Source organism: Mesorhizobium sp. GW821-FHT07A06 (assembly GCF_059419085.1).
In genome coordinates, this window is record NZ_JBWKRC010000001.1 from 55,737 (window position 1) to 109,881 (window position 54,145).

The following is a 54,145-nucleotide window of genomic DNA, read 5'->3' on the forward strand; positions in this document are numbered from 1 at the left end:
CCAAGGGTGACTGGCTGCTGCTGCTGGAGCCCGGCGCGCGGCTGGTGGAGGGCTGGATCGAAGCGGTTGTCGCCCACACGGCGCGGCAAACCATGGCGGCGCGATTCTCACGCGCGCGGGGCAGCCGCACACCGTTCCTGGCTCGGGTCTTTTCGGGGAACCGCGCGCTCGCCGACGGTCTGGTGATCAGCAAGCGGCAAGCCGCGTCCTTGTCTAAGAGCGCCGGTAGCGCCGAAGCGCTGGCGCGCGGCCTGGCGACAAAGAGGCTCGACGCCGAGATCTGGGTAGCGCCGCCGAAGCAGCAGCACCGCTTGCCAAAGTGATTTTTTTGCATTTGCTCTGCCTATTGTGCATTGCACAAAACGTGACGCGGGGTTAGCCTCTCCCCGAGGTGGTGAATTGGGTTTGGGTCATACGAGTGGTGGGCACCGATGCGGCATCGGGTTCACGCTCATCGACGAGGATCCGATGAACCTTTCAACCTCTGAACAATCCGGCGCCGCCAGCCTTGAGGCCATTGCCCGCAATGGCAGCCTGTTGCGGCGCATCGCCGCGCGCATTCCGACCTATCTCACGGACCTGCGCGAAAACCCTGCCTGGCTGCCGATGTTCATGCTGGCGCGCACCATGCCTGGGCGAAGGATGCATTGGCTGGGTGCAAAACGCGCCCGTCCTGCCGGCAATGTTGGGGATACGATGTTTTCCGGTGTCGAGCGGGCGGCGGTGGTCGACGCGCTGCGCTCCGACGGCCTGTTTTCAGGCCTGGTCCTGCCATCGGAAATTCATGAGGAGATCGCGCGTTTCGCGGAACGCACGCCTTGCTTCGGCAATTTCGACCGCCGTCTCGAATTCATGCCGGGCGAGCATGCGCAAGCCGAGAAACGCCTGGCTCGGTCGCTGCTCAGCGGACACTATTTCGAGCGCATCCTCGACTGCCCGGCGGCACTCGCCATACAGCGCGACCCGCTGCTGCTCGACATTGCCGCGCACTATCTCGGCGGCCAGGCGAAACTGATCACCACACGCGTCTGGTGGAGCTTTCCAACCGGCGAGGCCTCCGACGCCGACAAGAACCTCGCCTCGCTCGGCAAGTATCATTTCGACCTCGACGACTGGCGCATGCTGAAATTCTTCTTCTACCTCAGGCCTGTCGACGCCGACACCGGCCCGCATGTCTATGTCAGGGGCAGCCACAGGCGCCGCGCCATAAAGCATCAGCTGACCCTGTTGGTCGGCCATTCCGCCCAGGAGGTCCTGGACGTCTATGGCGAGCAAAGCCCGGTTACCCTGACCGGAGAGGCCGGCTTCGGCTTCGTCGAGGACCCGTTCGGTTTCCACATGGGCACCGTGCCGGCCCGCACGCCCCGGCTGATGATGGAGGTGGGCTTCGGTGTTTCGCGCCCGTCACGCCGGCGCTTCCATGGAGAGCCGGTCATCCGCTGAGCGCGATCAATCGAAGCTGATCTCGCCCGGCATCCAGCGGAGGCGACGCCTGGCTTCGCGCTGCTCCCTGCTTTCGCCGTCGAAATTGACAGGGAGAGGCTCGCGGCTGAACGCCTTTTGGTCGTCCAGGGCATTGATGATGACGATTGCCTTCGTGTCCTCTCCGGTGATCGCGGCGACATAGACGCCGCAATCTGAGCAGATCAGATAGTCGTCCGTCCTCAACCCGAAGCGGTATCTGCGCAACCGCGCGATATCCCTGACCGAGATGGTCAGCCTGCCGTCCGGATCGGCCACGGCGCGCGAGCCATGCTTGATGCAGAACGAGCATTGGCAGGCGCGGACCTCGATTTGCGATGGATCGCGTTCGGTTGAAAATCGAAGGCCTATGTTGCCGCAATGGCATCCGCCGGTATGCTCGTTCATCGCATCGTCCTCGCCGGGATCGGCTATTGCCGTTCCAGGAAAAGGTACTTTCTCCGGCATCCGCTTTGGAATGGCGTTTCGAAGGCGCCGGCGCCGTTCTGCCTGGCAAACGCGGCGTGAAACCGGGCTTTGCCCTCGGCTTTTACGGAGCCGACTTGCCGCGCCGCAGATGTTCGTCCAGGCGCGGCATGATCTCGACGAAGTTGCACGGCATGTGGCGGTAGTCGAGCTGCGCCTTCAGGATGCCGTCCCAGGCGTCCTTGCAGGCGCCGGGCGAGCCCGGCAGCACGAAGACGAAAGTGGCGTTGACGACGCCGCCGGTCGCCCGGCTCTGGATCGTCGAGGTGCCGATCTTGTCGTAGGAGATGCGGTGGAACACCTCTGAAAAGCCGTCCATGCGCTTTTCGAAGATCGGCTCCAGCGCCTCCGGCGTCACGTCGCGCCCGGTGAAGCCGGTGCCGCCGGTGGTGATGACGACATCGATATTCTTGTCCCGCGACCACGCCAGGACCGTGTCGCGGATCTTGTCGCGGTCATCGGTGACGATGTCGCGGGCGGCCAGGATATGGCCGGCCTCGGTGATGCGATCGGCCAATGTCTGGCCGGATTTGTCGTCGGCAAGGCTGCGCGTGTCGGAAACGGTCAGCACCGCGATGCGAACCGGAATGAAAGAACGGCCCTCGTTAATCCCAGCCATTTCATTCGGCCTCCGATGCGATGCTGCGCGTCGCCGCGACGAACCAGTCGGGCTGGCGGCCGCGTATTTCGGCTGCCGCCCGCTTGGCGACATTGCCGGTCTCGAACAGGCCGAAGCATGTCGCGCCCGATCCGGACATGCGTGAAAACCCCGATCCGGCCTTGTCAAGCCACGACAGCGCCCGGCCTATGGCGGGCTGCAGCGCCACTGCTACCGGTTCGAGATCGTTGCGGGTGACCTCCAGCCAGTTGCGCAGGCTGTGAAAATCGATGCTGCGCGGCAACGGCGCCAGTGGTTCATTGTCGCGGCGCGACAGGGCTGCGAAGATGTCCGCCGTCGAGACCGGCGTGCCCGGATTGACCAGCACCAGTCCAAGCGCCGAAAAATCCGGCACCATCGACAGTTCGTCACCAATGCCGCGCGCCACCAGCGGCTTTGCCGCCAGGCACATCGGGACGTCGGCGCCAAGCGAGAGACCGATCCGTGCCAGCCTGGCGTCGTCGATGGCCAGGTCCCATGTCCGCACCAGTCCGCGCAATACGGCTGCCGCGTCACTCGATCCGCCTCCGACGCCGGAGGCGACCGGCAGGTTCTTTTCGAGTTTTATGGCGACGGGCGGAGTTCGCTCTGAGCCAGCCTCTCGTCGCAGGGCATCGCGCGCCCTCAGCGCGAGATTGCTGGCATCCAGGGGAACTGACGGCGCATAGCGGCCGGACACGGTGAAATCGTCGCTGTCGGCGAGTGCGACTTCGACCCGGTCGCCAAAACGCGTGAACACCGCCAGGCTTTCAATCAGGTGATAGCCGTCAGGCCGCCTGCCGGTGACATGCAGCGCCAGATTGATCTTGGCATGCGCGGGCCAAGTGCGCGAACCGATCTCGGTGTCCACGGCGTCAGTCGTGTGGGGGATGATGCTCAGTCCTTGGCCAGCCGGTATTCGCCGGTCTTCGGATCCTTGACCAGCGTCCCCATTGCGCCGTTGGCCGCCTGCTTTTCAGTCCGCCGCACCTTGGCGGTCACGCGCTCGGCTTCCCGGACGAAAGTGCGGTAGCCGAAATAGGCGGCGACGCCAACGACGGTGAAGAAAATGATCTGCGGCATGTCAAAACTCCTCCCACGCTGGGCCGGCGAAGGCGGCCGGTCGGGTCGGTTGATGCATGTTGCCCAAAACTGCGTTCGGTTTTGGGAAAACGACATGCATTAGACTACAAGCGCTCATGCTAGACGGTTTCGCCCGGTTTTCAAAGCCCGAAGCGAGCCCACAGCGCGCGCTCTTCCGCCGCATCGATGATGCCGCTGGCGGCGGCGCCGGCGATATCGGGCGCCGAAAAGCCCTTGCTCGAGCCGAACAGGCCGAAGCGGCTGAGGAAGCCGCGCGGCGCCGAGACCAGCCTGAGTTGGGTCTTTGCCCCGAACCGGGTCTTCAGCACGGTGCGCATGTCGCCGAGCGCATCGACGAGGCCGAGTTCCAGGCCTTTCTTGCCGGTCCAGAACAGGCCGGTGAACAGGTCCGGATCGTCCTTCAGTCTCGTGCCGCGCCGCTCCTTGACCAGATCGATGAACGTGTCGTGCACCTCCAGCTGCAGTGCCTTCAGCCGCTCGACGTCCTCCTTCTTCTCGGGCTTGAACGGATCGAGCACAGCCTTGTTCTGGCCGGCGGTGTGGACACGGCGCTCGACGCCGATCTTCTTCATCAGTTCAGGAAAACCGAACGAGGCCGAGACCACGCCGATGGAGCCGACGATGGAGGAGGGATCGGCAAAAATCTCGTCACCGGCGACCGCGATCATGTAGCCGCCGGAGGCGGCGACGTCCTCGACGAAGACCAGAACTTGTCTGTTCTTTTCGTTCGCCAGGTCGCGGATGCGCTTGAAGATCAGCCGCGACTGCACCGGCGAACCGCCGGGCGAATTGATCGAGACGGCGACCGCCGGCGCGTCGAAGGAAAAGGCCTTTTCGATGAGGCCGGCGGTGGAGGCCAGCGACAGGTTCTGCCGGAACTGGCCGCCCGACATGATGGTGCCGTGCAGCCGGATGACCGGAATGGTGACGACGGTGGAGCGCCAGGATTTCGGCAGCAGGCGGTTGAAAAGACGTTTCACGAGGACGCGGTCTCCGGTCGATGGGTTGCAGGCATGTAGGGATTTCCCGGCCAACGGCAATGTGGCGGCCAGGAATAGCTCAATCTCCAAACAGCGAGGCGAGACCGTTGGTGATCATTTCGCTGCGTTCGTCGGGGCCATTGCCCGATTGCGCGTGCAGCATCAGGGGCGGACGGATGGCGAGTTTTCCGCGGGTTCCCAGCGCGGCGCGTACGACGATGCGGATCGCCGCCGCGTCGGGGCGAGGGTGCACGGCGAGCATCTCGGCATCGCCGAAACGGCCTGCGATCGCGTCGAGGATGGCGCCGAGCTGTTCGGGCCGCGCGATGACGGCCAACCCGCCGCGCGGCTTGACCACCGCCGCCGCACTTCGGATCCAGCTTTCGAACAGCCCGTCCTCCATGACATGGGCTTCCTTTCTCAGCCGGTCAGGCGTGGCGCGGTCCCGGGCGGGGTTGAAGGGCGGGTTCATGATGACGTAGTCGAAGTCATTGTCGGCCAGACCTGCCGCCGCCCGGGCCTGGCCGGATACCGTGACATCGGCGACGAGCACGGATGCACGATCACTGAGATGGGCATTGCCGGGATGAGCAAGGGTGGCCGCCGCAAAGGCCGCCATTTCCGGCGCGCGTTCGACCAGCACGGCCTGGGCCGCCGGGCATCGCGACAGCACGGCCAGGCCGGCGGCGCCTGCGCCGGCGCCGAAATCGGCGAGGCGTCCGCCAAAGGCGGATGGTACGGACGCCGCCAGCATCATCGCATCCATGCCAGCGCGATGGCCGCCATGCTTGGGCTGCACCAGCCAGAACCGGCCGCGATGGAAGGCGTCGACCGTATGGGCCGGCGTGTCCGGGCCAAGGGTGTCAAGGGCAGGGGCGGCTGGCGCGGCCGGCATTATTTTGTGCGGATCTCGTTGGCGATGCCGGCGTCCGTCAGGATACGCCGCGCGGCATCGACCTGATCGGCGTCGACCATGACGCGTTTCTGCAAAAGGCCGATCGACCCTTCGAGAATGCTCATATTCTGATCGGCGACAAAGCAGGCGATGCCGGCGTCGCGCATCAGCGATTCGACGAAGGAGATGATCACGGCATCGTTTGTGCGGACAAGTTCTATCATCCGATGAAACTCGCAGTTTGCGCTATTGATGTAAACGGGCGGAGATTCCCTGGCCGGGCCTCGCTCCTCCAGCGGTTGACAGGCTGTTACCGGCGCCGCGCCAATTCGCCACTTGCCGTGGCCGTGTCCGCCGCCCTAGAGTCCGTATCGGGACTAAGGGTGCCGTCGCACGCGTTTTACCAAGACGGGAGTGATTGTCGTGGGTGTCGTTCTCAACATCGAAAACGGGAAGCGGGAACCCGCCTCCATCAAGGATCTCATCGATCTGACGGCCACCGATATGGGGCGCGTGAATGAATTGATCCTGTCCAAGGCCGGCTCCGACGTCGAGATGATTCCCGAGGTCGCCAACCATTTGATCTCGTCCGGTGGCAAGCGGCTCAGGCCGATGCTGACGCTCGCCGCCGCGCAGATGTTCGGCTATGCCGGCGAAGGCCACGTCAAGCTCGCCACCTCGGTCGAGTTCATGCACACGGCCACGCTTCTCCACGACGATGTCGTCGACGAGAGCGGCATGCGACGCGGCAAGAAGACCGCCCGCATGATCTGGGGCAACCAGGCGAGCGTGCTGGTCGGCGACTTCCTGCTCGGCCAGGCCTTCCGCATGATGGTCGACGTCGGCTCGCTCGAGGCTCTCGACATCCTGTCGAGTGCTGCCTCGATCATCGCCGAGGGCGAGGTCATGCAGCTTGCCGCCGCCAAGAACCTCGAAACCACCGAGGATGAGCATTTCGCCGTCATCAAGGCCAAGACCGCCGCGCTGTTTTCGGCCGCCGCAGAAGTCGGCCCCGTCATTGCCCAGGCGACCCGCAACGATCGCGCGGCCCTGCGCTCCTACGGCATGAATCTCGGCCTTGCCTTCCAGCTGATCGACGATGCGCTGGATTATGGTGGCACCAGCAAGGATCTGGGCAAGAATGTCGGCGACGATTTCCGCGAGGGCAAGGTGACACTGCCGGTCATTCTCGCCTACCGGCGCGGCACCAAGGCCGAGCGCACCTTCTGGAAACGTGCCATCGAGGACAACATCGTCGACGATGCGGGCCTGGAAAAGGCGATCGGCCTGATGACCCGCCATGGCGCCATAGCCGACACGATCGGGCGAGCCCGCCACTTCGGCGAGATCGCCCGCGATGCGTTGGCGCCGCTGGAAGAAACGCCGCAGAAGTCGGCGCTGATCGACGTCATCGATTTCTGCATCAGCCGGGTGAACTGAGAAGGCCGGCCTTTCCCGGAATTCCTTGGTTTGTGCTGGGGAGAACGCCGATGAATACGGCCTCGCCGTCTCGACAAGCTGCCCTGCCGCAAATTATCTATAAAACATGGCAAAGGGCACGGACGACACCATCGCGGTGCGCATCAGCAAGGCGTTGGCGGACCGCATCATCTCCGGCGCGATAGAGCCGGGGGCCAGGCTGCGCCAGGATCATATCGCCGAGGAATTCCATACCAGCCATGTTCCCGTGCGCGAGGCGTTCCGCCGTCTCGAGGCACAAGGCCTGGCCGTCAGCGAACCGCGCCGCGGCGTGCGCGTCGCCGCCTTCGATCTTGGCGAGGTCAAGGAGGTCGCCGAAATGCGGGCGGCACTCGAGGTGCTGGCACTGCGCCACGCCGCGCCGCACCTGACGTCAGCCATTCTCGATCTCGCCGAGGAAGCGACCAAGGCCGGAGACAAATCCCGCGACGTCAGGTCATGGGAGGAAGCCAATCGCGCCTTTCACCGGCTGATCCTGGCGCCATGTGCCATGCCCCGCCTGCTCGCCACCATCGACGATCTGCACGCCGCCAGTGCCCGCTTCCTGTTCGCGGCATGGCGATCGGAATGGGAGACGCGCACCGATCAGGACCACCGGGCAATCCTGACCGCCTTGCGGCAGGGAAACACCGAATCGGCCGCTGCAACGCTGGGGCGCCATGTCCAATGGATCGGCCGCAAGCCGGTCAGGACGGCCTCGGGCGCGACGCGCGAAGCCTTCGCGATCGTCGGCTAGGCAGTCTTTGCACAGCCAGGGCTTGCTATCTCCTGGGAAATGTGGATTCGATAATAGATCGAAAAAAGAAATTATCTATAATTTCAATCGGTCGAAGGAAATCCCTATGACAGACATCGCATTCACGTCCCGCAAGCCGTCCTTCAGCCCGCTTCGGCTCCAGGATCGCTCGCTCGCCTGGCAAGTTGGAGCCGTCGTGCTCGGGACGCTGTTCCTGGCGCTGTCATCCTACATCGAAGTGCCGATGGTGCCGGTGCCGGTGACCATGCAGACTTTCGCGGTGACATTGATCGGTGCGCTTTATGGCTGGCGTCTTGGCGCGATCACCATCGCTGCGTGGCTTGTCGAAGGCGCGGCCGGCTTTCCGGTCCTGGCCGGCGGCGCTGCCGGCGCCGCGCATTTCGTCGGGCCGACCGGCGGCTATCTCTTCGCCTTCCCGGTCACCGGCGCGTTGGTCGGCTGGCTGGCCGAGCGCGGCTGGAACGGCAACAGGGTGGTGCTTGCCTTTGCCGCCATGCTGCTCGGCAATCTGGCCTGCCTGGCTCTCGGCACGGCATGGCTTGCCGTCATGATCGGTGCCGAGCAGGCCATAACCTTCGGCTTCCTGCCGTTCATCGTCGGCGGATTGCTGAAGTCGGCGCTCGGCGCGGCGACACTCATGGCGCTTCGCGGCAAGGCCAAGCCGGCCAATCCGTGACGGTCAGGCTGCGCGCCCACCACCTCCTTTGCCTGCTCACCTATGTGGGCAAGGGATACAGCCCCGCCTTCACCGCCAATTATGACGCGATCGCGGAGCGCCTGAGCCGGGGCGAGGACATCCTCCTCGTCTCCGGTCCGGATGATGTGTGCGCGCCGTTGCTCGACGGGCCGGAACCGCATTGTCTCAACGAGAGCGTCAGCGAGCGGGACCGGCTAGCGGCACGCGATGTCGAGGATTTGCTGGCCCTGCCAATCCAACCCGGCGTCCGCCTCGATCTCGATGCGGCAACACTGGCACGGATGCGCCGGGCGTTTTCCGCTGGCGGCGTACGAAAGGTTTGCTGCGGCTGCGAATGGAACGAGTTGTGCGGAGCGATAGCGGCCGGCGGCTTTCCCGATACCAGGGTGCAGCGGTCCGCCGTACCGCGCTGACCTTGACGCGGGCTTTTCCCCGGTCGAAAATCTGTTCCAGCCATGGTTTGTTAATCGGCTGACCCGATTGTGAATTTCAGGCGGATTGAAGCGCGACCCCAAAAAGGCCATGCTTTGCCCGGAAAGATCGAGTCTACGTCGATCCCGCTGACGCGGAGATGGCGCCTGGCTGAAAGGGATACGATGCAGCAAGGACGTGCGCGCTGGCTGACAAGGCTGGCAATTGTGACGGGCATGGCGATCTCGGCTTTGCCTGCCTATGCCAAGCAATCCACCGAACCGGTCAAGATTTCCTCGTTCTCGGGTGCCTATCTGGCTGCCCGGATCGCCGAAGGTGACAACGATCTCGACAGCGCCATCGCCTACTACAAGCAGGCCCTGGCCTTTGACCCGAGCGACACCGGCCTGCAACAGAGCCTGATGCTGTCGCTGATCGCGCAAGGCCGCTTCGACGAATCCCTGGTCTATGCCGACAAGCTCAAGGAAGTGCCCGATGTGGAGCGATTCTCGCGCCTGGCGCTGGCTGTCGATTCCTTCCACAAGAAGGATTTCACCAAGGCGCAGTATTGGCTCAAGCTGTCGCTGGAATCCGACCTCGACCGGCTGATCTCCGGCGTCATGTCCGGTTGGGCCCAACAGGGCGCCGGCCAGGCCAGCGATGCAATGGCCTCCATCGACAAGCTTCAGGGCCCCGACTGGTTCGGCCTGTTCAAGGCCTTCCACCGCGCGCTGATCGCCGATGCCTCCAACATGCCCGAGAAGGCCCAGGCGATCTACGCCGCGACGATGCAGGACACGGCCGCCGGCGGCGCCGCGCCTGAAACCTGGATGCGCAATGCCCAGGCCTATGCCTCGTTCCTGGCCCGCAAGGGCGACAAGGCCAAGGCGATATCGGTGCTGGATCAGGCTGAAACGTTTTCGCCGGGCAAGCTCGAAATCGTCTCCTTGCGCGACAGGATCGCCAAGGGCGACAAGATCGCGCCGTTTGTCTCGGGTCCGTCCGATGGCGCTTCCGAAATCCTGCTCGATCTCGCCACCGCGCTCAACCGTGGCGGTGGCGAGCCGTTCGTCCGTCTTTACCTGCAATACGCCCTGGCTCTGCGGCCCGACAGCGACGCTGCCCTCGTGCAACTCGCCGCCGTCGCCGAACAGCTGAAGGACGGCGAGGGCGCCATCGCGCTCTATCGGCGCATCCCTGATTCTTCGCCGCTGAAAGAGCTTTCGGACTTGCAGCTTGGCCTCAACCTTGCCGATCTCGATCGCCATGACGAGGCGATCACTCACCTGAAGGCTTTCGTCGACGCCCATCCCAACGACATGCGCGCCTATCTGGCGCTCGGCGGCGTCTATTCCTCCAAGGACGATTTCCGCTCCGCCGCCAACCTCTACGACAAGGCTGTCGAGGTGCTGAAGACGCCGACCGCGGCCAACTGGAACATCTTCTACCAGCGCGGCATCGCCTATGAGCGCCTGAAGGAATGGCCAAAGGCCGAGCCGAATTTCCGCAAGGCGCTGGAATTGCAGCCGGACCAGCCCCAGGTGCTGAACTATCTCGGCTATTCCTGGGTCGACATGAACACCAACCTCAAGGAAGGCCTGGCGATGATCCAGAAGGCCGTCGACCTCAGGCCGAGCGACGGTTACATCGTGGATTCGCTGGGTTGGGCCTATTTCCGGCTCGGCAGGTTTGATGACGCGGTGCGCGAGATGGAGCGTGCCGTATCGCTGAAGCCGGAGGATCCGGTTCTCAACGATCATCTCGGCGATGCCTACTGGCGCGTAGGGCGCAAGCTGGAAGCCACCTTCCAATGGAACCAGGCCCGCGACCTGAAGCCCGATCCCGATGTGCTGGCCACGCTGCAGCAGAAGCTGATGAAGGGCCTGCCGCCGATCGAATCCAACACGGCGCAGGAAACACCGAAGGTCAAGCCCGAGCCGGTGCCCGCCCCGAAGGGGTGAAGTCGGCTTTTTGAATGCGAACGGGGCTTCTTTGGCAGCCCCGTTTTCCATTTCGGGCGTGGGCTTGCCAGAATTCAGCTCGGGCCGGCATCACCTGAATATCAGCTGACCCTGGAACAGGGGACGAAGCAGATCGCAGTCTTCCGGCAAACCTTCAACGTTGCGCGGCACCCTCTCGGCGTCCGCATCCGGCGTGCCTTGCTTGACGCTTCGCCGTCGTGTCTCTAGGACGTGCCGGCAAGCTAGCCTTTGCTGTCGAGGCCACCCGTGACGATTGAAATTCCCGCCCATATGCATCCCAGCCGCTCGTTCCAGGGGCTGATCCTGACCTTGCACAATTACTGGGCCGCCTATGGTTGCGTCATTCTCCAGCCCTACGACATGGAGGTCGGCGCCGGCACGTTTCATCCGGCAACGACGCTGCGCGCGCTCGGACCGCGTCGTTGGAACGCCGCCTATGTCCAGCCTTCGCGCCGTCCCAAGGATGGCCGCTACGGCGAGAACCCGAACCGGCTGCAGCATTACTACCAATACCAGGTGATCCTGAAGCCGAATCCGCCGAACTTGCAGGAACTCTATCTCGGTTCGCTCCAGGCGATCGGCGTCGACCCGCTGCTGCATGACATCCGCTTTGTCGAGGACGACTGGGAAAGCCCGACGCTGGGCGCCTGGGGTCTTGGCTGGGAATGCTGGTGCGATGGCATGGAAGTCTCGCAATTTACCTATTTCCAGCAGGTTTGCGGCATCGAATGCGCGCCGGTGGCCGGCGAACTGACCTATGGGCTGGAGCGGCTGGCCATGTATGTGCAGGGCGTCGACAATGTCTACGACCTCAACTTCAACGGCCGCGAGGGCGCCGACAAGGTGACCTATGGCGACGTGTTCCTGCAGGCCGAGCAGGAATATTCGCGCCACAATTTCGAATACGCCAACACGGCGATGCTGCTCAGGCATTTCGAGGACGCCGAGGCCGAGTGCAAGGCGCTGCTCGAGGCCGGTGCGCCGGCATCGAACGACAATCTGCCGATGCACAAGATGGTCTTCCCGGCCTACGACCAGTGCATCAAGGCCAGCCACGTCTTCAACCTGCTCGACGCGCGCGGCGTGATCTCGGTCACCGAGCGGCAGAGCTACATCCTGCGGGTGCGCAATCTGGCGAAGGCCTGCGGTGAGGCGTTCTTGAAGACGCAGGCTGGTGGTTTGGCGGCCTGAGTCAGGCCCCCTTCATCATTTCGAGGGAAGCGTGGGCCGGCGACAGGATCTGGCCGCTTTGTCCGGCCATCGTCCGCAGCGCCTGCCGCACGCCCGGCATCGAGAAGGTGCCGTGGACCTGCGCGGTGAAGCAGGCGCTGAGCGCGAGGATCTGCAGAAGTCTGGATGCCGTTTTCATCGTCGTTCAGCCAATAGTTCCCTGCCTGAGCGTGGGTCGCTTCAGCGCTGCGTTCGGTTCATGGAAATCTTTGATCCAAGGACGGGCCGGATCGCCGCGTCCCGACAGGGCAGCCAAAGTTTCTGGAAATCAGCCGAAGTCGGCGATCACCTCGCGGAAAGGGTGACAGCGGCCAGCCGAGTTGCTATGCCCTCTTACCTCCCCCTAGATGGGGGAGGTCGCCGCGAAGCGGCGGGTGGGGGTGCTGGCGCGACTTTCCATGCCGAAACTCGATCGGTTCAAGCTCTTGTCCGCGCAACGGCTTCGTGCGGCAATGACCGACGAGGAGCGCATCTTGTGGCGGCATCTATGGCGCATTCCAGTCGAAGGCACTCATTTCCGCAGGCGAGCGTCGGTCGGTATCTACTTCCCTGATTTCATCTCACATCGGCTGAAGTTGATCGTCGAGGTGGACGGCGCCCATCACAGCCTCGATGACCAGCAACGCCATGACGAGCGTCGAACAAGATGGTTTGAGAGCCAGGGTTATCGCGTGATCCGCTTCTGGAACCATGAAATCAAAAACGAACTGGATTCCGTGCTCGATACGATTTATGCGGCGGTGGAAGAACGAAAATCCCACCTTGGCCCGCGAGACGCCGAAGGCGCTTGAGACCGAGACGCCGCCACCCCACCCCGGCGCTAACGCGCCGACCCTCCCCATCAAGGGGAGGGTGAGGAGCTAACCATGCCAGACCTGCTTCTAGAACTCCGCTCGGAAGAGATCCCCGCCCGTATGCAGCGCAAGGCGGCTGGTGATCTCAGGAAGATGCTGACCGACGGTCTGGTCGAGGCGGGGCTGACCTATGAGGCGGCCCGCGAGTACTGGACGCCGCGGCGTCTGGCGCTCGACATCAGGGGCCTGACGGCGCGCTCGAAGGATATAAGTGAAGAGATCAAGGGGCCGTCGACGACGGCGCCCGAGCAGGCGGTCCAGGGGTTCCTGCGCAAGGCCGGCCTGTCTTCCATCGCCGAGGCACATGTCCACTCCGATCCGAAGAAGGGCGACTTCTATGTCGCTCACATTTCGAAGCCGGGCAGGGCGGCTGAAGAGATCATCGCCGAACTGGTGCCTGGCATCATCCGCAATTTCCCCTGGCCGAAATCGATGCGTTGGGGGCCGGCCTCGGCCAAGCCCGGCTCGCTGCGCTGGGTGCGGCCGCTGCAATCGATCCTGTGCACCTTCGGCCCGGAGACCGAGGAGCCTGTCGTGGTCGATTTCGAGATCGACGGCATCCGCTCCGGCAACACCACCTATGGCCACCGCTTCCTGGCGCCCGGCGAAATCACCGTGCGTCGCTTCGACGATTATGTGAGCAAGCTGGAGGCCGCGAAGGTCGTGCTCGATGCCGACCGGCGCAAGGAGATCATCCTCGCCGACGCCCGCAACCTCGCCTTTGCCAACGGGCTCGACCTGGTCGAGGACGATGGGCTGTTGGAGGAAGTGTCCGGGCTGGTCGAATGGCCTGTCGTGCTGATGGGTGAGTTTGAGGAGGCATTTCTCGCCATTCCGGCCGAGGTGATCCAGTTGACCATCCGCGCCAACCAGAAGTGCTTTGTCACGCGCCCGCAAGGTGAAGGCGAAACGCTGTCCAACCGCTTCATCCTCACTTCCAACATCGAGGCCAGGGACGGCGGCAAGGAGATTGCCCACGGCAACGGCAAGGTGGTGCGCGCGCGCCTCTCCGACGCGCTCTATTTCTGGACGACCGACCAAGGCGATCTGCCGGACCTCGGCCAGCTCGAAGCGTCGGCAAAAAAGTTTGGGCTCGATCTGAAGAAGCCGCTCGACCAGCGCATGGCCCGCCTCGACCATCTCGGCGTCACCTTCCACGCCAAGCTCGGCACGCAAGGCGAGCGGGTGGAGCGGATCAGGCGATTGGCGGAGGAGTTGGCGCCGAACGTTGGCGCTGAGCCGGCGCTCGCCGCCCGCGCCGCGGTTCTCGCCAAGGCTGATCTCACCACCGAGGTGGTTGGCGAGTTCCCCGAACTGCAGGGCGCCATGGGCCGCAAATACGCGCTGCTGCAGGGCGAACACCCCTCCGCGGCCGCGGCCATCGAGGAACACTACAAGCCGCAGGGCCCGTCCGATTATGTGCCGAGCGACCCGGTGTCGGTCGCCGTCGCGCTCGCCGACAAGCTCGATACGCTGGTGGGCTTCTGGGCGGTCGATGAAAAGCCGACGGGGTCAAAGGATCCTTATGCGTTGCGTCGCGCAGCGCTGGGCGTTGTGAGGATTTTGGTCGAGAATCGAATTCAATTGCGGCTCACTTCCCTTTTTGCAAAGGCTGGTGCCCGGTATGCGGGGGGCGGCGTGGAGCAGATACGAGACCTCCTGGCCTTCTTCCACGACCGCCTGAAAGTCTACCTCCGCGATCAGGGCGCCCGGCACGATCTCATCGACGCCGTCATCACCCCGCAGTCCGACGACCTCCTGCAGATCGTGCGCCGCGTCGAGGCGCTCGGCTCTTTCCTCGACACCGAGGACGGCAAGAACTTGCTCGCCGGCACCAAGCGCGCGGCCAACATCCTGGCTGCCGAAGAGAAGAAGAAAACGGCGGTCGCCGAAGCCGTTGAGCCGGCTCTGTTCAAGGAGAATGCCGAGAAATCGCTGTTCGCGGCGGTGAATCAGGCCGAGAAGCAAGCCGGCGAAGCGATTCAAAACGAAGACTTTTCCGCCGCCATGCTGGCGCTTAGCGCGTTACGCGAACCCGTTGATTCATTCTTTGAAGGCGTTCTCGTGAATGATGAAGACCTGGCGGTGCGGGCCAACCGTCTTGCGCTTCTCACGCGCATCCGCGCGGCCACGGGGCAGGTCGCTGATTTCTCGAAAATCGCCGGTTGAGCGCCCAGGAAAAATATCTTCCGGCCGGCCGTTCGAGCCGGCTTACAGTCATATGACGATGATCTCTGCGTGGCAAAAGGGACATGTTCCCCAACCCAACGGAGGCTTCCATGAATTCCGATCACGAAATCGAAGTGACTGAAGAAACCTCGGCCGGCGCCGAGGCGCTTGAATCCGCTTCCGAAACCGCCATCGATCACGCCGCCGCCGCCGCGGTCGAAGCCGCCGATCTGTCGGATGACGACGATGCCGATGACGAAGAAGGCGACGATGAAGACGGCGAAGAGTCCGACGAAGACGACGATGAAGCCGTGAAGGCCGAAGGCGACGACGCCGAGGACGAAGAAGACGCCGAGTCCGACGAAGACGACGACAAGGAAGAAGCGGCCTGAGATTTCAATCCGGTTTTGTGGGAAGAAGGGGCGGCGCATCGGCGCCGCCCTTTTTGTCGGTCGTCCCGAACTGACTTGTCAGTTCTCCAGGACGCTGACCCGCACGCTGTTTTCGTAGACATCGACCTGGATCAGCGGTTCGCCGTTGACGATGGCGCGCTTGGTCGAGGAACTCATCGCGCCGGGACGTTCCAGCATGCGCTGCAGATCGGCGCGCTGGTCGTTGGTCCCGAACCAGGCATCACCCTCATCGTCGCGGTCGCGGCGATGGAATTTGTGCCAGTTGGCGCGGTCCTGCCGCACCATCTGCGCGGCGCTGTCCAGCGCATAGCCGTCGCTCGCCTGGTGATCCCGATCGGAAATACGCGCCACATAGGATCCCAGCATGTCATCGGCTTGCGCCGCGCTGGCACCCAGCATCGATGCCAGCAAAAGCGCGGCCACGGTAACTGTCTTGGATAGTCTCATGATCAACCCCCTTTGAACGACGAAGTCGTCTGCCAGAGCCGCCCCTTGGCCTGAATCGCTTGACCAAATCCAGGCGGCTTCGAGCGGTCAGATACGTCAAGGCGAACTCGCGCGGCAATGGTGCGCAGGGCGCCGTCAAGCTGTCAACGATCTGGCCAGTCCAGCAATTTGTGGCCGCTACTTGACCTTGTTGGCCCCGGGAGCGGGCGTTGGTATGGCTGCCCGTGCGGTCGGCTTCTTCTGCGTGCCCGACGCCGGAACCGCCGAGGCGGTCGCCTGGGCTGGAGCAGGAGCGGGGGTGGCGGTCGTGGCAGGTGCCTTGACTAGCGTCGGTTTCGAGAAGTCGCCGCCGGCCACGCCGCCACGAATGATCATCGGGCCCTGTATGAAACCGTGCCGTGGCTCGGGCGCGTTGGGGATCGCCGCCACCTTTTCATCAGTAACCTCGGGTTCGCCGAGCTCGACGACGGACAGCACGTCGCTTGCTCGGATGCCGTCCGCCTTCACGACAAGGATGGAGGGCGTCGCGGCCGGCGCGCCGGGAAAGACAAGTGACGAGGCCTGAACTCCGCCGCTCAACGCCGCCAGAGTGATCCCCAACAGGATACGCACAGACACGATGACCACTCCCCTTTGCCCAGGCCCTGACGGTAGCGGACCGGAATTGATGCCTGCTTTCGCGAAAACGTAGCATTTTAGGAATTGATAATTCGCCAAGACCCTCTCTTGCCCAACAGCCGGCTTGCCCAATAGCCGCCATCGTACTACGCAGCCGGCATCTGCGAGGTGACGAGAGTGGCTGAGATACTTGCCGTCGACGAAGCGTTGGAGCGGGCGCTGGCTCTGCTTCAGGGCGGCGATGTCGTGGCCATCCCGACGGAGACCGTCTACGGGCTTGCCGCCGATGCCACTAACGGCATCGGCGTGGCGCGCATCTTCGAGGCCAAGGGGCGGCCGCGTTTCAATCCGCTGATCGCCCATGTCGCCGACATGGCGATGGCCGAGCGCATCGCAATATTCGATCCGCTGTCGAGGAAACTGGCGCAGTCGTTCTGGCCGGGTCCGCTGACGCTGGTGCTGCCGCAGCGGCCCGGAAACGGCATCCATCCGCTAGTCACGGCCGGGCTCGATACGATTGCCTTGCGCATGCCGAGGGGCTTTGGCGGTGACCTCATCGCAAGACTTGGCCGGCCACTTGCCGCGCCCAGCGCCAACTCATCCGGCAAGATCAGCGCGACGACCGCACAAGCAGTGGCGGCGGATCTCGGGACGCGCATCAAGCTGGTGGTCGATGCCGGCGCGACGCCGGTCGGGCTGGAATCGACCATCGTCAAGGCCGAAGGGGCAGGAGTGCGCTTGCTTCGGCCAGGGGGCGTCTCCGCCGAGGAAATCGAAGCGGCCATTGGCGTGAAACTGTTTCGTGGCGGTGCCGCCGGCATCGAGGCGCCGGGCATGCTTGCCTCGCACTACGCGCCGGGGGCAGGGGTGCGGCTCAACGCCGGAACGGTAGGCAAAGACGAAGCCCTGCTCGGCTTCGGGCGCCAGCGGGCCGAAGGCTGGCGTGATGCCGCAGCGTTCCTCAATTTGTCTGAAACCGGTGACCTGCGCGAAGCGGCAGGCAATCTTTTCGCCTATATGCAGGAACTCGACCGCAGCGGCGCGCGCACCATCGCCGTCGAGACGATCCCATTCGACGGGCTTGGCGAGGCCATCAACGACCGGCTCTCGCGTGCCGCCGCCCCTCGTGACAATGTACAGCCCGCACCGTAGTTTTCCCACATGACCGACATTTCGCAAAAACTCGATCCCGCTCTCATCGATCGCTTCGCCGCCATCGTTGGCGAAAAATACGCGCTGCGCGACGAGCAGGATATCGCGCCCTATCTCATCGAGCGGCGCGGGCTCTGGCATGGCGCGACATCGCTGGTGCTGCGGCCGGGCAGTGTCGACGAGGTCAGCAGGATCATGCGGCTTGCGACCGAGACGGGAACGCCGGTCGTGCCGCAAAGCGGCAACACCGGCCTGGTCGGCGCCCAGGTGCCGGACAGATCCGGCCGCGAGATCATCCTGTCGCTGTCGCGGCTGAACCGCATCCGCGAGATCGATGTCCTGTCCAATACGGTCACGGCGGAGGCCGGCGTCATCCTGCAGACGCTGCAGGAGGCGGCCGACGCCGCCGACCGGCTGTTTCCGCTCTCGCTGGCCGCGCAAGGCTCCTGCCAGATCGGCGGCAACCTGTCTTCCAATGCCGGCGGCACCGGCGTGCTTGCCTACGGCAACGCGCGCGAACTGTGCCTCGGGGTCGAAGTGGTGCTGCCCACGGGCGAGGTGTTCGACGATTTGCGCAAGCTGAAGAAGGACAACACCGGCTACGATTTGAAGAACCTGTTCGTCGGCGCTGAAGGCACGCTTGGCATCATCACCGCCGCAGTGCTCAAACTGTTCCCCAAGCCGAAAGGGCGCGAGGTCGCATTCGTTGGGCTGTCGTCGCCCGAGGCGGCACTGGCGCTGTTCAGCCTGGCGATGGACCGCGCCGGCGCTTCGCTCACCGCCTTCGAACTGATCGGCAAGAGACCTTACGATTTCACCCTCAGGCATGGTCAAGGTGTCGTGAGGCCGTTGGCCGAAGATTGGCCCTGGTATGTCTTGATGCAGGTTTCCTCAGGCCGCTCGGATGCCGACGGCCGGGCTCTGATCGAGGAGGTGCTGGCGGATGGTCTCGAGCAAGGCATCGTTGGCGATGCCGTGGTCGCGGCAAGCCTTGCCCAGGGCGACGCTTTCTGGAATTTTCGCGAGACGCTCCCAGAATGCCAGAAGCCGGAAGGCGCTTCGATCAAGCACGACATTTCGGTGCCGATAGCATCGATCCCCCGGTTCATCGAACAGGCGGCCGGCGCGGTGGCATCGGTCAGCGCCGGTGCCCGCGTGGTCTGCTTCGGCCATATGGGCGACGGCAACCTCCATTATAACATCTCGAGGCCGCTCGAGGGCGACGACGAGGCGTTTCTCGCCCTTTATCATTCCATGAACAAGGCCGTGCATGATGTCGTGCGGTCCTTCCACGGTTCGATCTCCGCCGAGCACGGCATCGGCCAGTTGAAGCGCGACGAACTGCTCGCCACCGCGCCGCCGATGGCCATCGATCTGATGCGCCGGGTGAAGGCTGCCTTCGATCCTGCCGGCATCATGAATCCCGGTAAGGTTATCTGATCCTTTCAACAGCTTGTGCCCGGTGGCATTCCGATAACCATCCCTGAGATCAGCAAAATTTAACCGACTTTCTTAAGCGCGGCGGTAAGGAGCCCACGCTACTGTTTCCCCATAACGAGGCCGGGAAAACTGGCCCGGAGAGAACCGGACACCGGCTCTCAGGAGACAGACAGGAAGGCACTCTATGAACACTGGACTGAAGCCAGTCTGGGCGGGACGCAACATGCGCCTCGACCCATTCCGCCTGCCGCAGGTGGTTAGCTACGCCACACGCGACGACTATGGCGACGTGACCTTCACCATTGACCAGCGCGGCGCTGTGATCCGTCGCATGCTTGAGATGAGCGGCGTGCCGGCGATCATCGCACTGCCCGCCAATGCGTTCCGCGGCGTTGCCGCCCGCGCGATGGAGGATCCGGACGGCAACGTCACGGTTACCCTCGAACTCCTTCACAACGACCCCATGCTGTCGGTGCCTCTGCTGGTGGCCGACGACCTCGATGACGTCGCCGCCGACTGGCGCGCCTGGGCCGATGCCTACCGCCTGCCGATGCTCCTGATCGAATCGGACGGCGTTGCCCGCACGCTGGAAGAATCGCTCGGCGCCGCCATCAAGACGCTGCCGCCGCAGGATCGCCGCAAGGGCCGCATTTCGACCACGCGCCGCCCGCGCTTCCTCGCCCGCCGCAGGGCCGGCAACCTTGGTCTCAGGCTGGTCATCGGCGGCCAGGAGATCATTTCAAGGGATTGAGAAGCGGTTCGCGCAACGAACGAAAAGCCAATTGCTTGGCTTTTCGAGCTTCGAACGCCCTGAGCCTGCGAAGGGCTGGGGCGCGGAAAAAAGTCACTACACCAGCGGCTTCAGTGCGACCCACAATGCGCCGCCGATCAGGCCGAGGAAGATCAGCCAGCCGACCTGGTTGTTCGACCGGAACAGCCGCAGGCATTGGTCCGGATCGTTGATATCCAGAACCGTGATCTGGCGGGCCATGTGGGCGCCGGCGGCGATCAATCCGGCGAGCGCCACCACCGGCGCCTGCGCCGAGGCGAAGGCGATGGCGAAACAGACCAGCGTACCGCCATAAAGCCCGGCCAGCCACGCCTTGGTGTTGTCGCCGAACAGCCGTGCCGTCGAACGCACGCCGACAATGGCGTCGTCTTCCTTGTCCTGATGCGCATAGATCGTGTCGTAGCCGATCACCCACAGGATCGAGCCGATATAGAGCATGATGGCGGGGCCATCGAGATCGCCGAACTCGACCGCCCATCCCATCAGTGCACCCCAGGAAAAGGCAAGGCCTAGGAACAGTTGCGGCCAGTTGGTTATCCGCTTCATGAATGGATAGATGGCCACGATCGCCAGTGAGCAGACGCCGAGCAGAATGGCGAAGCTGTTGAACTGAAGGAGCACGGCAAGGCCGACCAGGGCCTGCAGCACAAGGAACAGCCAGGCCCGCCGCCGCGTGGTCTGGCCGGACGGCAGCGGGCGCGAGCGGGTGCGCTCGACCTGGTTGTCTATGCCTTCGTCGACGATGTCGTTGTAGGTGCAGCCGGCGCCGCGCATGGCGATGGCGCCGACCAGGAACAGCATGAGATACCATGGCGCCGGCAGCAGCGAGAGCAGCGGGTCGCCGGGGCGCGGATAGGCGCTCGCCGCGAGCGCCGCCGACCACCAGCACGGCCACAGAAGCAATTGCCAGCCGATCGGCCTGTCCCATCGCGCAAGTTGCGCATAGGGCCAAACCGCGCGCGGCAGCACGCGGTAGACCCAATGGCCGTTCGGCGCATCGGCGACACGGCCCTGGGCCGCTTTCGATTGGATAGGTTCCATGTCCATGGAGTGGCAGCAGGCGCGGAACCCGTCAAGCGGCAAGCGGACGAGGGGCGACTGTCACCCGTCATGAGGTAAAGATATCGCGGGTCGAAGACCAGGATTTTGCCGCCTCGACGAACGCGAGTGCCGCGTTCGACACGCGCTGATGCGTGTCATAGGTGAGAATGATCCGCTGCATCGGCAGCGGGTCCGACAGCGGCTTGCAGATCAGGGGCAGGCCGTCGTAGCTGCGGTCACCATGCGGCCGGGTGTAGCTGACGGCGACACCAAAACCGTTCGCCACCATGCTGCGCTGGAGTTCGAACGAACTCGTCGCCTTGTCGGCCACTGGCGAGAGACCACGGCTGCGGAACAGATCGAGCATATGCTGCCAGCTCTGCGGCTGGTTCGTGGTGATCAGCGGATAGGCGGCCAGATCCGCGAGGCTCACTTCGGGGCGACCCGCTAGAGCATGGCCCGCCGGCAACAGCGCGTGCGGTCGCAGTTCGTGCAGCAGGATGCGGGCGAAATGCGTGGGCAGACCGAGATCGTAGCTGAGCCCGAGATCGATGGCTGCGTCCGCCAGGCGTCGTCCGAGCGTCTCGAATGTCTCGTCGCGAACGATGACGTCGACACTTGGATGGCGCTCGGAGAAAGCGCGGATGAGACCCGGCGCGAAATAAGGCGCCAGATCCTCGAAACATCCAAGCACCAGCTCGCCGCCGATAACTGAATTGCCCGAACCGAGACTCACGAGTTCATCGGTCTCAGCAAGAACCTGTTTTGCCTTCGCCACGACGACACGGCCGAACGAGGTCAGCGAAACGCCGCTTCCGCGCTGGCGCACGAACAGTTTTTGGCCGAAATCCTTTTCGATGGCGTCGATAGCCACCGAAATCGACGGCTGCGAGATATTCAGAGTTCTGGCCGCTCCGGTGACGCTGCCGTGGCGGGCGACAGCGACCAGATAACGCAACTGGGTGAGGGTGAGGTTCATAGTTTCAGTCTATATGTCAGATGAGAAGTTATTATTTTACTGAATAAGTGATCGTTGCGATAGTCGTCTCGATCCTGAAAGGAGGACACAATGGCTTCCCAGACTGCTGCCCACGCAATCGACACCGATATCATCGACGCGGATATAATTGCCGACTACCAGCGTGACGGCGCGGTCTGCATTCGCGGCGCCTTCAAGGGTTGGGTCGACACGATTGCCGCCGGCATCGAGCGCAATATGCAAAACCGCAGCGCCACCGCGTCCGACATCGCCAATGGCAAGGGCAGTTTCTTCGACGATTACTGCAACTGGGAGCGTATTCCCGAATTCGTCAGGGTGGTGCGCGAATCGCCGGCCGCCGAACTGGCGGCGGCGGTGATGCAGTCGCGCACCGCGCAGTTCTTCCATGATCATGTGCTGGTCAAGGAACCCGGCACCCAGAAGCCGACACCCTGGCATCAGGATATCCCCTATTATTTCGTCGATGGCCAGCAGACGGTGAGCTTCTGGATCCCCATCGACCCGGTAAAGGAGGCGACGCTGCGCCTGATCGCCGGCTCGCACAAATGGGACAAGATGATCCTGCCTGTGCGCTGGCTCGACGACAGCAATTTCTACGCCGGCGAGGGCGACTACCTGCCGGTACCCGATCCCGACAACGATCCGTCGATGAAGGTTCTTGAATGGGAGATGGAGCCAGGCGACGCCATCTTGTTCGACTTCCGCACAGCGCACGGCGCGCGCGGCAACCCGACCGCGGCACGGCGCCGGGCGCTGTCGCTGCGCTGGGTCGGCGACGATGCCCACTATGTCGAGCGGCCGGGCCGCACCTCGCCGCCCTATCATGGTCACGGCATGCAGCCGGGCCAGAAATTGCGCGAGGACTGGTTCCCGGTGGTTTTTCCCGCCTGAAGCGGGCTGGAAAATCGGCGGCGATGGCCGGCGCCGGGTTTCGGCCGGGATAACGTTCCCGTGTGCAATTTTGATCAAAACACCCTGATGTCTTGACCCGTCGCCCGGAGAGCAATAGCGGGTGCTCTCCAGGGTTTGCATCAAGAGGTGGCCATGAACGTTCTTCTTCTCGGCTCCGGCGGCCGCGAACATGCGCTTGCCTGGAAGATCGCCGCTTCGCCGCTGCTGACCAAGCTCTACGCGGCCCCCGGCAATCCGGGCATCGGCAGCGATGCCGAGCTGGTGAAGCTCGATATCACCGATCATGCCGCCGTGGCCGCCTTCTGCCGGGAGAAAGAAATCGACCTCGTGGTGGTCGGCCCGGAAGGGCCGCTCGTCGCCGGAATTGCCGACGACCTGCGCGCGGAAAACATCCGCGTCTTTGGGCCTTCGAAAGCCGCCGCGAGGCTGGAGGGTTCGAAGGGTTTCACCAAGGATCTCTGCGCGCGATACAACATCCCGACCGCCGCCTACGGCCGTTTCGGCGATCTGGCCTCCGCCAAGGCCTATCTGGAGAAGACTGGTGCGCCGATCGTCATCAAGGCCGACGGGCTCGCCGCCGGCAAGGGCGTTACCGTCGCCATGACGCTGGACGAGGCGCTGGCGGCACTAGATGCCTGTTTCGAGGGATCCTTCGGCGCCGCCGGCGCGGAAGTGGTGATCGAGGAGTTCATGACCGGCGAGGAGGTGAGCTTCTTCTGTCTCTGCGACGGTACCACCGCACTGCCCTTCGGCACGGCACAGGATCACAAGCGCGTTGGCGACGGCGACGTCGGCCCCAACACGGGTGGCATGGGCGCCTATTCGCCGGCCCCGGTGATGACGCCTGAGATGGTCGAGCGCACCATGCGCGAAATCATCGAGCCGACGATGCGCGGCATGGCCGATCTTGGCGCGCCCTTCGCCGGCATTCTCTTCGCCGGGCTGATGATCACCGACAAGGGGCCGAAGCTGATCGAATACAACACCCGTTTCGGCGATCCGGAATGCCAGGTGCTGATGATGCGGCTGAAGGACGATTTGCTGGTGCTGCTCAATGCCGCCGTGGACGGCCAGTTGGCGCACACTTCCATACGCTGGCGCGACCAGGCGGCGCTCACCGTGGTGATGGCCGCGCGGGGCTATCCCGGCACGCCGGAAAAAGGCTCCGTCATCCGCGGCGTCGAGCAGGCGGCGGGCGAAGGCGCCCAGATCTTCCACGCCGGTACCGCCATCAATGGCGGCGCGCTGGTTGCCAATGGCGGCCGTGTCCTCAATGTCACGGCAACCGGAGCCACGGTCCGCGAGGCACAGGCGCGGGCCTACGCCGCGCTCGACCGGATCGACTGGCCGGACGGATTCTGCCGTCGCGACATCGGCTGGCAGGCCGTGGCGCGCGAGCAGGCGAGCTGAAATTAGGGCGTAGCGGCCTATTGCTGACCGCGGTCGATTTCGGTCGAAGCGGTGCTGACCGGATCGGCCCCGGCGAAAGCGGCGTCGAGCTGCTCGGGTGAACGCTGTTCGGTTCGCTTCCAGGCGACATATTGCACAATGCCGAAGCCCGGCCTGCGCGGCACCGTCTTCACCACAGGCATGTGGAACCCGTCGCGGAATTTCGACCAGCGCGAACCGAGCACGGCGACCATTTCCTCGAACGTCGGAGGCGTTGCCACATCCGCATAGATCAGGGTCGCCTTGCCCGCGAGCGCTGCCTCGCGCGAGAGCGGCACCGGCACGCTGGCAAGATAGTCTGATGGCACGTCGATCAGCCCGCCAAACGGCCATTGCTGGCGCAGCGTGGCGGCATCGGTCGGCGCGACGTTGACGTCGATATCGTTGGGCGTGCCGGCAACCCTGTAGGGGCAACGGAAGCGGCCGCAATTGGCCTGCGCGGAAAATTGCCAGAGCGCATAGCCTTGCCAGTTGCCCATCGGAAAATGCACGTCGATATCAGGCCTGTAGCGCGCGTACCAAAGCGGCAGCCGCGACAGAAGCCGGTACTTGTAGCGATTGTCGGCGATGTACTGGGCCGTCTTGCCGTTGGTATAGAGCACCGGGAAGCGGCCCATGCGCCGATGCACCTGGCGCACGAACTCCTCGGCATCGTCGAGCGACATCCACTGCGAGGGATCGTTGCCCTCGAGGTCGAGAACCATGAGATCGTCCGGCGCGGGATCGGCAAAATCGAGGAAATTGTTCGCCTGCTCGACCGGATTGCCGGGGCGGGCCAGGTGATAGGCGCCCCACTTCATGCCGAGCGCCTTGGCCACGACCCGGCGCGTCTGGAACAGTTCGCGGGTCACCGCATGGCGTTTCCACAGCGCCTTGCACAGCTTCACGTCTGTATCGCTGCCAAAACAGAAATAGGGCGGCGGCATGCCGTCGGAAGCCTTGTTGATGAATCCGACGATGCGCTTGTCGGTGGCAAGTTGCGCCCAGTCGATGGAATTGTATTCGTAGGCATCGACCACCAGGGCGCGGTCGGCATTCTTCCACGGCTCGGAGAAATCCGAAGCCTGTGCCGCCATCGACAGCCCCAAGGCCGCCGCGAAAGCCAGAGGCGTCAGTGCGTGTCGCCAGAAAATATACAGAGGTTTCAGAGAAGCGGCATGCTCAGGGAAAAAGGGTCTGGCGAGCGTTGGCACAGCGCTCTTTGAACGGCGATGGAAACGCCTTTGCAATTTCAAAACAGGGAATCCCGGTTGATCAAAGGCAAATCCTGAACCGTCATGGTTAAGGAATGCTTCTCGATGCTGGGGCAGCCCGTGCCAGATTAGAACACACCGCCAATCCCAATACCGCCACTGATGTCGGGAGGGGGCGCGGCGGGACGCGACGATGGCGATCGTGAGGGCGTGGAGGCCTTTCGGCTCGGCGCTCCCTTTTTGCGCAGAGCGGTGTCCGAGGCGACCTTCGCCGGTTTGACTTTCACGATGACCGGATCCTTGCAGACGCGGCCGGAGTGCAGGAAGAGATCGCCCAGAAGTTCAACCGTTGGCTCGGTCGCCGACGCGGCCCGCTTGGTGTTCTTGTAGTAGGTGTTGAGAGCCTGGACCGAGTGCTTGCCCCAATCTCCATCGACCGTCATGCGATAGCAGCCCAAGCGGCGCAATTCCGTCTGGATGTTGCGTGCGAGGTCGGTCGCTTTCGCAGGGTCCGGCTCGCCTGCCGACGTGCCGACGATCAATGTTTCAAGACCGGAAACCACGCTTTGCCGGGCTCCTTCAAGGCTGGCAAGCTGCGTACCTGCCGGTTCCGGTGAAGCGCCGGGCGGGACTGAAATCTCGGCCGATCGCAATGTCTGTCCCACGATAAGCACGGCGGTCTGCAGGTCGTTGGAAGCAAGCTCAAGCTGCAGTTTTTTCTTGGCGGCCGGGTCCGACAGAATGCGAGACAGGCTAGCGCTCAACTGAGCCGGGTCGAGCTCTTGTTGCTCGGTGAAATAGAACTGCTCGCGAAGGTTCGACTGGTCCCACGGAACCTGACGACCTGCGGTGAGTGCCTCTGTCTCGTTGCGAACGCGGATCATCATATCCGAGATGCTGAGCCCGGGAATCTCAACATTCCTCAACAGGGCCGTGGTAAAGGGGCTGTTGTCTCCCGAGCCATCGGCCGTGATGTTGCCTGGCTGGGTCGCGAAGGCGACAAACGTGTTTTCGCCCACTTCGACCTGGGCAAGGCCATCCATGACGCTGGCGCCCTTGCCGACCGGGTTGTTGCGGCAAGCGTCGAGAAAAATAAACGTCTGCCTCTCCCGGTTGGAAAACTTTGCGATCACGTCGTTTAGCCTGATCGCGCCCGCGGTCAGTTTTTCCAGGGTTTCAGGATCGGGTGTATCGACGGGCAGGAGATAGTTCTCTCCCTGCAACTGAACGCCGTGACCGGCGTAGAAGATCACCACGGCGCTGGCGGTTGCGAGTTTGCTGTCGGCGCTGTCGAAGAGCTTGGCAAACCCGTCCGACGAAAGGTCGAGCCCCGTCAGCACGTCGAAATTCAGCCTCTTCAGACTCTCGGAGAGTTGTGTGGCGTCGTTTACCGCATTGGTCAGATGTTGAAGGCGGGCGCTTTGGTAATGCGAATTGCCAATGATGATGGCAAGCCGCTTGCTTGGCTTTGATGCAAGCACTTCCTCGACCGCGGCTTGGGCGGCCATCGAACCGAAAAACACGACCAGCAGAACTGCAGCGAAGTGCCGGAAGAAACTGTGGGTCATGTCACGGGCTCGTTTCAGCTGCGACAACGTTCGCGCCGTCGAAGTGTCCGTCCGGCTGATGCGCCGCCCCCCTTGGGCGCCGGAAACCCGTATCTCCGAAGACCGCTGAATTTTACACCACAAACCGCCTCAAAGAAAGGGCGAGGGTCTCGCGACCCGCGTTTGATCGGCCAAGCGGGACGGCGCTGACCATCGTCTTATAAGCGCTTCAAAAGACTCGTTTGGCAAGGACCGCGGCCGCGCCGGCATGCGCAAGCCGATTCGACGCTCGAAGCCATATCTTCCCAGGGCATAGCCTGTTATAATCACCATAGTGCAGTCGCAGTATGTTGAGCGCGCACGCTGAGGCTGGATGGATATTTTGAATATCGTCGGCGAATTGCATCCCTGATTATTATTGTCTTACTTGTAATAAAGAGGGGAAATGACAATGACAGCAAAGAAATGGTATCTTGACCCCGTCAACGCGATTGCGCTCTCGATCGGTGCCCTGGCCGTCCTCCTGCCTTCCAAGGCCGCCGCCTGCATCTTCGTTGGCGAGGGAACTGTTCTGTCAGGGCAGTGCTATCTCAACGGCATAGCCAATGGCGCGGTTGTCGACACGTCCCTGGATGCGCTTCTGAGTGTTGTCGATAACGCGATCGAGTCGGATGTCGGCTCTGCGAGCGGCCCCGCGCAAGCTCTGTCGGCGCCGTTCGGCGTCTTCGCTTCGGGCCAGTTGGCGCACACGAAGCACGACGGCTTCACGATTTCACAGGGGCCGACCGTGATTACCGGACCGGACTTCGACGTTGACGAATTTTCCGCCGCGGTCAGCGTGGACTTCAATGCTGCAAAGCACTTCGGTTTCGACAATGAGCACGGACTGAACCTGGGGCTGTTTGGCGGTTATGCATCGGCCAGCGTAGACGCCAATGCGTTCGGTTTCTTTCCTCCCAACGGCGAAGCCACCAACAGAAGCGGTATGTTCGGCGGTTATGGGCTCTATCGTCGCGGCACCAGCTATATGCTCGTGGCGGCATCGGCGTTCCTCGGCAACACCGATGTCGAAAGCACAGGCCTTGGCTCCGGCACGTATGACACACAAGGCTACGCCGTGACGGGATCGGTCGGCCACATCTTCAACTTGACCGATCGGGTGCGCTTCGATCTGCGTGGTGGATTGCTTGGTGTTAGTTTCACCGGCGACGAGTACACGGACAGCTCTGGCGTTTCGTACGGAAAAAGCCGCCTGTCATTTGGCGCAATCAAGTTCGAACCTGGAGTTTATGCAGATTATCAACTCGGAAACGGTATGGTGATCAGCCCCTACGCGCGAGCCGATCTGCAGCAGCGCTTCGGCTATTCAAACACCGCGAGCGTATCCGGTATCGAGAGTGACTTCGAAGATGCGGACTTCTCGGCGGCGGTGTCGGCAGGCTTCAATCTGAAAATGTCCCAATCGACCACCCTCAGCAGCGAGATCCGGGGCAAGTGGTCCCAAGACAGTTCAACCGTCAGCGGCAAGCTGGGTGTAAAGATCGCCTTCTGAACATGGACGACCAGATGATCGTTTCGGTCGCCGGCAACGCAAGATGCTCGGCGGGCGGTTATGCGGCTAGCGCCGGATGCCGGGCGGAAATTCAAACGGGTCGGGCGCGGGCTCCTGCTGCAGCGTGCCTTCGGCGGCGCGCTTGCGGTGGTGGGCCAGCGAGCATTGCGGCGAGCACAATATGCCGCGATCCGACCAGTAGGCCGCACCATGTTCCAGCCTGCCCTCATGATACCAGAATCCGGGTGCGCGATAAGGCAGGCCGCATTCGATGCAGCGGTAGGCGTCGGGTCTGGCGAGCATGGATGTTCCGGTCGGCTGATTCTGGTCTGTCGCCGGTCGATTTGATCCGGCTTCGACGGAATTTAATACAGGCCGGCGCGATTGCAAAATCCGCGTGACAAAGTTTGACGTTTACGTAAAAAGACGATGGGAGACCGCCCAAAGGCGGATGGTTTTGTGGCGGCACTGGCTCTAGGGTCGGCGAGGCCGATGCATCAGGAGGATCGAACGGCATGTATCGGGCACCGGTCGAGGATATCGCCTTTACGCTGAAGCACGTGGCTGGGCTCAAGCAGGGGCTCGATGCCGGCGCATTTGGCGATCTCAGCGAGGATCTGGTCGATGCCGTTCTTGGCGAAGCAGGCCGTTTCGCCACCGAGGAAGTGGCTCCCCTCTACAAGATCGGCGACGAACACGGTGCGGTGCTGAAGGACGCTGCCGTCACCACGCCGCCCGGCTGGAAGGAGCTCTATCGCCGCTGGATCGATGGCGGCTGGAACGCGCTGTCCGGGCCCGAGGAATATGGCGGCCAGGCGCTGCCGACCCTGCTCGGCGTCGCCGCGCTAGAAATGTGGAATTCGGCCGCCATGGCCTTCGGCATCGGCCCGACGCTGACCATGGGCGCGGTCGAAGCGCTGGACAAGCATGCTTCGGAAGAGCTCAAGGCAAAATATCTCGAAAAGCTCGTCTCCGGCGAATGGATGGGCACCATGAACCTGACCGAGCCGCAGGCGGGCTCGGACCTCGCTGCCTTGCGCGCCCGCGCCGAGCCTGCCGGCGACGGCACCTACCGCATCTTCGGCCAGAAGATCTTCATCACCTATGGCGAGCACGATTTCACCGACAACATCATCCATCTGGTGCTGGCGCGGCTGCCCGATGCGCCTGCCGGGACGCGCGGCATCTCGTTGTTCCTGGTGCCGAAATTCCTGGTCGGCGACGACGGCTCGCTCGGCGCTCGCAACGATGTCTTCTGTTCCGGCCTCGAGCACAAGCTCGGCATCCATGCCTCGCCGACCTGCACCATGATCTATGGCGATGGGTTCCAGGGCGCCAAGCCCGGCGCCATTGGCTGGCTGATCGGCGAGGAGAACAAGGGCCTCGCCTGCATGTTCACCATGATGAACAATGCCCGCCTGGCCGTCGGCATGCAGGGGGTCGCCGTCGCGGAAGCCGCCACCCAGAAGGCGGTCGCCTATGCCAATGAGCGCCGCCAGGGCAAGGCGGCGGATTACGCCGGCGCCGGCATGGCGCCGATCGTTCACCACCCCGACGTGCAGCGCAATCTCTTGACCATGAAGGCGCTGACGCAGACGGCGCGGGCGATCAGCTATTCCTGTGCCCATGCGATCGACATGGCGCGGGTCTCGGACGGTGACCAGGCCGGGCATTGGCGTGATCGTGCCAATCTTCTGACACCGCTGGCCAAGGCATTTTCGACCGATGTCGGCGTCGAAGTGGCCTCGCTCGGCCTCCAGGTGCATGGCGGCATGGGCTTCATCGAGGAGACGGGCGCGGCAGCTCTCTACCGCGACGCGCGCATCGCGCCGATCTACGAGGGCACCAACGGCATCCAGGCGATCGACTTGGTCACCCGCAAGCTGCCGCTCGGCGGCGGGGGGCATGTGCATGGCTTCATTGGCGAACTGGCTGTGGCCGCCAACGCCGTGCGCACCTCGAACCTGCAGGGTTTCGGTCGCACCGCGGATGCGCTCGACGCAGCACTCGGCGATCTGACGCAGGCGACGCGTTTCCTGCAAAAACTGTCGGCGGACGGTCGGGCGGAGGAGGCGCTGGCGGGTGCGACGCCTTATCTCAGACTGATCTCGCTTGCCGCCGGCGGCGCCTATCTGGCGCGCGGCGCTCTTGCCGATCAGGGCCGCATCGGCCTTTGCCGCTTCTTTGCCGAAAACCTGCTCGGCGAGACGGGTGCCCTGAAAGGGCGTGTTGTCGATGGCGCGGAAAGCCTCGTGGCTGCCGGCAAGACGCTGATTTCAGCCTGACGTTCACAAGGAAAACACTGTGACAGACCATATCCTCGTCGAGCGCCAGGGCGCCATCCAGATCATACGCATGAACCGCCCGGACAAGAAGAACGCACTGACGCGCGCCATGTACGCCAAGATGTCGCAAACCTTGGCCTCGGGTGACGCCGATCCGGCGATCCGCGTCCATGTGTTCCTCGGCGTGCCTGGCGCGTTCTCCTCGGGTAACGACCTTGCCGATTTCATGGTCGTGGCCACGGGTGGCGATGGCGGCACGGAAGTCTGGGATTTCCTGATGGCGCTGGCCAGGGTCGAAAAACCCATCGTCTCCGGCGTCGACGGCATCGCGGTCGGCATCGGCACCACGATCAACCTGCATTGCGACCTGACCTTTGCCACGCCGCGCACTGTGTTCAGGACGCCTTTTGTCGATCTTGGCCTGGTGCCCGAGGCGGGATCCAGCCTTTTGGCGCCGCGGGTCCTGGGGCAGCAAGGCGCGTTCGCGCTGCTTGGCCTTGGCGAGGGCTTTTCCGCCGAGCGTGCGAAGGCCGCCGGCCTGATCTACGACGTGGTCGAGGAGGCTGCGCTGGAGGCGTCGGTGCTGGCGGCTGCCGGCCAGATCGCGGCCAAGCCGCCGCAGGCGCTGAAGATCGCGCGCGATCTCATGCGCGGCTCGCGCGACGACCTCGTCGCGCGCATCGGCGAGGAAAGCGAGCATTTCCGCGAGCGGTTGAAGTCGGACGAGGCGCGCGCGGCGCTCACGGCGTTCATGACAAGGAAGAAGTAGCAATTCCTCAGGGATAGAGCCGCGTCTTGTCCCAGCCGCCCTTGGCGTTGCGTGAAAAGACCACCCGGTCATGCAATCGGAAGGGTCGGTCGTGCCAGAACTCGATCGTCTTCGGCACGATGCGGAAACCCGACCAGTGTCTTGGCCGCGGAATCTCGCCGATGGCATAACGCGCCGTGTATTCGGCGACCGCCTTCTCCAGCGCGAAGCGGCTTTCGAGCGGCCGTGACTGTTTCGATGCCCAGGCACCGATGCGGCTGCCGCGCGGCCGCGTCGCATAATAGGCATCGGCCTCGGCGTCGCTGACGATCTCCACCGGGCCGCGAATGCGTACCTGGCGGCGCAGCGATTTCCAGTGGAAACACATCGCCGCCTTCATGCTGCCAAGAATCTCCTGGCCCTTCGCGCTCTCGAAATTCGTGTAGAAAACAAAGCCGCCTTCATCGAACCCCTTGAGCAGCACCATCCGCACATCCGGCATGCCCTCGGCATCGACGGTAGCCAGCGCCACGCCATTGGCGTCATTGATCTCGCTCTTGGTGGCGTCGTCCAGCCATGCGGCAAAGAGGCGAAACGGCTCGGCCGCCTCGGTAAAGTCACTGCTTGTTAACTCTGTGTCACTCATAGTTTTTCTCAAATTGTCACGAACCGGGGGAGGTTGCCGATTGTCGCGTATCGCGCAAGCTTTTGACAGCAGGCAATGGAGCGTTATCGCTTCGGCCAGCGCGAAAGCGGCGATCGTGGCAATCGCCCTGCCACTTGTTGGCTGTGGCGCAGGTGGATTCAGCCTGGAAAAAGCCGAAGTCGACCGCTCGATCCTGACCAGCAGCACCTCGGCTTCATCCGCCCCCGCCGATTCGGATCGCGACTCCGATCAGACGACGATCGGTAATGCGGTGTCCTCCGCCGATATCGAGCAACTCGGCGGCCAGGCCGTGCCGTGGGCGAATGCCGGCACCGGGTCGCGTGGCTCCATCACCGAGCTGGCGGAGTTGAAGGACAGGGGGCGGACGTGCCGCCGCTTCAAGGCCTCACGCGAAAGCTTTGACGGCGTTGCCATGTTCGAGGGTGAACTGTGCCTCGCCGGCGCCGGCGGATGGCGCATGCAGGGCTTCAAGGCGCTCTGACTTTCCGCTTTTGATATGACGGTCCGCCACTGGAATTTCTTCCTATGCGAGCGCATATAGGAGGCAAGTATGGACTCAACTCTTCTCCAGGGCAGAACGCATGCGCGACCCGTATGAGGTGCTGGGCGTTGCAAAGAACGCATCGGCCAAGGACATAAAATCGGCGTACCGGAAACTCGCCAAGAAACATCATCCGGACCAGAATCCGAATGATCCCAAGGCGAAGGACCGTTTTGCCGCGGCCAATCAGGCCTATGAGATCGTCGGCGACGAGAAGAATCGTGCCGCTTTCGATCGCGGCGAGATCGATGCCGACGGCAAGCCGCGCTTCCAGGGGTTTGAGGGCGCCGCCGGTGGTGGCGACCCCTTTGCAGGGTTTCGCCGCCAGCAAGGGGCCGGTGGTTCGCGATTCGAATTCCGGTCAGGGCGCCCGGGCGGCGATCCTTTCGACGGCAACAGCGATATTTTCAGCCAGATTTTCGGCGACGCCTTTTCCGGTGCGCGCGGCGCGGGCGCAGGCGACCGTCGCCAGCCGGCGACGGCGGCCGATCTGAACGTCACGCTCGACATCACCATCGAGGAAGCGGCAAACGCCGAAAAGGTGACGGCGATGTTTCCCGATGGCCGCAAGGTGGCTGTCAAGCTGCCGACCTTTGTCGAGGATGGTCAGACCATCCGGTTGAAGGGGCAGGGCGAGCAGGGGCCGGGCCAGCCTGGCGACGCGCTGGTCAAGATCCATATCCGCCGTCACCCGCGCTACCGCATGGAAGGCCGCGACCTGCATGCCGATCTGCCGGTGCCGCTGGCGGATGCGGTGCTGGGCGCCAAGGTACCGGTCGAGACGCCGACCGGCCGGCTCGCGGTCAACGTTCCCGCCTGGTCGAGTTCGGACAAGGTGCTGCGCCTGAAGGGGCGGGGTCTCCCGGAAAAAGCCGGCGGCCATGGCGACCTCTACGCCCATGTGCGCATCATGCTGCCGGAAGGCGGCGACAGCGCGCTGGAAACGCTGTTGCGCGGCCAAAAAGGCTGATCCGGCGCTTTTGTCCCCTGAACTGTCCGGTTTGAGCGCTTGAAGGGGCAGTGTGCCTGTGCGATAGGCACTCCACAAAGCACAAACCTTGCGGAGAGCGCTCACATGGCGGGTGGACAGGGCCTGATGGCCGGCAAGCGCGGCCTCATTCTTGGCGTCGCGAACAACAGGTCGATTGCCTATGGCATCGCCAAGGCCTGCGTTGATCATGGTGCCGAAATCGCGCTGACCTATCAGGGCGAGGCGTTCAAGAAGCGTGTCGAGCCGCTGGCGGCGGAACTCGGCGCCTTTGTCGCCGGCCATTGCGACGTCACCGACCCGGCGAGCCTCGACGAGGTTTTCGCCAATGTCGCCAAGCATTGGGGCAAGCTCGACTTCCTCGTCCACGCGATCGCTTTTTCCGACAAGGACGAGCTGACCGGCCGCTATGTCGAGACGACGCGCGACAATTTCCTGCGCACCATGGACATTTCGGTCTATTCCTTCACCACCATCGCCAAGCGCGCCGAAGCGCTGATGACCGATGGCGGCTCGCTGCTGACCCTGACCTACTATGGCGCCGAGAAGGTGATGCCGCACTACAACGTCATGGGCGTCGCCAAGGCCGCGCTCGAGGCTAGCGTGCGTTACCTCGCCGTCGATCTTGGCGCCAAGAAAATCCGCGTCAATGCCATCTCCGCCGGGCCGATCAAGACGCTGGCCGCCTCCGGCATCGGCGACTTCCGTTACATCCTGAAGTGGAACGAATACAATTCGCCGCTGAAGCAGACGGTCACGCAGGAAGAGGTCGGCGATTCCGGCGTCTATTTCCTGTCCGACCTGTCGCGTGGCGTCACCGGTGAAGTGCATCATGTCGATTCCGGCTATCACGTGGTCGGCATGAAGGCGGTCGACGCGCCCGATATTTCGACGGTCAAGGATTAATCCCTCCGCTCCTCCTCCGCCCAGGCCCTGGCCCGACCTCCGGAAGACCTGATGTACCCGCTGGTTTATATCGTGCGCCACGGCCAGACTGCGTGGAACGCCGAGTTCCGGCTTCAGGGCCAGGCCGACACCGACCTCAATGCCCTTGGCCGCGAACAGGCAACCGGAAACGGGCATCGGCTGGCCCAACTTGTCGGCGATGTCAGGGATTTCGATTTCGTCGCCAGCCCGATGCGGCGGACGCGCGAAACGATGGAGCGCATCCGCGCCGCGATGAAGCTCGATCCGCTCGCCTATCGAACCGATGTCAGGCTGGTTGAGGTCAATTTCGGCGATTGGCAGAGCTTTACCTTTGCCGAGCTCGAGACGCAGTCTCCCGGAGCAAGCCGGTCACGTGCCCTGGACAAATGGAATTTTCAGCCACCCGGCGAGGGGGCGGAAAGCTACCAGATGCTGCTCGAACGGGTGAAGCCTTGCTTCGACGAACTCGATCGCAGGACGATCTGCGTGACGCATGGCGGCGTCATGCGCACCCTGTTCCGCTTCGTGCTTGACATGGCCGAGGACGAGGCCGCGAACCTGGAGATACCGCAGGATCGCGTGCTCAAGCTCGAAGGGCATAGTCTGGAGTGGCTTTAAGCCGCCTGAGCTAGTTCGTGTCGCTGTCCGGCAACTGCATATCGGTCACGACATTCTCGCCATTGGTCACATCGTAAGCGATTACGATGTCCATGCCCGGCTTCAGGGAGTCGAGATCGGTTTCGGCGTTCAGCTTGTAGGATTTGCCGTCGTCCAGCGTCAGCGTCAGCGCATCCTTGTCGATCTTCTTGATCAGGCCCTCGGTCTGTCCGGCGAAGGCGGCGGTGGAACAAAGCAGCATGGCGGCAACAGCGCCAATCAGGGTACGCATGATTGTCCTCTTTGGTCATTGCGCCGGCACTGTGGCGGCGGATCCTCAACGGCGGATGGAAGAAAGCAGAAACCAGCCGAATGTGTCAAAACTTAAACGGCGGGGATGACAGTTTGACCACCGCAAAAAACGCCAATAGAAGGCAGGCTTCAACCGGCTCGACTGCCGGGCAGGGCAGTTTTCCATGTCTCACAACACGTTCGGCCACCTTTTCCGCGTCACCACCTGGGGCGAAAGCCATGGGGCAGCGCTCGGCTGCGTGGTCGACGGCTGCCCGCCGGGCATCCGCTTCACGCGGGATGAAATCCAGGCCGAACTCGACAAGCGCCGGCCGGGCCAGTCGCGCTTCGTCACCCAGCGCCGCGAGCCAGACGAGGTGAAGGTGCTGTCCGGCTTCGTCCTCGACGGGGACGGCCAGACGATGATCACCACAGGCACGCCGGTCTCGATGCTGATCGAGAATGTCGACCAGCGTTCGAAGGACTATGGCGAGATCGCACGCCAATACCGGCCAGGCCATGCCGACTACACCTATGACGTCAAATACGGCATACGCGACTATCGCGGCGGCGGCCGCTCCTCGGCCCGCGAGACGGCCGCGCGCGTTGCCGCCGGGGCGCTTGCCCGCAAGGTCGTGCCGGGCATGGTGGTGCGCGGCGCTTTGGTGTCGATGGGCGAGAAGTCGATCGATCGCGCCAACTGGAACTGGAATTTCATCGGTGATGCCGAGAACCCGTTCTTCACCCCCGATCCCGCTTCTGTTCCCGTCTTCACGCAGTATCTCGACGGCATCCGCAAGGCCGGTTCGTCAGTCGGTGCTGTGATCGAAATCGTCGCCGACGGCGTTCCGCCAGGTCTCGGCGCCCCGATCTACGCCAAGCTCGACCAGGACATCGCCTCCGGGCTGATGTCGATCAATGCCGTCAAGGGCGTCGAGATCGGCAACGGCTTCGAGGCCGCCCGTATCACCGGCGAACAGAATGCCGACGAGATGCGCATGGGCAATGACGGCAAGCCGGTGTTCCTGTCCAACAATGCCGGCGGCATCCTCGGCGGCATCTCGACCGGACAGGCGATCATTGCGCGCTTCGCAGTCAAGCCGACTTCATCGATCCTGACGCCGCGAAAGTCGATCGACAAGGACGGCAACGACGTCGAGGTAATGACCAAGGGCCGCCACGACCCTTGCGTCGGCATCCGCGCCGTGCCGATCGGCGAGGCGATGGTTGCCTGCGCGATCGCTGATCATTATCTGCGGCATCGAGGACAGACGGGGAAGGGAGGGGGATGAGGCGGTAGGGCAGTATGTTACGCTGCCTGCCGAAACAGCCAAAACCCTCCCTTTCCCAACTGCCCTATTCCTTACTGCCCTGCGAGCCAAGCGAGCGCCCATGCCTTACGATCAAAAGAAGATTGTCGAAGCCATCCGAGCCTTCGAACGTGGCGAGATCGTCGTCGTCATGGATGATGACGGGCGCGAGAACGAGGGCGACCTGATCGTCGCCGCCGTCCATTGTACGCCCGAGAAGATGGCCTTCATCGTGCGCAACACCTCCGGCATCGTCTGCACGCCGATGCCGCGCGAGGAGGCCAAGCGGCTCAACCTGCAGCCGATGGTCGCCGACAATGATTCCGCCCACACCACGGCCTTCACCGTCAGCGTCGATTTCAAGCATGGCACGACGACAGGCATTTCGGCCGACGACCGCACGCTCACCGTGCGCAACCTCGCCAACGGCAATGTCGGCGCCTCCGATTTCGTCCGCCCCGGCCACATCTTCCCCCTGATCGCGCGCGAAGGCGGGGTGCTGATGCGTTCGGGCCATACCGAAGCAGCCGTTGATCTCTGCAAGCTCGCCGGCCTGCCGCCGATCGGCGTCATTTCCGAACTGGTCAATGACGACGGCACCGTCAAGCGCGGCCCGCAGGTGCAGGCTTTTGCCGAGGAGCATGGCCTCAAGCAGGTGTCGGTCGCCGACCTCATCGCCTATCGTCAGCGCAAGGAAACGCTGGTCGAGCGCGTCGCCTGCTCCGATATCGACACGCTCGGCGGCAAGGCACAGGTCTTCACCTACACGCTGCCGTGGGACACGATGCATCACGTCGCTGTCGTTTTCGGCGACATCCGCGACGGCGAGGACGTGCCGGTGCGGCTGCATTCCGAGGATGTGGTGACCGACGTCTTCGGCCCTAGCCATCGGTTGGACGGCATCATGAAGGCGATGGGCGAGCGCAAGCGAGGCGTCATCGTCTATTTGCGCGAGGGTTCCGTCGGCGTCGCGCATCAGGAACGCAAACGGCCTGCAAGCGGCGACCGCGAGGATCATGAAGAGGCCCGCCGGCGCGAGAACGAATGGCGGGAGATCGGCCTCGGCGCGCAAATCCTGAAGGACCTCGGCATTTCCTCGATCAACCTGATCGCCTCGCGCGAGCGCCACTATGTCGGCCTCGAAGGCTTTGGCATCCACATCGCGAAGACCGAGATTCTCTAGGCCATGTTGATATTCAGGAGGTCGGCCTGACGTGAATCTCGACATGGCCAGGCTGTCACTCGGCCGGAACGGCAGCGGCGTCGCATTCCTCCAACTCGCATTTACGGGTGGCAAGGCTGCGCTGGCCGAGCAGCACGGTGGCAAGCGCGATGGTGCCTGCCGCCACTGAAACCCAGAACCCGCTCTGGGCGCCGAATGCGTCCACCACGGCGCCGGCGGCGAAGGAGCCGAGCGCCATGCCGATACCGATCCCCGTGGTCACCCAGGTGATGCCCTCCGTCAGCATCGCTTCCGGCACATGCCGTTCGATCAGGCCGAATGCCGTGATGAAGGTCGGCGAGATGGCCACACCGCTGATGAAGACGGTGAGTGCCAGAAGGGGCACGGTGCCGGCGGTGAGCGGCAGCAGCGTGCTGACCGCGATGACGGCTACCGCGATGGCCAACTGGCGTTGCAGCGGTGTTTTCAGATTGAGCGCGCCGACAATGATGCCGAGCACGAACGACCCCAGCGCGTAGACGCCAATGACGAGGCTGGCGGCGCCGGGTTGGCCAAGTTCCTTGGTGATAGCCACGGTGCTGACTTCCGTCGTCGCGAAGGTGGCGCCGATGAAGATCAGGGCGAATGTGATGATCTGTACCGGGCGCAGGCGAATTGCGGAGCCGCTCGAGCCTGCACCCATTGGCCGCACTTGCGGCTCGGTCGAGCGCTGCAGGATGAACGCCGTCGAGCCCAAGGCAAGGAACAGCGTGCTCGCCAGCATGCCCGCTTCCGGGAACAGGGCGGCACTCAAGCCCACCGACAGCGATGCTCCGGCGATGTAGACCAACTCATCCGCCGCCGACTCGAAGGCGAAGGCGGTGTTCATCTCGGGCCGACCGCGGAAAAGCTCGGTCCAGCGTGCGCGCACCATCGCCGGCATGCTGGGCATTGCGGCGGCCAGCAGAGCCGACACGAACAGCGTCCAGACTGGCCAGTCCTGATTGGCCGACGCAATCAGCGTCAGGAATGCGAGCACGGAGATGATTGTGGTGGGCACGACGATCCGGGTCTGGCCAAGGCGGTCGACCAGTCTTGATATTTGCGGCGCCAGGAAAGCGTTGGCCAATGCGAATGTCGCCGAGACAGCGCCGGCCAGCCAGTATTCGCCGCGCGTCTGTGACAGCATCGCCACGATGCCGATAGGCGCCATGGCGATCGGCAGGCGCGCCAGGAAACCGGCGGCTGCGAAGCCTTTGGCACCGGGTGCGCGAAAGATCTCTGAGTAAGGGTTTTGCATGATCCGGTTCCTCGACAAAGGGCGATCTGACAATTACATACGGAGCGTATGAGAACTAGATAGATCATACGCGGCGTATGTCAATTGGCATACGGGGCGTATGTAAGTAGGGCCAGAAGATGCACAGACCCCGCAAGGAGATGATCGCCGAGACGCGCGCCAAGCTGATCGCAGCTGCGCGCCAGGCCTTCGGGACGATCGGATATGCCGAAGCGTCGATGGATGATTTCACGGCATCAGCCGGACTGACGCGCGGCGCGCTCTATCATCACTTCGGCGACAAGAAGGGACTGCTGGAGGCGGTTATCGCCGAAATCGACGGCGAGATGGCGGCTCGGGTGAACGAGGTCGCCTCGAGAGCGCCGACCCGCTGGCAGCGTTTCGTCGACGAATGCACCACCTATATCGAGATGGCGCTGGAGCCGGAAATCCAGCGCATCATGTTCCGGGATGGCCCGGCTGTGCTGGGCGATCCGGCGCAATGGTCGAATGCCAATGCCTGCGTTGGCTCAATGACCGATCACCTGACAGCGCTGCAGGGGGAAGGGGTGGTCGTCCCGGGCGTCGACCCTGAAACGGCCGCACGCCTTATCAACGGGGCGAGCAGCCAGGCGTCGCAGCGGATCGCCAATTCAAACGACCCCGAAGCCACGTCGAGGAAGGTGGTGTCGGCGTTCAAGCAACTGCTTGAGGGGCTGCTCAAGGAGCCGGGTCCGCAATCGAACTGAAGTCCCTTCTGCGGCCTGGTGCCCGCTCATGATTGACAATCCGCGGGGTGAGCGCATGCTCCCTAGCCATCTCTGAGGGGAGATTCGGGGCATGTGGGATTTCGATATCGGCAGGTCGGTGTCCATCATGATGCGGACCTGGCCTTTCATTGTCTTTCGCATGATCGTCTATTTCGGCATCACGCTGGCCTACATCATGGCGACCGGCACGGGCGCCTCGGTCGGCTATGGCGTCGGCCATATTTCCACCGATCCCGATGGACCGCTGTCCTTTGCCTTGTGGGGCGGCGTGGTCGGCTTCGGCATCGTCTCCATCGCCGTCTACTGGATCCGCGAATACATCCTCTACGTCGTCAAGGCCGGCCATATCGCCGTCATGGTCCACCTGATCGACGGCCATGATGTCCCTGACGGCCAGAACCAGATCGCCTATGCCCGGCAGGTCGTGACCGAGCGTTTCGCCGAGGCCAACATCCTTTTCGTCGTCGACCAGCTGGTCAAGGGCGCCATCCGCGCCATCACCGGCCTGCTCGGCGGCGTCGCCGCCTTTCTGCCCATTCCGGGCCTGAGCGGCCTGGTCTCCTTCATCAACACGGTGATCCGCCTGTCGCTCACCTATATCGACGAGATCATCCTCGGCTACAACATCCGCATCAACTCGTCCTCGCCTTTCGAAACCGCGCGCCAGGGCGTGGTTCTCTACGCCCAGAACGGCAAGACCATGGTCAAGAACGCCGTCTGGCTGGCGGTCATCATGTGGGGCGTGTCGTTCGTGATCTTCCTGCTGATGCTGGCCCCGGCCGGCGCCATTCTGTTCATGATGCCCGGCCAGCTCGCCGGCTGGGCCTTCGTGCTGGCCATCGTCTTCGCCTGGGCCTTCAAGGCGGCGTTCATCGAGCCCTTCGCCATCGCCTGCCTGATGCAGGTCTATTTCAAGACCATCGCCGGCCAGGTGCCTGATCCGGCTTGGGATGCCCGGCTGGCCGAGGCGTCATCGAAGTTCCGGGAACTCAAGGACAAGGCGCTTTCCTCCTTCGGCGGCTCGCGCTGGGGCACGGCCGGCGCGACGCGCTGATCAGCCGGGCTGGCCTGTGCGGTATCGACGGCTTTCAGGCGCGCCACCGCTGACTTGAGCGGTGCCTCGCCTTTCCCGCAAAAGGTCTCGCTCATGATCAGTTCGGGCAGGGGCAGGCGCCGGCCCCAGCCATGCGTTTCAAGGTCCGGTTTGGGCGCGAACTCGGAAACCCGGCCGACGCAGAGATAAGCAATCGGCGTTACATGGTCGGGAATGGAAAGCAGGCTTTTCAGCGCCTGCGCCTCAATGATGCTGACCCAGCCGACGCCGACGCCTTCGGCGCGTGCCGCCAGCCAGAAATTCTGCACCGCGCAGACCGTGCTGTAGAGGTCCATCTCCGGATTGTGCCAACGTCCCAGCGGCGAGCCCTTCGAGCGCTGTCGGTCGCAGGTGATGCAGATGTTGAGCGCGCTTTCGCAGATGCCTTCCAGCTTCAGCTTGCGGTAAAGCGCCTGCCGATCTTCCTCGATTTCTGGCAATTCCTGTTCTCGCGCGGCCAGGAACAGGTCGCGTACCTTCTCCCGTCGCGCGGCATCGCGGACGACGATGAAATTCCACGGCTGCATGAACCCGACCGATGGCGCGTGATGGGCGGCAAGCAGCAGCCGCGCCAGCACCTCATCGTCGAGAGGAGCAGGCAGGAAATGACTGCGCACATCGCGCCGCGTGAACATGGCACGGTAGACTGCGTCGCGCGCCATCTGGTCAAATCCGTCGCCGACAGGAGCGGTCATAGCATCCGGCATCGCTTGTCCCCTTGCGATTGCAAACCCATGTCCTCCGCCTGACCATGCGGATGACGGTGCCTGCCAGGCCGGTCTTCTGGCTCAGGATCAACCCGCGTCCGGTGCCTTCCCGTCATCGACAGTGGCATTTACCGGCGCGGTCCCCCTCACAGCGTTGGGCACGCCACGGAATTCAACCGTGTTCCCGATTCTCCCGCTTGCGGCGGGCACCAGGCAGTGAAGGCGACCTTATGCCGAAGCGTCCGCGCCGCCAATCCCCACAGCGACGCCAATGGACGCAGAAGCGATTTTCCCCAGCCATTGGGCCGCGACGCATGGCCATCGCGGCGTTGGGGCACTAGATAGGGACGATGGCCACTCGTCTCTACACGCATCCGATCTTCCTTGAACACATCACGCCCCCCGGTCACCCCGAGCGGCCGGACCGCTTGCGCGCCATCGAGCGCGTGCTTGACGACGAAGCCTTTGCCGAGCTTGACCGCGTCAAGGCGCCGGAAGGCGACGAGGCCACCATCCTTTACGCGCATCCGGCCGATTTCGTCGCGCGCGTGCGCGCCGCCATCCCCGACGAGGGCATTGCCCGCATCGATGCCGACACCACCGCCAGCCCGAAGAGCTGGCAGGCGGTGATAACCGCGATCGGCGCCGCCAACGCCGCCGTAGACGACGTCTTCGCAGGCCGCGCCGACAATGTCTTCGTCGCCGCCCGGCCACCCGGCCACCATGCCGAAAAGACCACGGCAATGGGCTTTTGCTTCTTCAACACGGCGGCGATCGCGGCCCGCTATGCGCAGAAGAAGCACGGCGTCGAGCGTGTCGCCGTCGTCGACTGGGATGTGCACCACGGCAATGGCACGCAGGATATTTTCTGGGACGATCCCTCGGTGCTCTATTGCTCGACGCACCAGATGCCGCTTTATCCTGGCACTGGCGCAAAGAGCGAGACCGGCGCCGGCAACATCGTCAATGCACCATTGGCGCCGCGGACCGGCAGCGAGGTGTTTCGCGATGCCTTCCTGTCGCGCGTCCTGCCGGCGCTCGACAATTTCGCGCCCGACCTCATCATTATTTCGGCCGGTTTCGACGCGCATCACCGTGATCCGCTGGCCGAGATCAACCTGACCGAGGACGATTTCGACTGGGCGACCGGCCAGCTGATGCAGCGCGCTGCCCGCCACAGCGGCAACCGGCTCGTCAGCCTGCTCGAGGGCGGTTACGATCTGCAGGGACTGGCATTTTCGGTCGCCGCCCATGTCGGGCGACTGATGAAAGGATGAATGATGGCTGCTGAGACCAACGAAGACGTCAAGGCGATGAGCTTCGAACAGGCACTCGACGCGCTGGAGAAGATCGTCGATGATCTGGAGCGTGGCGACGTGCCGCTCGATCAGTCGATCCGGATCTATGAGCGCGGCGAGGCCCTGAAGGCGCATTGCGACCGGCTGCTGAAGGCGGCCGAGGACAAGGTCGAGAAGATCAGGCTATCGCGCGATGGCAAGCCGGTGGGAACAGAGCCGCTCGACGCGGACTGAGGCCTGGCCGCGAACCATGGTCTTGCCTCACCGGTTTTTGGACACGATCATGATTGAAACTCGTCCCGATTGAAACAGCTCCAGGACAAGAGGAGATACGGAAGCGATGTGCAGAAACATCAAGACCCTGTTCAATTTTGATCCGCCGGCAACCAATGACGAAGTGCGCGACGCAGCCCTTCAATTTGTCCGCAAGCTGAGCGGAACGACGCGGCCCTCGAAACAGAACCAGCATGCGTTCGACCACGCCGTGGAGGCCATTGCGGCATCGGCGCGCGAACTTCTCGATTCGCTCGAAACCAACCAGCATCCGCGCAACCGCGAAGAAGTGGCCGCCAAACTGCGGGCAAAGGCGGCGATCCGCTTTGCCTGATGCCGCCAAGGCGGTTGCCGAACGCTGATAAGGAGAGTTCATGAGCTTCTTCCCGGGGAAAGACCCTGAAGCCGGCGACGCCTTTGCCAGCGACCAGATCGAACTGATGGTCATCCCGAACGCCAAGGACATTGGCGGCTTCGAGGTCCGTCGCGCTCTGCCGACCGCCAGGAGGCGGCTGGTCGGGCCGTTCATCTTCTTCGATCGCATGGGGCCGGCGATCCTGCGTGCAGGCCAGGCGCTCGACGTCCGTCCGCATCCGCATATCGGCCTGTCGACGGTTACCTATCTGTTCGACGGCAAGATCAGGCATCGCGATTCGCTCGGTACCGAAATGGTCATCCAGCCGGGTGACGTTAACCTGATGACCGCAGGCCGAGGCATCGTCCACTCCGAGCGTACGCCCGAGGAATTGCGCGGCGCGCCGATGTCGATCTCCGGCCTGCAGACGTGGCTGGCATTGCCGGACGGCAAGGAGGAAGTGGCGCCCGTATTCGAGAACACCGCTGCCTTGCGGCTGCCCGAGATCGATGCCGAAGGCGTCACGGGCCGCGTTGTGATCGGTGACTTCCAGGGACTGCGTTCCCCGGTACGGGCCGACGCCGACACGCTCTACGCCGACCTCAGGCTGGCGGCCGGCGCCAGCATAAAGATCCCGGCCGATGCGGAGGAGCGCGCCATCTACACACTGGAAGGCGAGGTCACGATTTCGGGTGACGTCTTCCCGGCTGAACGCCTGCTGGTGTTCCGGCCCGGCGACGAGATCATCGTGTCGTCGCACACCGGCGCGCATTTCATGCTGTTCGGCGGCGCCTCGCTCGGCTCGCAGCGCTACATCTGGTGGAATTTCGTCTCCTCCTCCAAGGAGCGCATCGAACAGGCCAAGCAGGAATGGAGGACGGGCCGCTTCGATATCGTTCCTGGAGACGAGAAAGAGTTTATTCCGCTGCCGGAGAACTGAGGAAAATCGGCGAGGGGACCTGCTTGATCCGCGTCACCGACACGCATTTACTTTCGCAGGCCGGCGGCCTATCCCGCCGTTGAACAGAAAGCCCGAACTCCCGTGAACGCAACGCCGCATACGCCGCTTCTCGACAAGGTCCGCATTCCGGCGGATTTGCGTGCGCTTGACGAGAGCGAACTGCCGCAACTGGCATCAGAACTCCGTCTCGAACTGGTCGACGCGGTGTCCCGCACCGGTGGCCATCTTGGCGCCGGCCTTGGCGTGGTCGAACTGACGGTCGCGCTGCACTATGTCTTCAACACCCCGGACGACCGGCTGATCTGGGATGTCGGCCATCAGGCCTATCCGCACAAGATCCTGACCGGCCGCCGCGATCGCATCCGCACGCTGCGCCAGGAAGGCGGCCTGTCCGGCTTCACCCGCCGCGCCGAGAGCGAATACGATCCCTTCGGCGCCGCCCATTCCTCGACATCGATATCGGCGGGCCTCGGCATGGCCGCGGCGCGCGACCTCTCCGGTGGCCGCAACAACGTCATAGCCGTCATCGGCGACGGCGCCATGTCGGCCGGCATGGCCTATGAGGCGATGAACAATGCCGGTGCGCTCGACGCCCGTCTCATCGTCATCCTCAACGACAACGACATGTCGATCGCACCGCCGACCGGCGCGATGAGCGCCTATCTGGCGCGGCTGGCCTCGGGCAAGGCCTATGCCGGCCTGCGCGACTTCGGCAAGAAACTGACGTCCTATCTCGGCAAGCGCGCCGATCGTGCCATCACAAGGGCTGTCGAGCATGCGCGCGGTTACGTCACCGGCGGCACCTTGTTCGAGGAACTCGGCTTCTACCATATCGGCCCGATCGACGGCCATAATCTCGAGCATCTGATCCCGGTCCTGAAAAACGTCCGCGACAATGGCGAAGGCCCGGTGCTGATCCATGTCGTCACCCAGAAGGGCAAGGGCTACGCACCGGCGGAAGCCGCCGCCGACAAATATCACGGCGTCAACAAGTTTGACGTCATCACCGGCGCGCAGGCCAAGGCGCCGGCCAACGCACCGGCCTACACCAAGGTGTTCGCCGAAAGCCTGATCCAGGAGGCGCGCGAGGACGATCGCATCGTCGCGGTCACCGCCGCCATGCCGAGCGGCACGGGGCTGGACCTGTTCGGCGAAGTGTTCCCGTCAAGGACCTTCGATGTCGGCATCGCCGAACAGCATGCGGTCACCTTCGCGGCGGGCCTGGCGACCGAAGGCTACAAGCCGTTCGCGGCGATCTATTCGACCTTCCTTCAGCGCGCCTACGACCAGGTCGTCCACGACGTCGCGATCCAGAAACTGCCGGTTCGTTTTCCCATCGACCGCGCCGGCTTCGTCGGTGCCGATGGCGCCACCCATTGCGGTGCCTTCGACACCACTTTCCTGGCAAGCCTGCCGGGCTTTGTCGTGATGGCCGCCGCCGACGAAGCGGAGCTGCGCCACATGGTGCGCACCGCGGCAAGCTATGATGATGGCCCGATCGCCTTCCGCTATCCGCGCGGCAACGGTGTCGGCGTCGACATGCCGGAGCGCGGCTCGGTTCTCGAACTCGGCAAGGGCCGCATCGTCAGGGAAGGCACAAAGGTGGCGCTGCTGTCCTTCGGCACGCGCTTGCAAGACTGCCTGATGGCTGCCGAGGAACTCGGCGCGGCCGGGCTTTCCACCACCGTCGCCGATGCCCGCTTCGCCAAGCCGCTCGACGAGGATCTGATCCGGCGGCTGGCCCGTTCGCACGAGGTTCTGGTGACGGTGGAGGTGGGCGCCATTGGCGGCTTCGCCAGCCATGTGCTGCAGTTCCTCGCCCACGAAGGACTGCTGGAAAGCGGCCTGAAGGTGCGCCCGCTGGTGCTGCCTGACGTGTTCGCAGATCACGCCAAGCCGGAAAAAATGTATGCCGATGCCGGCCTCGATGCCGCCGGCATCGTGCGCACCGTTTTCACCGCGCTCGGGCATACGGCCCGGGCCCAGCGCGCCTGAATCAAAACCTCAAGCGCTTGAATCAGTTTGCCGGCTTGATTTATTAACGCATTGTTTACGCTGCTGTTTGGCGCTTTGCTTACCGTGTCTCTTGGCCGTTTTTCAATGGCGCCCTGCTAGATCGACGTCAGGCAGGGAGACAATAACAATGAAGACGCTTTTGTGCGGCGTGGCACTTTTAGCCATCATCGCGACACCCGCCGCCGCCGAGACGCGTTATGACCGCAATCTCGAAAAGGCGGCGATGGGCATCGTCGCGAGCAAAATGGGCGATCTCAGAGGCGGCTTCTCCTATAAGCAGGTGCCGCAATTGGTGGTCGTGTCGGAACCAGCGCCTGCGTCCGCGGGTGCGGGTGCGGCTGAGCCTCCACGGGAGCAAGCTTCAGGGGATCGGCACGACGGCTTGTCTCCTGCCGTCGAGCGCCAGGTGTCGCGCACTATCTTCTAGAACCACATGTCGCGCACGCAGCGGCCATCGCGCGGCAGGTCGTCGAAAGTGTCAAGACCATCGAAATGGTCGATCGGCAGATCGGCCACGGCCTCGAGCGGCGCCAGCCGCACATTGACGGCGATACGCGTTCGACCGGAGGCATCGGCGCGCAGGCCGCGCCAGGCGAGCACGCAGGCGCAGGTCGGGCAGAACAGGATTTCGAGCGAAGGCGTATCCTTTCCGGCGCGCGTGTACCTAGCCATCGGCCCCGCGACGCGAATGCGCTCATCGGCATAGTCATAGGCCCAGAGCACGCCATAGCGGCGGCAAAGCGTGCAGTTGCAGGCGGTGATCGGCCCCGGATCGCCCTCAAGGGTCCAGTGGGTTGCACCACAGTGGCAGGTTCCCGTCAGCATTCTTTGTCCCCGGGTTCCGACGATGGAGGTTCTCCTCCTCGATTACCATTTTGCCGAACCCGATGCGATGCGTGCAAGCCGCGGCGCGGCCTGATGCGCTCGCCGCTCTTTCCTTGTTCGGTCCAATGTCCTTGCCTTCGCCGCCAGCTTTCGCCATGAAGGCCGATGAACTCGCCTCTGCCAGCCAGCACCCGCCAGCGGCTCGACGACCTGCTCGTCCAGCGCGGCCTGTTTGCCAGCCGCTCGCGTGCCCGCGACGCGGTCGAGCGTGGCGCGGTGACGGTTGATGGCACCATTGCCCGCAAGCCCGGTCAGAACGTTTCGCCGCAATGCCTTGTTGTCATCGATGATCCGGCGCAAGGCTATGTCTCGCGCGCGGCACTGAAGCTGATCGGCGGGCTCGACCACTTCAGCCTCGACCCAGCCGGCCGCGAAGCGCTCGACATCGGCGCCTCGACCGGCGGGTTCACCCAGGTGCTGCTCGAACGCGGCGCCGCCCATGTCACGGCAATCGATGTGGGTCATGGCCAGATACATCCTGATATTGGCAAGGACCCGCGGGTGACGGTCGTCGAAGGGCTGAACGCCCGCGATATCACCATCGCTGACCTTGCCGGCCGTGTTCCAGGTTTCATCGTCTCCGACGTCAGCTTTATCTCGCTGAAGTTGGCGTTGCCGCCGGCGCTCGCCATTGCGAAGCCCGGTGCCGCCGGGATCTTTCTGGTCAAGCCGCAATTCGAGGCGGGTCGCGAGGCGATCGGCAAGGGCGGCCTCTTGAAAGACCCCTTCGATGCCGCCCGGGTCGCGGGCCTGCTGCAGGATTGGCTGGACACCGTGCCCGGCTGGCGCTCGCTCGGCCTGCATCTGTCGCCAATCGAAGGCGGCGACGGCAATCGCGAATTCCTGCTCGGTGGGATCAAGGATCGATGAGCGCGCGCTTTACCATCAAAAAGCTTGGCGCCCAGGGCGACGGCATTGCAGAGACCGAAGGCGGCGATCTGTTCATTCCCTTTACGCTGCCCGGGGAGACCGTCACCGCCGCGCGCGAGCGGGATCGCGCCACGTTGATGGCGGTGCTGGAGGCTTCGCCACTGCGCATCGAGCCCGCCTGCCGCCATTTCACGGAGTGCGGCGGCTGTGCCCTTCAGCATTTCGAGGCCGAAGCCTATCGCCAGTGGAAACGCGAGAAGGTGGTGCACGCCCTGAAGGGCAAGGGCATCGAGTGCGACATCGACGCGCTGGTTGCCTGCGCGCCGCGGACGCGACGCCGTGTCGTGCTCGCCGCGCGCCGCACCGATACAGGCACGCTGCTCGGCTTCAATCGCCATCTGTCGCCTGAAATCATTTCCATATCGGAATGTCCGATCTCGCTGCCTGAAATCGTCGGAGCGCTTGGCCAGTTGAAGGCGCTCGCTGACTTGATATGCGCCACCACCAAATCTTTCCGGATGGCGGTCACCGTGACCGGTTCCGGCCTCGATGTCGCGGTGCATGACTCCGGCAAGCTCGGCGAACACCAGCGCCGCATCGCGTCCAATTTTGTCCTTGCGCAAGGCTTTGCCAGGCTGTCCGTCGATGACGAGATCATCATCGAACCGAGGAAGCCCGTGGTGATGTTCGGCAGCGTCGCGGTCGCCGTGCCGCCGGGTGCCTTCCTGCAGGCAACCGAAGCAGCCGAGCAGACGATGGCCGAGATTGTCGGCGGACATCTCAAGCGCGCCAAGAAGATCGCCGACCTTTTCGCAGGCTGTGGCAGCTTTGCGCTCCGGCTCGCGGCGAGGTCGGAAGTCCATGCCGTGGAGGGCGATGCGGCGGCACTTTCGGCGCTCGACCGGGGATCGCGCTTCGCGACTGGCATCAAGCGGGTGACGGGCGAACGCCGCGACCTGTTCCGCCGACCCTTGACCTTCAAGGAGTTGAACGCCTTTGACGGCCTTGTCTTCGATCCGCCGCGAGCGGGTGCCGAGGACCAGTCGAAGCAGATCGCCCGCTCGGTTGTTCCATTCGTTGCCGCGGTGTCCTGCAACCCGGTGACGCTTGCTCGCGACCTGCGCATCCTCGTCGACGGCGGCTACACCTTGAAAAGCGTGACGCCGATCGACCAGTTCCTGTGGTCGCCGCATGTCGAGGCGGTCGCCCTGCTGGAAAAGCCGAGGAAAAGGCGCGGCTGAGCCGGACGATGATCACGTTTCGTTGAAACCGGGCAATCCGACCGCGCGATACCGAAAGACGTCGGATTAACGCCGCAAAGCTGCCTTTTTGCGCAAGCCTAGTCTGGGCTCTGGGGCGGAAGCATCGTCACTCTCACCTGCCGGATGATCGCAATGCGGACGGTCTTGAAATTCCTCGCCTTCTTCCTCGCTCTCTCCATTCTGGCATTCGGCTCTACGGCCGGGGCGCTGGCGCAAGGCGAAAAGCGCCTAGCCTTCGTCATCGGCAATGCCGCCTATCCCGCCAGCGCGCTGACGACGCCTGCCAATGATGCGGGCTTGATCGCCCAGACATTGCAGGCGGCCGGGTTCGACGTGGTCGGCGCGCGCGACGTCGACCAGGAATCGCTGCGTGGCGCTTATCGCGATTTCCTCGCCAAGGTGACCGCGGCCGGCCCCGACGCGGTGGTATTTGTTTATCTGGCCGGGCAGGGATTGCAGTTCGAAGGTGAGAATTATTTCGCGCCCGTCGATGCCGAGATCGCCAATGCGGCTGACGTGCCGATGGCAGCGGTGCGGATTTCCGACCTTACAAAGCCTCTCGCCGCGCTGCCGACGAAGGTCAACATCGTCGTGCTCGACGCCGCGCGGCCAAATTCTTTCGCCAAGTCGAACCAGCCGCTGGCCGGTGGCCTCGCACTGGTCGATCCCGACCCGAACATGCTGATCGCCTTCAACGCAGCCCCGGGCACGGTCGCGCCGGAAGGCAAGGGGCCGTATGGGGCCTATGCCCAGGCGCTTGCCGAGATGATCAGGGATGGTGGCCTGCAGCTGGGCGATGTGTTTGACCGCACACGGCTGCGGGTCAATGAAGTGACTGATGGCGCGGAGGTGCCTTGGAATGCCTCCAAGATCACCGATCCCTTTGTCTTCTTCGATCGCGGCCCGGATGCTCCGGCGCCGCAGGTCTCCGCCGCCGAGGTGCGTACCAACCGGACTAAGGAGATACGCGATTTCGATGCGCGTGATGCCTACATAGCGGCTCTCGATCGCGACACGATGCGCGGCTACGAAGATTTCATCGTTGCTTATCCGCATGATCCGATGGCCAAGCGCGTGCGCGCGATCCTGGCGGCGCGGCGCGAGGCTATCACCTGGCGCCAGACCTGGCTCAGGGACACGCCCGAAGCCTACTGGTCCTATCTCGATCGCTATCCGCATGGCCCCCATGCCTGGGACGCCCGCCGCAGGCTCGAGCATTTCGACGCCGCCCTGGAGCCGCCGCAGAATTTCGCGGTCTATGACTATGACGTGCCGCCGCCACCGCCGGAAGAGATCGTCTATGTCGACCGGCCCGTGCTCTATTTCGACGATCCGGAATTCGACTTCGATCCACCGCCGCCCGTGGCGGTGATCTTCCTGCCGCCGCGGCCGCGCGACTTCATCGAATTGCCGCCACCCCCGCCGCCGGTCGGGATCTTCGTGCTGCCGACGCCTGTCTTTGTGCCGGTGCCTGCCTGGGTGAACCCGCCGCATGACATCTTCCCGCCGCCGAACGACGTCATCTTCAACAATATCCACAACACCACGATCATCAACAACACGACGATCAACGAGACCAACAACCAGGGCGGTGGCCTCACCACCGGCCAGAAGCTGACTGCTGGCGCCGTGGGCCTGGGTGCTGCCGCCCTGGCGACCAAGGTGGCGTTGCCGGCTTTCCTGCAGAAAAAGGAAACCGTGCTGTCCAAACAGAACCCCGGCGGCCTGCCGCTGAAGCTGGGGCAGGGTGGCCAACAGCCGGGTGGTGCCAGGCCGTTGTCGAAGACATTGCCTGCCGACAAGCTGACAGGTCATGCCTTGCCCGGCGCTGACGGCAAGACCCTGCCGCTCGTCAATGGCAAGCCGGTGCTGAATGGACAGAACCTGCCCAACAACAAGTCCAGGAAGCTCTTGAACAAGCAGGTCACGGCAGGTGGAAACGCCGCCGTGACCGGCAACCCGGTGGTGAATGGGCAAAACGGGACCAATGGCCAGGGCAATGGGCAGGGCCAGAACGGTACCGGCAAGAAGCTCCGCAAGATCCCGGGCGTCAACGGCACGCCTGCGGCGAATCGAGCGAACAACCCATCGGCGCTCAATGGCCAGAATTCAAGCCAGAATCCGCCTAACGGCAAGTTCAGGAAACTTCACAATCAGGGCGGCGGCCAGACGAACGCCCAGGCCAATGGGCAAGGCAATGGGCTCAAGGGCGATGGCAAGGCTCCCAAATTCCGCAAGTTGCCTGTCAACGGCAACACTGGCGGCAATGTCCAGCAGAAATTCAAGGCCAACAACGGCAACCCGCAGCTGAAGGTGCAGGTGCAGCCCAGGCCGCAGAGGCCAGAGTTCCACGCCCAGCCGAGGCAGCAGATGCAGCCCAGGCCGCAGAGGCCAGAGTTCCACGCCCAGCCGAAGCAGCAGGTGCAGCGGCAGGCACAGCCAAGGCCGCCGCAGCCGCCAGCTGCCAGGAAGCCGTCTTGCGGGCATCCCAATGAGCCCGCTTGCAAGAAATAGCGCATGTCCCCCCAAAAGGTGATCCGCTTGGGTCGGGACATGCATAAGACAAAGGCTTGAAGCGCGTTGCTGGTCGCGTGGTGTGGGGTGAGTCGGCTTTGCCGGCCGGCGGCAAAACATGGCGGGCCGCGGCGGCGACCTGCGATCACATCACAACTGCGTGGTTGGCCACGGCCAAGATTGCGCAGTGCCTCGGCTCGCTGTTACCAGTCGATGTCGGGTGGGGTGTCAAAGGGAGTGACCACAATGAGGATTGCAAGCGTTCTGACGTCCATCGCTTTGGCCGGGTTCATTGCGACGGGAACCGCCGCGGCAGCGACGACGGCGGCGACCACGACGGCGCCGGCCACCACAACGGCCGCCCCCGCGAAGAAGGCAAAGACGACTGCCATGACGCCTGAAAAAACCGCGATTTCGAAGCAGTGTTCCGCGCTCGCCGACGCCCAGAAACTGCACGGCAAGGCCCGTGAAAAGTTCCGGGCCGACTGCAAGAAGAACGGCGGCAAGGCCGGCTGATCAGCCGCCTTCGCGGGTGAAGGTTTCGCCGCCAGCCTGCCAGCAAGGCTGGCGGCAATTCCGGAAAATGTGAACCGGGTTTCCGTCCGAGATCTGTTCGCCTGTGCCAGATCAAGGGCGGATGAAACCCACCAAACGCCTGAATGGCTGGATCGCCAGGCCGTTCAGTTCACGAGTTTGGCAACATTCGTGATGGCCTTCGGCGTGCCACCTCGCTGGTTGATCGACACCCAGACATTCGGGTTCTGCTGCGACTGCCGTTTCAGGAAATAGTAGCCTGTTGCGTTCCAGGGTCTGATTTCGTCGACCAGATTGTCGAGGACCAGATCGCCCTTGTCGGTTTTCACCGTCAGGATAGTGTGGCCTTCATTGTCAAGGTCGTGCACCACTGTCATCAGCAGCGCCTGCCGGGGAAATCCAGCCTCCTGAAGAAGCTTGCGCTTGTAGAGTGCGTAGATCTTGCAGTCGCCCTTGCCGTCAACCGGGTAATCCCAGTGGTCCGTCATCGTGCCCCAGTGGTCGAAATTGCTGACGGGTTTGATGGACCTGTTCGCCTTCTGATTTATCCGCTCGAGGGTGCGCAGGTTCTGCGCGGTCAGCTTGACGCTGGCGGCCGGGAGAGCGGGCACCTTGCACTCTTTTGGTCGGCGATGGCAGAAATCGAGCCAACCGTAGGGGACGCTGGTGGAGCCGCCAACGGCGGCGGAGAGTGACCCATCCGTGGATGGGCGCGTCGATATTCGCTTGAACAAGGTCGACTGCGCCGCCGCCGGGCTGACTTGCAGCGACGTCGCACCGATCAACGAAACGAAGCCAAGCAGGATAGACGAGGTCAGGACGGAGGAATGCCGCATTGCCAAAACCACCACCGCAACGAGGGAACTGGTGCTGCGTTCGTGCGCAAATGCAGCCCAGGCAGTTAAACACTTAACAATTTCCTAACTTGGATTGTGTTCACTTCAAGGTGCCGGCCAGGATTCAGGCCGGAAAACGTCTGCGTCAGCCCGCCGCCGAGAGAATACGTTCGACGAAGGCAGGCACCACTTGCGTCGCCGGTCCTTCCATCTGGTCGTCGAAGCGGGAGGCCCAGCCGGCGCATTTCAGGTTGAGTTCGATCGTCAAGGCGCCGGCGGC

The 54,145-nt window shown here is 63.5% G+C and carries 59 protein-coding genes, 1 pseudogene and 1 riboswitch (2 of these 61 only partly in view); of the genes and pseudogenes, 37 read left to right on the forward strand and 23 right to left on the reverse strand.

Annotated elements, in window-relative coordinates; genetic code table 11:
* On the forward strand, window positions 1–323 hold the 3' portion of the coding sequence (locus tag AC07SZ_RS00275) for a glycosyltransferase (protein WP_056564116.1). 205 nt of this gene lie to the left of the window's left edge; 323 of the gene's 528 nt are visible here — the last part of the coding sequence; its start codon lies beyond the left edge, outside the window; the stop codon is at window positions 321–323.
* A 145-nt stretch (window positions 324–468) separates the two neighbouring features.
* Window positions 469–1,443, forward strand: a complete 975-nt coding sequence (locus tag AC07SZ_RS00280; RefSeq protein ID WP_065004950.1) for a hypothetical protein — start codon at window positions 469–471, stop codon at window positions 1,441–1,443.
* Window positions 1,444–1,449: 6 nt separating this feature from the next.
* On the opposite strand, the gene AC07SZ_RS00285 is transcribed toward AC07SZ_RS00280, so the two are convergent.
* The 7 genes from AC07SZ_RS00285 to AC07SZ_RS00315 all read right to left on the reverse strand — a co-directional run bounded on the left by AC07SZ_RS00285 (window position 1,450) and on the right by AC07SZ_RS00315 (window position 5,787).
* Window positions 1,450–1,869, reverse strand: coding sequence for a GFA family protein (locus AC07SZ_RS00285; protein ID WP_494912957.1), 420 nt, complete (start codon window positions 1,867–1,869; stop codon window positions 1,450–1,452).
* Between the two features lie 142 nt (window positions 1,870–2,011).
* A complete protein-coding gene (moaB, locus tag AC07SZ_RS00290) occupies window positions 2,012–2,566 on the reverse strand; it encodes a molybdenum cofactor biosynthesis protein B (RefSeq protein ID WP_494912958.1) in 555 nt (184 codons plus the stop codon).
* A gap of 1 nt (window position 2,567) precedes the next feature.
* On the reverse strand, window positions 2,568–3,455 hold the full coding sequence (locus AC07SZ_RS00295) for a 4-(cytidine 5'-diphospho)-2-C-methyl-D-erythritol kinase (protein WP_065004952.1): 888 nt from the start codon (window positions 3,453–3,455) through the stop codon (window positions 2,568–2,570).
* Window positions 3,456–3,481: 26 nt separating this feature from the next.
* Complete coding sequence (locus tag AC07SZ_RS00300; RefSeq protein ID WP_013896713.1) at window positions 3,482–3,667, reverse strand: membrane protein; 186 nt, start codon at window positions 3,665–3,667, stop codon at window positions 3,482–3,484.
* A 140-nt stretch (window positions 3,668–3,807) separates the two neighbouring features.
* Window positions 3,808–4,668: a S49 family peptidase gene (locus AC07SZ_RS00305; RefSeq protein ID WP_056564104.1), complete on the reverse strand. Its 861-nt coding sequence runs from the start codon at window positions 4,666–4,668 to the stop codon at window positions 3,808–3,810.
* A gap of 79 nt (window positions 4,669–4,747) precedes the next feature.
* A complete protein-coding gene (locus tag AC07SZ_RS00310) occupies window positions 4,748–5,563 on the reverse strand; it encodes a tRNA1(Val) (adenine(37)-N6)-methyltransferase (protein ID WP_056564103.1) in 816 nt (271 codons plus the stop codon).
* Window positions 5,563–5,787, reverse strand: a complete 225-nt coding sequence (locus AC07SZ_RS00315; RefSeq protein ID WP_056564102.1) for a putative signal transducing protein — start codon at window positions 5,785–5,787, stop codon at window positions 5,563–5,565. Before AC07SZ_RS00315 ends, AC07SZ_RS00310 begins: the two co-directional genes overlap by 1 nt.
* A 199-nt stretch (window positions 5,788–5,986) precedes the next feature.
* Between AC07SZ_RS00315 and AC07SZ_RS00320 the strand changes: the two genes are divergently transcribed.
* The 6 genes from AC07SZ_RS00320 (at window position 5,987) to AC07SZ_RS00345 (ending at window position 12,080) form a co-directional block, all read left to right on the forward strand.
* Window positions 5,987–7,003, forward strand: a complete 1,017-nt coding sequence (locus AC07SZ_RS00320; protein ID WP_065005113.1) for a polyprenyl synthetase family protein — start codon at window positions 5,987–5,989, stop codon at window positions 7,001–7,003.
* Between the two features lie 106 nt (window positions 7,004–7,109).
* A complete protein-coding gene (locus AC07SZ_RS00325; RefSeq protein ID WP_065004953.1) occupies window positions 7,110–7,778 on the forward strand; it encodes a GntR family transcriptional regulator in 669 nt (222 codons plus the stop codon).
* A gap of 106 nt (window positions 7,779–7,884) precedes the next feature.
* Complete coding sequence (locus AC07SZ_RS00330) at window positions 7,885–8,475, forward strand: biotin transporter BioY (RefSeq protein ID WP_065004954.1); 591 nt, start codon at window positions 7,885–7,887, stop codon at window positions 8,473–8,475.
* Window positions 8,472–8,909, forward strand: coding sequence for a DUF1284 domain-containing protein (locus AC07SZ_RS00335; RefSeq protein ID WP_494912959.1), 438 nt, complete (start codon window positions 8,472–8,474; stop codon window positions 8,907–8,909). The genes AC07SZ_RS00330 and AC07SZ_RS00335 overlap by 4 nt, the downstream gene beginning before the upstream one ends.
* A 183-nt stretch (window positions 8,910–9,092) precedes the next feature.
* Window positions 9,093–10,868 (forward strand): tetratricopeptide repeat protein, encoded by a 1,776-nt coding sequence (locus AC07SZ_RS00340; RefSeq protein WP_056564096.1) that lies wholly within the window; start codon window positions 9,093–9,095, stop codon window positions 10,866–10,868.
* A 267-nt stretch (window positions 10,869–11,135) separates the two neighbouring features.
* Complete coding sequence (locus AC07SZ_RS00345; RefSeq protein ID WP_096455883.1) at window positions 11,136–12,080, forward strand: glycine--tRNA ligase subunit alpha; 945 nt, start codon at window positions 11,136–11,138, stop codon at window positions 12,078–12,080.
* 1 nt (window position 12,081) lies between these two features.
* Here AC07SZ_RS00345 and AC07SZ_RS00350 read toward each other — a convergent pair whose 3' ends face one another.
* Complete coding sequence (locus tag AC07SZ_RS00350; RefSeq protein WP_171883324.1) at window positions 12,082–12,258, reverse strand: hypothetical protein; 177 nt, start codon at window positions 12,256–12,258, stop codon at window positions 12,082–12,084.
* 259 nt (window positions 12,259–12,517) lie between these two features.
* On the opposite strand from AC07SZ_RS00350, the gene AC07SZ_RS00355 reads away from it, so the two are divergent.
* The 3 genes from AC07SZ_RS00355 (at window position 12,518) to AC07SZ_RS00365 (ending at window position 15,534) form a co-directional block, all read left to right on the forward strand.
* Window positions 12,518–12,910 carry an endonuclease domain-containing protein gene (locus AC07SZ_RS00355; RefSeq protein ID WP_494912960.1) on the forward strand — a complete coding sequence of 131 codons (393 nt, stop codon included), beginning with the start codon at window positions 12,518–12,520 and terminating at the stop codon, window positions 12,908–12,910.
* A 75-nt stretch (window positions 12,911–12,985) separates the two neighbouring features.
* Window positions 12,986–15,142, forward strand: a complete 2,157-nt coding sequence (gene glyS, locus AC07SZ_RS00360; RefSeq protein WP_494912961.1) for a glycine--tRNA ligase subunit beta — start codon at window positions 12,986–12,988, stop codon at window positions 15,140–15,142.
* A 110-nt stretch (window positions 15,143–15,252) separates the two neighbouring features.
* Window positions 15,253–15,534: a hypothetical protein gene (locus tag AC07SZ_RS00365; protein WP_056564082.1), complete on the forward strand. Its 282-nt coding sequence runs from the start codon at window positions 15,253–15,255 to the stop codon at window positions 15,532–15,534.
* A 78-nt stretch (window positions 15,535–15,612) separates the two neighbouring features.
* Here AC07SZ_RS00365 and AC07SZ_RS00370 read toward each other — a convergent pair whose 3' ends face one another.
* Together AC07SZ_RS00370 and AC07SZ_RS00375 are read right to left on the reverse strand one after the other, a co-directional pair.
* Window positions 15,613–16,002 carry a hypothetical protein gene (locus AC07SZ_RS00370; RefSeq protein WP_494912962.1) on the reverse strand — a complete coding sequence of 130 codons (390 nt, stop codon included), beginning with the start codon at window positions 16,000–16,002 and terminating at the stop codon, window positions 15,613–15,615.
* Between the two features lie 177 nt (window positions 16,003–16,179).
* Window positions 16,180–16,620 carry a hypothetical protein gene (locus tag AC07SZ_RS00375; protein WP_172374196.1) on the reverse strand — a complete coding sequence of 147 codons (441 nt, stop codon included), beginning with the start codon at window positions 16,618–16,620 and terminating at the stop codon, window positions 16,180–16,182.
* Between the two features lie 177 nt (window positions 16,621–16,797).
* Between AC07SZ_RS00375 and AC07SZ_RS00380 the strand changes: the two genes are divergently transcribed.
* From AC07SZ_RS00380 to AC07SZ_RS00390, 3 genes are all read left to right on the forward strand, one after another.
* Entirely contained in the window at window positions 16,798–17,772 is a 975-nt protein-coding gene (locus tag AC07SZ_RS00380; RefSeq protein ID WP_494912963.1) for an L-threonylcarbamoyladenylate synthase, read from the forward strand.
* A 9-nt stretch (window positions 17,773–17,781) separates the two neighbouring features.
* A complete protein-coding gene (locus AC07SZ_RS00385; protein WP_494912964.1) occupies window positions 17,782–19,212 on the forward strand; it encodes an FAD-binding oxidoreductase in 1,431 nt (476 codons plus the stop codon).
* Between the two features lie 184 nt (window positions 19,213–19,396).
* Window positions 19,397–19,963: a DUF6101 family protein gene (locus AC07SZ_RS00390; RefSeq protein ID WP_056564066.1), complete on the forward strand. Its 567-nt coding sequence runs from the start codon at window positions 19,397–19,399 to the stop codon at window positions 19,961–19,963.
* Window positions 19,964–20,059: 96 nt separating this feature from the next.
* On the opposite strand, the gene ubiA is transcribed toward AC07SZ_RS00390, so the two are convergent.
* Both ubiA and AC07SZ_RS00400 read right to left on the reverse strand, forming a co-directional pair.
* Complete coding sequence (gene ubiA, locus AC07SZ_RS00395; protein WP_494913620.1) at window positions 20,060–21,043, reverse strand: 4-hydroxybenzoate octaprenyltransferase; 984 nt, start codon at window positions 21,041–21,043, stop codon at window positions 20,060–20,062.
* Window positions 21,044–21,110: 67 nt separating this feature from the next.
* Complete coding sequence (locus tag AC07SZ_RS00400; protein ID WP_494912965.1) at window positions 21,111–22,022, reverse strand: LysR family transcriptional regulator; 912 nt, start codon at window positions 22,020–22,022, stop codon at window positions 21,111–21,113.
* 90 nt (window positions 22,023–22,112) lie between these two features.
* Between AC07SZ_RS00400 and AC07SZ_RS00405 the strand changes: the two genes are divergently transcribed.
* Together AC07SZ_RS00405 and purD are read left to right on the forward strand one after the other, a co-directional pair.
* Entirely contained in the window at window positions 22,113–22,934 is an 822-nt protein-coding gene (locus tag AC07SZ_RS00405) for a phytanoyl-CoA dioxygenase family protein (protein ID WP_056564061.1), read from the forward strand.
* Between the two features lie 153 nt (window positions 22,935–23,087).
* On the forward strand, window positions 23,088–24,365 hold the full coding sequence (gene purD / locus AC07SZ_RS00410) for a phosphoribosylamine--glycine ligase (RefSeq protein WP_494912966.1): 1,278 nt from the start codon (window positions 23,088–23,090) through the stop codon (window positions 24,363–24,365).
* 17 nt (window positions 24,366–24,382) lie between these two features.
* Here purD and AC07SZ_RS00415 read toward each other — a convergent pair whose 3' ends face one another.
* Both AC07SZ_RS00415 and AC07SZ_RS00420 read right to left on the reverse strand, forming a co-directional pair.
* Entirely contained in the window at window positions 24,383–25,480 is a 1,098-nt protein-coding gene (locus tag AC07SZ_RS00415; protein ID WP_494912967.1) for a glycoside hydrolase family 25 protein, read from the reverse strand.
* A 245-nt stretch (window positions 25,481–25,725) separates the two neighbouring features.
* On the reverse strand, window positions 25,726–27,165 hold the full coding sequence (locus AC07SZ_RS00420; protein ID WP_056564045.1) for a caspase family protein: 1,440 nt from the start codon (window positions 27,163–27,165) through the stop codon (window positions 25,726–25,728).
* Between the two features lie 430 nt (window positions 27,166–27,595).
* Here AC07SZ_RS00420 and AC07SZ_RS00425 point away from each other — a divergent pair, with 430 nt between their 5' ends.
* A complete protein-coding gene (locus AC07SZ_RS00425) occupies window positions 27,596–28,696 on the forward strand; it encodes an autotransporter domain-containing protein (RefSeq protein ID WP_246738848.1) in 1,101 nt (366 codons plus the stop codon).
* 66 nt (window positions 28,697–28,762) lie between these two features.
* On the opposite strand, the gene AC07SZ_RS00430 is transcribed toward AC07SZ_RS00425, so the two are convergent.
* Complete coding sequence (locus AC07SZ_RS00430; protein ID WP_056564040.1) at window positions 28,763–28,999, reverse strand: hypothetical protein; 237 nt, start codon at window positions 28,997–28,999, stop codon at window positions 28,763–28,765.
* 212 nt (window positions 29,000–29,211) lie between these two features.
* Here AC07SZ_RS00430 and AC07SZ_RS00435 point away from each other — a divergent pair, with 212 nt between their 5' ends.
* Both AC07SZ_RS00435 and AC07SZ_RS00440 read left to right on the forward strand, forming a co-directional pair.
* A complete protein-coding gene (locus AC07SZ_RS00435; protein WP_494912968.1) occupies window positions 29,212–30,981 on the forward strand; it encodes an acyl-CoA dehydrogenase family protein in 1,770 nt (589 codons plus the stop codon).
* Window positions 30,982–31,000: 19 nt separating this feature from the next.
* Entirely contained in the window at window positions 31,001–31,750 is a 750-nt protein-coding gene (locus tag AC07SZ_RS00440) for a crotonase/enoyl-CoA hydratase family protein (protein ID WP_056564031.1), read from the forward strand.
* 7 nt (window positions 31,751–31,757) lie between these two features.
* Here AC07SZ_RS00440 and pdxH read toward each other — a convergent pair whose 3' ends face one another.
* Window positions 31,758–32,375, reverse strand: a complete 618-nt coding sequence (pdxH, locus tag AC07SZ_RS00445; RefSeq protein WP_056564028.1) for a pyridoxamine 5'-phosphate oxidase — start codon at window positions 32,373–32,375, stop codon at window positions 31,758–31,760.
* Window positions 32,376–32,415: 40 nt separating this feature from the next.
* Between pdxH and AC07SZ_RS00450 the strand changes: the two genes are divergently transcribed.
* The 4 genes from AC07SZ_RS00450 (at window position 32,416) to AC07SZ_RS00465 (ending at window position 35,470) form a co-directional block, all read left to right on the forward strand.
* Complete coding sequence (locus AC07SZ_RS00450) at window positions 32,416–32,877, forward strand: RT0821/Lpp0805 family surface protein (RefSeq protein ID WP_494912969.1); 462 nt, start codon at window positions 32,416–32,418, stop codon at window positions 32,875–32,877.
* 100 nt (window positions 32,878–32,977) lie between these two features.
* Window positions 32,978–33,907 (forward strand): DnaJ C-terminal domain-containing protein, encoded by a 930-nt coding sequence (locus tag AC07SZ_RS00455; RefSeq protein ID WP_494912970.1) that lies wholly within the window; start codon window positions 32,978–32,980, stop codon window positions 33,905–33,907.
* A 105-nt stretch (window positions 33,908–34,012) separates the two neighbouring features.
* On the forward strand, window positions 34,013–34,831 hold the full coding sequence (gene fabI, locus AC07SZ_RS00460; RefSeq protein WP_056564020.1) for an enoyl-ACP reductase FabI: 819 nt from the start codon (window positions 34,013–34,015) through the stop codon (window positions 34,829–34,831).
* A 51-nt stretch (window positions 34,832–34,882) separates the two neighbouring features.
* Window positions 34,883–35,470 carry a histidine phosphatase family protein gene (locus tag AC07SZ_RS00465; protein ID WP_056564018.1) on the forward strand — a complete coding sequence of 196 codons (588 nt, stop codon included), beginning with the start codon at window positions 34,883–34,885 and terminating at the stop codon, window positions 35,468–35,470.
* A gap of 10 nt (window positions 35,471–35,480) precedes the next feature.
* Here AC07SZ_RS00465 and AC07SZ_RS00470 read toward each other — a convergent pair whose 3' ends face one another.
* Window positions 35,481–35,741 (reverse strand): DUF1344 domain-containing protein, encoded by a 261-nt coding sequence (locus AC07SZ_RS00470; RefSeq protein WP_056564015.1) that lies wholly within the window; start codon window positions 35,739–35,741, stop codon window positions 35,481–35,483.
* 184 nt (window positions 35,742–35,925) lie between these two features.
* Here AC07SZ_RS00470 and aroC point away from each other — a divergent pair, with 184 nt between their 5' ends.
* Together aroC and ribB are read left to right on the forward strand one after the other, a co-directional pair.
* Window positions 35,926–37,032: a chorismate synthase gene (gene aroC, locus AC07SZ_RS00475; RefSeq protein WP_056564013.1), complete on the forward strand. Its 1,107-nt coding sequence runs from the start codon at window positions 35,926–35,928 to the stop codon at window positions 37,030–37,032.
* Window positions 37,033–37,132: 100 nt separating this feature from the next.
* Window positions 37,133–38,233: a 3,4-dihydroxy-2-butanone-4-phosphate synthase gene (ribB, locus tag AC07SZ_RS00480; protein WP_056564010.1), complete on the forward strand. Its 1,101-nt coding sequence runs from the start codon at window positions 37,133–37,135 to the stop codon at window positions 38,231–38,233.
* A gap of 55 nt (window positions 38,234–38,288) precedes the next feature.
* Here the strand turns inward: ribB and AC07SZ_RS00485 are convergent, their stop codons facing one another.
* Window positions 38,289–39,512, reverse strand: coding sequence for an MFS transporter (locus tag AC07SZ_RS00485; RefSeq protein ID WP_056564008.1), 1,224 nt, complete (start codon window positions 39,510–39,512; stop codon window positions 38,289–38,291).
* Between the two features lie 119 nt (window positions 39,513–39,631).
* On the opposite strand from AC07SZ_RS00485, the gene AC07SZ_RS00490 reads away from it, so the two are divergent.
* Both AC07SZ_RS00490 and AC07SZ_RS00495 read left to right on the forward strand, forming a co-directional pair.
* Window positions 39,632–40,240: a TetR/AcrR family transcriptional regulator gene (locus tag AC07SZ_RS00490; RefSeq protein ID WP_056564005.1), complete on the forward strand. Its 609-nt coding sequence runs from the start codon at window positions 39,632–39,634 to the stop codon at window positions 40,238–40,240.
* Between the two features lie 91 nt (window positions 40,241–40,331).
* Complete coding sequence (locus tag AC07SZ_RS00495; protein ID WP_494912971.1) at window positions 40,332–41,315, forward strand: hypothetical protein; 984 nt, start codon at window positions 40,332–40,334, stop codon at window positions 41,313–41,315.
* An 86-nt stretch (window positions 41,316–41,401) separates the two neighbouring features.
* On the opposite strand, the pseudogene bluB reads toward AC07SZ_RS00495, so the two are convergent.
* Window positions 41,402–42,061, reverse strand: a pseudogene (bluB, locus tag AC07SZ_RS00500) (5,6-dimethylbenzimidazole synthase); the annotation flags it as partial.
* A 49-nt stretch (window positions 42,062–42,110) separates the two neighbouring features.
* Window positions 42,111–42,290: riboswitch (cobalamin riboswitch) on the reverse strand.
* Between the two features lie 121 nt (window positions 42,291–42,411).
* On the opposite strand from bluB, the gene AC07SZ_RS00505 reads away from it, so the two are divergent.
* The 6 genes from AC07SZ_RS00505 (at window position 42,412) to AC07SZ_RS00530 (ending at window position 47,391) form a co-directional block, all read left to right on the forward strand.
* Complete coding sequence (locus tag AC07SZ_RS00505) at window positions 42,412–43,338, forward strand: histone deacetylase family protein (RefSeq protein ID WP_056563999.1); 927 nt, start codon at window positions 42,412–42,414, stop codon at window positions 43,336–43,338.
* A 3-nt stretch (window positions 43,339–43,341) separates the two neighbouring features.
* On the forward strand, window positions 43,342–43,593 hold the full coding sequence (locus tag AC07SZ_RS00510) for an exodeoxyribonuclease VII small subunit (protein ID WP_056565628.1): 252 nt from the start codon (window positions 43,342–43,344) through the stop codon (window positions 43,591–43,593).
* Between the two features lie 106 nt (window positions 43,594–43,699).
* Complete coding sequence (locus AC07SZ_RS00515; RefSeq protein WP_010914875.1) at window positions 43,700–43,966, forward strand: DUF2277 domain-containing protein; 267 nt, start codon at window positions 43,700–43,702, stop codon at window positions 43,964–43,966.
* Between the two features lie 40 nt (window positions 43,967–44,006).
* The gene (locus AC07SZ_RS00520; RefSeq protein WP_494912972.1) at window positions 44,007–44,927 is read left to right on the forward strand and encodes a pirin family protein; all 921 of its coding nucleotides are present in this window, start codon (window positions 44,007–44,009) and stop codon (window positions 44,925–44,927) included.
* A gap of 102 nt (window positions 44,928–45,029) precedes the next feature.
* A complete protein-coding gene (gene dxs / locus AC07SZ_RS00525) occupies window positions 45,030–46,943 on the forward strand; it encodes a 1-deoxy-D-xylulose-5-phosphate synthase (RefSeq protein WP_494912973.1) in 1,914 nt (637 codons plus the stop codon).
* A gap of 148 nt (window positions 46,944–47,091) precedes the next feature.
* A complete protein-coding gene (locus AC07SZ_RS00530) occupies window positions 47,092–47,391 on the forward strand; it encodes a hypothetical protein (protein WP_056563990.1) in 300 nt (99 codons plus the stop codon).
* Here AC07SZ_RS00530 and AC07SZ_RS00535 read toward each other — a convergent pair.
* Window positions 47,388–47,789 (reverse strand): GFA family protein, encoded by a 402-nt coding sequence (locus AC07SZ_RS00535; RefSeq protein WP_494912974.1) that lies wholly within the window; start codon window positions 47,787–47,789, stop codon window positions 47,388–47,390. The genes AC07SZ_RS00530 and AC07SZ_RS00535 overlap by 4 nt on opposite strands.
* Before the next feature lie 165 nt (window positions 47,790–47,954).
* On the opposite strand from AC07SZ_RS00535, the gene AC07SZ_RS00540 reads away from it, so the two are divergent.
* The 3 genes from AC07SZ_RS00540 (at window position 47,955) to AC07SZ_RS00550 (ending at window position 52,495) form a co-directional block, all read left to right on the forward strand.
* Window positions 47,955–48,719, forward strand: a complete 765-nt coding sequence (locus AC07SZ_RS00540) for a TlyA family RNA methyltransferase (protein ID WP_494912975.1) — start codon at window positions 47,955–47,957, stop codon at window positions 48,717–48,719.
* A complete protein-coding gene (locus tag AC07SZ_RS00545; RefSeq protein WP_494912976.1) occupies window positions 48,716–49,960 on the forward strand; it encodes a class I SAM-dependent RNA methyltransferase in 1,245 nt (414 codons plus the stop codon). The genes AC07SZ_RS00540 and AC07SZ_RS00545 overlap by 4 nt, the downstream gene beginning before the upstream one ends.
* A gap of 144 nt (window positions 49,961–50,104) precedes the next feature.
* Window positions 50,105–52,495, forward strand: a complete 2,391-nt coding sequence (locus tag AC07SZ_RS00550) for a caspase family protein (RefSeq protein ID WP_494912977.1) — start codon at window positions 50,105–50,107, stop codon at window positions 52,493–52,495.
* A 203-nt stretch (window positions 52,496–52,698) separates the two neighbouring features.
* Here AC07SZ_RS00550 and AC07SZ_RS00555 read toward each other — a convergent pair whose 3' ends face one another.
* On the reverse strand, window positions 52,699–52,887 hold the full coding sequence (locus AC07SZ_RS00555) for a hypothetical protein (protein ID WP_494912978.1): 189 nt from the start codon (window positions 52,885–52,887) through the stop codon (window positions 52,699–52,701).
* Between AC07SZ_RS00555 and AC07SZ_RS00560 the strand changes: the two genes are divergently transcribed.
* Window positions 52,886–53,011: a hypothetical protein gene (locus AC07SZ_RS00560; RefSeq protein WP_274534531.1), complete on the forward strand. Its 126-nt coding sequence runs from the start codon at window positions 52,886–52,888 to the stop codon at window positions 53,009–53,011. The genes AC07SZ_RS00555 and AC07SZ_RS00560 overlap by 2 nt on opposite strands.
* Window positions 53,012–53,175: 164 nt before the next feature.
* Here AC07SZ_RS00560 and AC07SZ_RS00565 read toward each other — a convergent pair whose 3' ends face one another.
* Both AC07SZ_RS00565 and AC07SZ_RS00570 read right to left on the reverse strand, forming a co-directional pair.
* Window positions 53,176–53,814: a transglutaminase-like cysteine peptidase gene (locus tag AC07SZ_RS00565; protein ID WP_494912979.1), complete on the reverse strand. Its 639-nt coding sequence runs from the start codon at window positions 53,812–53,814 to the stop codon at window positions 53,176–53,178.
* A gap of 196 nt (window positions 53,815–54,010) precedes the next feature.
* Window positions 54,011–54,145 carry the end of an NAD-dependent deacylase gene (locus AC07SZ_RS00570; protein WP_494912980.1) on the reverse strand. The gene runs 573 nt beyond the window's last position, so 135 of the gene's 708 nt are visible here — the last part of the coding sequence; its start codon lies off the right edge, out of view; its stop codon occupies window positions 54,011–54,013.

What these genes read in the sequence shown, in the direction of transcription:
- AC07SZ_RS00280 (WP_065004950.1), top strand. Translation starts at nt 469, where the DNA reads ATGAACCTTTCAACCTCTGAACAATCCGGCGCCGCCAGCCTTGAGGCC.
- AC07SZ_RS00285 (WP_494912957.1), bottom strand. Translation starts at nt 1,869, where the DNA reads ATGAACGAGCATACCGGCGGATGCCATTGCGGCAACATAGGCCTTCGA.
- moaB (WP_494912958.1), bottom strand. Translation starts at nt 2,566, where the DNA reads ATGGCTGGGATTAACGAGGGCCGTTCTTTCATTCCGGTTCGCATCGCG.
- AC07SZ_RS00300 (WP_013896713.1), bottom strand. Translation starts at nt 3,667, where the DNA reads ATGCCGCAGATCATTTTCTTCACCGTCGTTGGCGTCGCCGCCTATTTC.
- AC07SZ_RS00310 (WP_056564103.1), bottom strand. Translation starts at nt 5,563, where the DNA reads ATGCCGGCCGCGCCAGCCGCCCCTGCCCTTGACACCCTTGGCCCGGAC.
- AC07SZ_RS00315 (WP_056564102.1), bottom strand. Translation starts at nt 5,787, where the DNA reads ATGATAGAACTTGTCCGCACAAACGATGCCGTGATCATCTCCTTCGTC.
- AC07SZ_RS00325 (WP_065004953.1), top strand. Translation starts at nt 7,110, where the DNA reads ATGGCAAAGGGCACGGACGACACCATCGCGGTGCGCATCAGCAAGGCG.
- AC07SZ_RS00330 (WP_065004954.1), top strand. Translation starts at nt 7,885, where the DNA reads ATGACAGACATCGCATTCACGTCCCGCAAGCCGTCCTTCAGCCCGCTT.
- AC07SZ_RS00340 (WP_056564096.1), top strand. Translation starts at nt 9,093, where the DNA reads ATGCAGCAAGGACGTGCGCGCTGGCTGACAAGGCTGGCAATTGTGACG.
- AC07SZ_RS00350 (WP_171883324.1), bottom strand. Translation starts at nt 12,258, where the DNA reads ATGAAAACGGCATCCAGACTTCTGCAGATCCTCGCGCTCAGCGCCTGC.
- AC07SZ_RS00355 (WP_494912960.1), top strand. Translation starts at nt 12,518, where the DNA reads ATGCCGAAACTCGATCGGTTCAAGCTCTTGTCCGCGCAACGGCTTCGT.
- glyS (WP_494912961.1), top strand. Translation starts at nt 12,986, where the DNA reads ATGCCAGACCTGCTTCTAGAACTCCGCTCGGAAGAGATCCCCGCCCGT.
- AC07SZ_RS00365 (WP_056564082.1), top strand. Translation starts at nt 15,253, where the DNA reads ATGAATTCCGATCACGAAATCGAAGTGACTGAAGAAACCTCGGCCGGC.
- AC07SZ_RS00370 (WP_494912962.1), bottom strand. Translation starts at nt 16,002, where the DNA reads ATGAGACTATCCAAGACAGTTACCGTGGCCGCGCTTTTGCTGGCATCG.
- AC07SZ_RS00385 (WP_494912964.1), top strand. Translation starts at nt 17,782, where the DNA reads ATGACCGACATTTCGCAAAAACTCGATCCCGCTCTCATCGATCGCTTC.
- AC07SZ_RS00390 (WP_056564066.1), top strand. Translation starts at nt 19,397, where the DNA reads ATGAACACTGGACTGAAGCCAGTCTGGGCGGGACGCAACATGCGCCTC.
- ubiA (WP_494913620.1), bottom strand. Translation starts at nt 21,043, where the DNA reads ATGGAACCTATCCAATCGAAAGCGGCCCAGGGCCGTGTCGCCGATGCG.
- AC07SZ_RS00400 (WP_494912965.1), bottom strand. Translation starts at nt 22,022, where the DNA reads ATGAACCTCACCCTCACCCAGTTGCGTTATCTGGTCGCTGTCGCCCGC.
- AC07SZ_RS00405 (WP_056564061.1), top strand. Translation starts at nt 22,113, where the DNA reads ATGGCTTCCCAGACTGCTGCCCACGCAATCGACACCGATATCATCGAC.
- purD (WP_494912966.1), top strand. Translation starts at nt 23,088, where the DNA reads ATGAACGTTCTTCTTCTCGGCTCCGGCGGCCGCGAACATGCGCTTGCC.
- AC07SZ_RS00415 (WP_494912967.1), bottom strand. Translation starts at nt 25,480, where the DNA reads ATGGCGGCACAGGCTTCGGATTTCTCCGAGCCGTGGAAGAATGCCGAC.
- AC07SZ_RS00420 (WP_056564045.1), bottom strand. Translation starts at nt 27,165, where the DNA reads ATGACCCACAGTTTCTTCCGGCACTTCGCTGCAGTTCTGCTGGTCGTG.
- AC07SZ_RS00425 (WP_246738848.1), top strand. Translation starts at nt 27,596, where the DNA reads ATGACAGCAAAGAAATGGTATCTTGACCCCGTCAACGCGATTGCGCTC.
- AC07SZ_RS00430 (WP_056564040.1), bottom strand. Translation starts at nt 28,999, where the DNA reads ATGCTCGCCAGACCCGACGCCTACCGCTGCATCGAATGCGGCCTGCCT.
- AC07SZ_RS00435 (WP_494912968.1), top strand. Translation starts at nt 29,212, where the DNA reads ATGTATCGGGCACCGGTCGAGGATATCGCCTTTACGCTGAAGCACGTG.
- pdxH (WP_056564028.1), bottom strand. Translation starts at nt 32,375, where the DNA reads ATGAGTGACACAGAGTTAACAAGCAGTGACTTTACCGAGGCGGCCGAG.
- AC07SZ_RS00455 (WP_494912970.1), top strand. Translation starts at nt 32,978, where the DNA reads ATGCGCGACCCGTATGAGGTGCTGGGCGTTGCAAAGAACGCATCGGCC.
- fabI (WP_056564020.1), top strand. Translation starts at nt 34,013, where the DNA reads ATGGCGGGTGGACAGGGCCTGATGGCCGGCAAGCGCGGCCTCATTCTT.
- AC07SZ_RS00465 (WP_056564018.1), top strand. Translation starts at nt 34,883, where the DNA reads ATGTACCCGCTGGTTTATATCGTGCGCCACGGCCAGACTGCGTGGAAC.
- AC07SZ_RS00470 (WP_056564015.1), bottom strand. Translation starts at nt 35,741, where the DNA reads ATGCGTACCCTGATTGGCGCTGTTGCCGCCATGCTGCTTTGTTCCACC.
- aroC (WP_056564013.1), top strand. Translation starts at nt 35,926, where the DNA reads ATGTCTCACAACACGTTCGGCCACCTTTTCCGCGTCACCACCTGGGGC.
- ribB (WP_056564010.1), top strand. Translation starts at nt 37,133, where the DNA reads ATGCCTTACGATCAAAAGAAGATTGTCGAAGCCATCCGAGCCTTCGAA.
- AC07SZ_RS00485 (WP_056564008.1), bottom strand. Translation starts at nt 39,512, where the DNA reads ATGCAAAACCCTTACTCAGAGATCTTTCGCGCACCCGGTGCCAAAGGC.
- AC07SZ_RS00490 (WP_056564005.1), top strand. Translation starts at nt 39,632, where the DNA reads ATGCACAGACCCCGCAAGGAGATGATCGCCGAGACGCGCGCCAAGCTG.
- AC07SZ_RS00495 (WP_494912971.1), top strand. Translation starts at nt 40,332, where the DNA reads ATGTGGGATTTCGATATCGGCAGGTCGGTGTCCATCATGATGCGGACC.
- AC07SZ_RS00505 (WP_056563999.1), top strand. Translation starts at nt 42,412, where the DNA reads ATGGCCACTCGTCTCTACACGCATCCGATCTTCCTTGAACACATCACG.
- AC07SZ_RS00510 (WP_056565628.1), top strand. Translation starts at nt 43,342, where the DNA reads ATGGCTGCTGAGACCAACGAAGACGTCAAGGCGATGAGCTTCGAACAG.
- AC07SZ_RS00515 (WP_010914875.1), top strand. Translation starts at nt 43,700, where the DNA reads ATGTGCAGAAACATCAAGACCCTGTTCAATTTTGATCCGCCGGCAACC.
- AC07SZ_RS00520 (WP_494912972.1), top strand. Translation starts at nt 44,007, where the DNA reads ATGAGCTTCTTCCCGGGGAAAGACCCTGAAGCCGGCGACGCCTTTGCC.
- AC07SZ_RS00530 (WP_056563990.1), top strand. Translation starts at nt 47,092, where the DNA reads ATGAAGACGCTTTTGTGCGGCGTGGCACTTTTAGCCATCATCGCGACA.
- AC07SZ_RS00535 (WP_494912974.1), bottom strand. Translation starts at nt 47,789, where the DNA reads ATGCTGACGGGAACCTGCCACTGTGGTGCAACCCACTGGACCCTTGAG.
- AC07SZ_RS00540 (WP_494912975.1), top strand. Translation starts at nt 47,955, where the DNA reads ATGAACTCGCCTCTGCCAGCCAGCACCCGCCAGCGGCTCGACGACCTG.
- AC07SZ_RS00545 (WP_494912976.1), top strand. Translation starts at nt 48,716, where the DNA reads ATGAGCGCGCGCTTTACCATCAAAAAGCTTGGCGCCCAGGGCGACGGC.
- AC07SZ_RS00550 (WP_494912977.1), top strand. Translation starts at nt 50,105, where the DNA reads ATGATCGCAATGCGGACGGTCTTGAAATTCCTCGCCTTCTTCCTCGCT.
- AC07SZ_RS00560 (WP_274534531.1), top strand. Translation starts at nt 52,886, where the DNA reads ATGACGCCTGAAAAAACCGCGATTTCGAAGCAGTGTTCCGCGCTCGCC.
- AC07SZ_RS00555 (WP_494912978.1), bottom strand. Translation starts at nt 52,887, where the DNA reads ATGGCAGTCGTCTTTGCCTTCTTCGCGGGGGCGGCCGTTGTGGTGGCC.